Here is a 45,816-nt window from a genome sequence, read left to right as displayed (position 1 = left end):
CATCCGTAGCTCAGCTGGATAGAGTACTCGGCTACGAACCGAGCGGTCGGAGGTTCGAATCCTCCCGGATGCACCATATTCTCCGAGATAACAGCCACGCTGTTGTTTCAAGGTCTGCGAGTTAATCGCAAGCACCAGGGAGGATAACGTTGCTTTAGCAACGGCCCGCAGGGCGAGGCGTAAGCCGAGTAATCCTCCCGGATGCACCGTCTCTTCTGTTATTCCCTTCGATGTTTAGTTCTTAATCACTCTCGTAGTTATCACTTCGCAATCAGCGACAAAAACCACCATTTACGATAAAGTAATGCTTTGTTAATCGTTTAGCGAGAGCACGATGTACGCACAGTATGACGGTTTGATCTTCGATATGGATGGCACCCTGCTGGATACCGAACCCACGCATCGTCAAGCCTGGACCGAGGTCCTGGGCCGCTACGGTATGCGTTTCGATTTGCAGGCGATGATCGCCCTCAACGGCTCCCCCACCTGGCGTATTGCGCAGGCCGTGATTGAACTGAATCAGGCCGATCTCGACCCGCACCTGCTCGCGCGTGAAAAAACCGATGCGGTAAAAGCCATACTGTTAGATACCGTACAACCTTTACCCCTCATTGACGTGGTTAAAGCGTGGCACGGACGTCGTCCTATGTCTGTCGGCACGGGCAGCGAGAGCGCGATTGCAGAAGCATTACTCAACCATCTTGGCCTGCGCCACTATTTTTCTGCCGTGGTTGCCGCCGATCATGTTAAACGTCACAAGCCCGCACCGGACACCTTCCTGCTCTGCGCAGAATTAATGGGCGTCCCGGCGGCAAAATGCGTCGTGTTTGAAGATGCCGATTTCGGTATCCAGGCCGCGCGTGATGCCGGAATGGATGCGGTGGATGTGCGCTTACTGTGAGTGACGCGCTGTCACTCGCCTCATTATTCGCCAGCAGTTTTTTAAGCGCCACGCTGTTACCGGGCAATTCGGAAGTGGTGCTGGTGGCGATGCTGTTGTCCGGCGTGAGTCAGCCCTGGCTGCTTGTATTAATAGCAACAATGGGTAATAGCCTTGGAGGGCTGACTAACGTTATTCTTGGGCGTTTCTTTCCGCTGCGCGAAAAATCGCGCTGGCAGGAAAAGGCAGTCGGCTGGCTAAAACGCTATGGCGCTGCCACGCTGTTATTAAGCTGGATGCCTGTAATAGGCGATTTACTGTGTCTGCTGGCGGGATGGATGCGCATCTCCTGGGGACCGGTGCTCTTTTTTTTGTGCCTTGGCAAGGCGTTGCGCTATGTTCTCGTGGCGTGGGCAACACTACAGGGTATGACGTGGTGGCACTAATTGGTGGAATGAATACGCGACCTTCAATCGTCAACCATTACAATTATGCTGAGTAACATTACTTTGACAGGCGGGAGGTCAATTTGATCCCGGACGTATCTCAGGCGCTGGCCTGGCTGGAAAACCACCCTCAGGCTCTGAAGGGTATTCAGCGTGGTCTTGAGCGTGAAACGCTGCGCGTTAACGCGGACGGTAGTTTAGCGACGACGGGTCACCCGAAGGCGTTAGGCTCGGCGCTGACACATAAATGGATCACAACCGATTTCGCTGAAGCGCTGCTGGAGTTCATTACGCCAGTAGAGGGTAATATTGATCATATGCTGACGATCATGCGCGATATCCATCGCTACACCGCGCGCAACCTGGGCGACGAACGTATGTGGCCCCTCAGCATGCCGTGCTATATCGAGCAGGGCCAGGATATTGAACTGGCGCAGTACGGCACGTCAAATATCGGTCGGCTGAAAACGCTCTATCGCGAAGGGCTGAAAAACCGCTACGGCGCGTTGATGCAGACGATCTCGGGCGTGCATTATAACTTCTCGCTGCCTATGGCCTTCTGGCAGGCAAAATGCGGTGAAACGGACAAAGATGCGATTTCAGCGGGTTACTTCCGCCTGATCCGCAACTATTACCGTTTCGGCTGGGTGATCCCATATCTGTTTGGTGCCTCCCCGGCGATCTGTTCTTCGTTCCTGCAGGGGAAACCGACCACGCTGCCGTTCGAGAAGACCGAGTGTGGGATGTACTATCTCCCGTACGCCACCTCTCTGCGCCTGAGCGATCTCGGCTATACCAATAAATCGCAAAGCAATCTCGGTATTACGTTTAACGAATTGCACGAATATGTGGCAGGATTGAAGCGGGCGATCAAAACGCCGTCGGAAGAGTACGAGAAAATCGGTCTCGAAAAAGACGGCAAGCGCCTGCAGATCAACAGCAACGTGCTGCAGATTGAAAACGAGCTTTATGCGCCCATTCGTCCTAAGCGCGTGACGCGCAGCGGTGAAACGCCGTCGGATGCGCTGCAGCGCGGCGGGATCGAATACATTGAAGTACGCTCGCTGGATATCAACCCGTTCTCACCGATTGGCGTTGATGAGCAGCAGGTTCGCTTCCTGGATCTGTTTATGGTCTGGTGCGTGCTGGCGGATGCGCCGGAAATGAGCTCGGACGAGCTGCTCTGTACCCGTACCAACTGGAACCGCGTGATTCTGGAAGGGCGTAAACCGGGCCTGACGCTCGGCATTGGCTGCGAAACGGCACAGTTCCCGCTGACCAAAGTGGGCAAAGATCTGTTCCGTGACCTGAAGCGCGTTGCCCGAACAATGGACAGCATTGACGGCGGCGACGCCTATCAACAGATCTGCGACCAGCTGGTGGAATGTTTTGATAACCCTGAACTGACGTTCTCAGCACGCATTCTGCGTTCTATGATCGATCGGGGCATTGGCGGCACGGGGCGTTCACTCTCAGCGGAGTACCGTGAGATGCTGATGCAGGAGCCGTTAGAAGTGCTTAGCGAAGCGGATTTTGCAGCGGAACGCGATGCGTCCGTGGTGCGTCAGAAAGAGGTTGAAGCGGCGGATACCGAGTCGTTTGAGGCGTTTCTGGCGAAGCAGGCCTAAGCAGAAAAGAAAAAGGCCACATCGCTGTGGCCAAAATATACATCTCTGAATTCAGGGATGATGATAACAAATGCGCGTCTTTCATATACTCAGACGCGCATTGTGTAGAAGAGTTCAGTTTTTTTTAAAAAAAATCACTATCGGAGGTGACGTATGCCGTTATTAGATAGCTTTACTGTCGACCATACCCGTATGGAAGCACCTGCAGTCCGCGTGGCGAAGACCATGCATACCCCGCACGGCGACACGATCACCGTCTTCGATCTGCGTTTCTGCGTGCCGAACAAAGAAGTGATGCCGGAGAAAGGCATTCATACGCTGGAACACCTGTTCGCGGGTTTCATGCGTGACCACCTGAACGGCAACGGCGTTGAGATCATCGATATCTCTCCAATGGGCTGCCGTACCGGTTTCTACATGAGCCTGATCGGTCAACCGGAAGAGAAACGCGTTGCTGACGCGTGGAAAGCGGCCATGGAAGACGTGCTGAAGGTGAAAGAGCAGAACCAGATCCCTGAGCTGAACGTTTACCAGTGCGGGACTTACCAGATGCACTCGCTGGAAGAAGCGCAGGAGATCGCGCGCCACATCATCGAGCGTGATGTTCGCGTGAACAGCAACGAAGAGCTGGCCCTGCCGAAAGAAAAACTGCAGGAACTGCACATCTAGTGCACCTTTTCCCTCTCCCTCCGGGAGAGGGTAGGGTGAGGGTTGTTTAGCCCATGACCACAACGTCTACGTTCTCCTTTACCCATCGCCCCCTCGTTCCGTTTGCCCATGACTACGTTCACGGTGACCGCGAGCCCTGGCACAAGCACGACTGCGCGCAGCTGCTGCACGCCCTGAGCGGCGTGGTACGGGTAGATACCCCATCGGGCTGCTGGGTGGTTCCGCCCGGCCGCGGCGTCTGGCTGCCGGCGGGCACGCAGCATTCCCTGCGCATTACCGGCAACGTGGCGGCGCGGACGCTGTTTATCGATCCGCTGGCGCGGGCCGATCTTCCGGCCGCCTGCCAGATCGTGCAGATCTCCCCGCTGCTGCGCGAGCTGATCCTCGCCGCCCTTGCTTTACCTGAATCGTACTCGCCCGGAAGCCGGGATGAACGCGTCTATGAGCTCATTCTCGATGAAATCCGCACTATGCCGGTGCTGCCGTTTCATCTGCCTGAGCCGGAAAGCGAGGCGTTACGTCAACTGTGCCTGCAAATTCGGCAAAACGCGGGGGAGAGCTGGAGCAGCGTGCAGGCCGCGAGCATGATGAACATGAGCGAGCGCACGATGAACCGCCATTTTCAGCAGCAGACGGGATTGAGCTACGGTGAGTGGTTGAGAAGGGCGCGTCTGCTGGAGGCGCTACAGCGGCTGGCGCAGGGCCAGCCGGTACTTCGCGTGGCGCTGGATCTCGGTTACGGTAGCCACAGCGCCTTTACGGCCATGTTCCGCCGGGTGATGGGCATTTCACCCAGCGAATACTTCAAAGACAGCTAACCGCATTAAAAAGCGCCTGAAGCGAGGCGCGCGAGACGTCGCTGTCAATGCCCACGCCCCAGCGGCTGGTGCCGTCCTGGAACAGGCAGCGAATATACGCCACGGAACGGCTGTCGCTGCGCTCGCCTAACGTATGCTCGTGATAGTCCTTAATCACAAACGGCGCGTTGACCCAGCGGCTAATGCCGTGAGCGGCGGCGGAGAGCAGGCCGTTACCCTGGCCTTCAAGCTGACGCGTCTCCCCCTGCGTGACGACACTGGCCGTCAAACGCAGCTGGCCGTCCTGCTGGCCCTCGCTGCGATAGGATTGCAGCGCAAGCGGCGGCGTTGCCACCAGCCCGTAGCGGGCGCGGAACAGCTGCCACAGCGCGTTTTGCGTCATCTCTTTGCCGTGGCGATCGGTTTCCTGCTGTACGTGCTGGCTGAAATCCTGCTGCAGGGCGCGGGGTAATTTCAGCCCATGGTTTTGCTCGATAAGCCATGCGCTGCCGCTTTTTCCTGACTGGCTGTTCACGCGGATCACCGCTTCATAGGTACAGCCGATATCCTGCGGATCGACGGGCAGGTAGGGCATTTCCCAGCGCTCGCCAGGCCTGCGGGCATCAAAACCTTTTTTGATCGCGTCCTGGTGCGAGCCGGAGAAGGCGGTATAGGCCAGCCGTCCTGCCCACGGATGGCGCGGGTGCACCGGCAGCTGGTTGCAGGTTTCCACCGCTTCCACCACCCGGTTCATATCGCTAAAGTCCAGATTCGGGCTAATGCCCTGGCTGTAGAGGTTCATCGCCAGCGTCACCAGACAGACGTTACCCGTGCGCTCACCGTTACCAAACAGGCAGCCCTCGACGCGATCTGCGCCCGCCATCACGGCCAGCTCGGCGCTGGCGACGGCGGTACCGCGGTCGTTATGCGGATGCACGCTGATGCAGACGTCGCGGCGGCGGCTGAAGTGGCGACAGAAATACTCAATCCGATCGGCATAGACGTTCGGCGTGTTCACCTCCACGGTGGCAGGCAAGTTGACGATCATTGGACGCGCGTCGCACGGCTGCCAGATCTCCGCCACGGCTTCACAAATCTCCAGCGCAAACTCCGGCTCGGTAAAGCAGAACGTTTCCGGGGAATACTCATACTGCCAGCGGGTATCCGGGTTCTCTTCACACAGTTGACGAATAAGGCGGGTAGAACGCGTTGCCAGCTCGACGATTTGCGCCTTTTCCATGCCGAACACCAGGCGGCGGAAAAGCGGGGCGGTGGCGTTATACAGATGGACGGTGGCCTGCTTCGCGCCGCGCAGGGATTCGAAAGTGCGATGGATAAGATCGTCCCGCGCCTGGGTCAACACCTGAATCGTGACGTCATCCGGGATGCGGTTCTCTTCAATCAGTTGGCGGACAAAGTTGAAGTCCGTCTGCGAGGCGGAAGGAAAGGCGACCTCAATCTCCTTAAACCCGCAGCTCAGCAGCAGTTCCCAGAACTGCAGCTTGCGCGCGCTGTCCATCGGCTCGGCAAGGGCCTGGTTGCCGTCGCGCAGGTCGGTGGAGAGCCAGCGCGGCGCGCGGGTGATGCATTGCTCCGGCCAGCGGCGGTCGGACAGGGAAAGCGTAGGATAAGGCGTGTATTTGTCGGCGGGTGTGTTCAGCATGATGCGCTCCTGTTGTCTTTTCACTATCGTGAAGCGATTTCAGGCGCGCTGCTTTATCGGAAATGACAATGGCTGTCGCGTTTTGGACAACCGGGCCTACGGATGGCGGCCCGGTTATCGTAGGCCGGGTAAGGCGTAGCCGCCACCCGGCATCCAGCGCACAGGACTAGTGCGCGCCACCGCCCCCACCACCGGCACCAAACGGTGGTCTGGCAAACCACACCAGCCCCAGCAGGACGATAAAGATCCCCGCCGATATCCAGAAAATCTCGTTGGCCGAGATAATCAGACCCTGGTTGGTGATCTGCTGGGCAATCCACCCGGAGGCCTGCTGCTCGGTCATGCCCATCCCCTGAAGCTGGCTATACATCTGCTGCGCATTCGGGTTAAACGGGTTCACCGCTTCGGTCAGCTGGGCGTGGTGCATCGACTCGCGGTTGGTCCACAGGGTGGTGGTGATCGACGTTCCGATAGAGCCCGCCAGCGTACGGGTGAAGTTCGACAGGCTTGATGCCGCCGCCATGCGCTCGGGCGGTAAGCCGGAAAGCGTAATCGTCGTCAGCGGCATAAAGAAGCACGCCACGGCGAAGCCCTGAATGAACTGCGGCCATGCGGACGCGCCAAAGTCCATGCCCGGCTCGAACGTGTACGCGCGCCAGTAGAAGCACACCGCGTACATGATAAAGCTGAACGTCACCAGCCTGCGCATGTCGAGCTTGTGGGCGAAGCGGCCGATAATCGGCGACAGCAGGACCGGAATGACACCCACCGGCGCAGAGGCTAAACCTGCCCAGGTGGCGGTATAGCCATAGACCTCCTGCAGCAGCTGCGGCAGCAGAACGATAGCGCCGAAGTAGAGCATGTAGGCCAGGCTAATACACAGACAGCCGATGGTGAAGTTTCGCGACTTAAACAGCGAGAGATCGACGATCGGGTTATCGTCCGTCAGCTCCCAGACGATCAGGAAGCTCAGCGATATCACCGCGACAACGGTCAGCACGATAATCTCGGTCGAGTTAAACCAGTCCAGCTCTTTACCCTGATCGAGCATGACCTGCAGGCTACCGATGCCGACCACCAGCAGCGCCAGGCCAACGGCGTCAATGCGCCGCTGCTCCGTTCGGGTCTCGCGACCGCGCAGCGTTTGCAGGGTGAGCATCACCACCAGCGCACCAATCGGCACGTTGATGAAGAAGATCCAGCCCCAGTGGTAGTTATCGCTGATATAGCCGCCGAGGATAGGCCCGCAAATTGGCGCGACAATGACCGTCATCGACCACAGTGCCAGCGCGACAGAGCGCTTAGCGGGTGGATAGTTGTTAAGCAGCAAACTCTGGGACAGCGGAATCAGCGGCCCGGCAACGATCCCCTGAATGACGCGGAAGAAGATCAGCATCGTCAGGCTGCTGGACATGCCGCACGCCCAAGAGGCGAGCACGAACAATATCGTTGACCAGAGGAACAGCTTCACCTCACCGACGCGCTTTGCCAGCCAGCCGGTGATCGGAATGGAGATGGCGTTTGCCACCCCAAACGAGGTAATAACCCAGGTCCCCTGGCTCAGCGACGAGCCAAGGTTACCGGCGATGGTCGGGATCGCCACGTTTGCGATGGTGGAGTCCAGCACCTGCATGAATGTCGCCAGCGACAGCGCAATGGTCATAATGACCAGCTGCGCGCCCTCCAGCGGTTTTTGCGGCTTTTGCTGTTGCATAACGCTCACCTTCGGATTAACCGGCGTTTGCCTTCACGATGTCATCGATCAGCTTGTTGACCGGATCGAGGCTAATTTCACGGGCGTTACTTTCATAAGCCGGGCTGCTGCGCACCTGGCTTGCCAGGATCTGACCGTCGCGGTTGGCGGTGTCCACCGTCACAAGCGTAGAGAGGCCGATACGCAGCGGATGGTCGGCGAGCTGTTTCGCATCCAGCTCGATACGCACCGGCAGACGCTGAACCACTTTGATCCAGTTACCGGTGGCGTTCTGCGCGGGCAGCAGGGAGAAGGCGCTGCCGGTCCCCATGTCCAGACCAACCACTTTCCCGGTGTACTTCACGTCATCACCGTAGATGTCGCTGACCACCGTCGCGGTCTGGCCGATACGCATATGGGCAAGCTGCGTCTCTTTAAAGTTGGCGTCCACCCACAGATTGTCTGCCGGCACGACCGCCATCAGCGGCGTGGTTGGGCTAATCTGCGCCCCCGGCTGGACGGAACGACGGGAGACGTACCCGGTCATCGGGCTGACGATTTTAGTTCGCTCAAGGGCAAGCCATGCGTTACGCACTTCGGTCGCCGCCTGCTGAACGGCGGGCTGGTTTTCCAGGCTGGTGCCCAGCACCATCGCCTGGTTGGCGTTGTACTGTTGAATCGCCACATCCAGCTGCGCCTGGGCGCTGGCAACGGCATCGCGGGCGTGCTGCAGCTCTTCACGGCCAATCAGGTTGGCGGTGCCGAGCGGCACGCGGCGGTTCAGGTCGCTCTGCGCCTGAGCCAGCGCGGTTTTCTGCACGTCGATGTTGGCCTGCAGCTGTTTGCTGTTGATCATCAGCTGGCGGGTCTGACGGACGCTGGAGGCCAGCGCGGTCTTTGCTTTTTCAAATGCCTGCTGCGCGTCGGTCGGATCGAGGGTGACCAACACGTCGCCTTTTTGCACAAAGTCGGTATTGTCAGCCCAGACTTTCGTCACGCTGCCCGACACCTGCGCCATAATCTGTACCTGGTTCCCTGCCACGTAGGCGTCGTCTGTCTCTTCAGCATGACGCAGTACTAAAAACCAATAGATCCCATATGCCACGGCAATAATGATAAAGAGCAAGGTCAACAGAAGAAGGGCGCTCTTACGTTTGCCTTTCTTGTTGGCCGGTTGCTGCGGGGTAGTGCTCTCCGCATTTGCGCTCATTGTTGTTCTCCACGATCTTCTTATTTTCACATCGGCTAAGCCGACCTGTTGTCAGAAAGGCCAGCAGTGTGACGTGCTGGCCTGTCGGTTTTCTTATGAATCTGGAATGGTGAGCGTGTCGTCGCGTTAGCGCAGCGCCTCAAGAATGGCGCCGTCTTCATCCATCTGGTCCAGACGGGTGAGCAGCTTGCGAGTGATGTGCTCAAGCTGGTCGCGCTCGGCGGTGCTGAGGGCGGACCAGAGTTTGTGCAGGCAATTGTGCTGAGGTGGCAGCACTTCGCGCAGGAATTCGTGACCTTTCTCGGTCAGCTGCAGATGCAGGCAGCGGCGATCGTTGTCGCTTTCACGGCGCTCAATCCAGCCGCGCTTTTCAAGTTCATCGGCAATACGGGTGGCGTTGGTGCGGGAGGAGCCCAGCGCGCAGCTCAGCTCAGAAGGCTGAATGCTGTGATTTTCCTGAGACTCCAGCGTAATCAACGCCATAAACAACGTCTCGTTAATCCCTTGAGCTTTCAGCATTTTATTACGGTTTTCCAGAAGCTTACCCTGCATGTGCATGCACAGGCGAGTCAGCAGGATTTCCTGATAAGGGAAGTCCTCATGGCGACTGGCGCGGAATTTAAGCATTTGTTCAATGGGCGTAAACGAACTATCCATTTGGGCATAACCTCATTAATTACAGCCGATATAGTAACGATAGTGACAAATAATGTAAATGAATTATTTGTGCGGTTATATCCGCCAAACTTATGTCACCATCAGAAAGCGCCGGGTAAGTCCGTGACCCGGTGAGCACAGAAAGCGTAGGGTGTGAACCCGTGAAAGAGAGGATGTGAGGACGGGGGTCTGAACTATTCATGCCAACTGTAGATATGTCACCCACATTAAAATTTCTGGGATAAATGATTACGTTTACCTTAACAGACTGCCGGGCCTCTTAACACCCTAAGAGGCCAACGCAATGTAAAACTTAGTGTATTGCTTCCTGGCGATGGTAGCCGCGCCACCATACAAGAAGGTTGAGCGCGGCGACGATGGCCCCAATCCCGCACACGCCCGACCAGCCGGCATGCTGCCACGCCGACGCGGAAATTAATGAACCGGCAGCGCCCCCGATGAAGTAGCTGGTCATGTATCCGGCGGTGAGGCGATTACGCGCCTCTGGCTTCACGCGATAGATGACGGTCTGGTTGGTAATGTGAACGCCCTGAACGGTGAGATCCAACACCAGGATACCGACGATCAGCGCCAGCACCGAGACGTGCCCATACCAGATCGCTGCCCAGGAGAGCAGAAGTAAAACCAGCCCGGCGGAGGTGGTCAGATGGGATTTGCCCTTGTCGGCCAGCCCGCCAGCGGGACGGGCGCCCAGCGCGCCTGCGGCACCTGCCAGGCCGAACAGGCCAATCACCCCTTCGGAATAGTTGAACGGCGGCGCGGCCAGCAGAAACGCCATCGAGGTCCAGAGAATGCTGAAGTTGGCGAAGGTGAAACAGCCCAGCAGGGCGCGGGTACGCAGAAGCTTATCCTGCGTGAACAGGCTGAAAACGGAGGCCAGCAGCTGGGGGTAGTTCAGGTGATTTTCCTGCTTCACTTTTGGCAGCCCGCGCCACAGCGCCAGCGCCATCACCACCATCAGCACGCTCGCCACCCAGTAAACGGTGCGCCAGCCGCCGAGGCTTGCCAGCAGCCCTGCCACGGTTCGCGCCAGCAAAATCCCCAGCAGCAGGCCGCTCATGATGGTGCCCACCACCTTGCCGCGTTTTTCCGGGGAGGCGAGGGTCGCAGCGAGCGGCACCAGGATTTGCGCCACCACGGAGAACAGCCCCGTAAGCGCGGTACCGACAATCATCATCGTCAGCGACTGGCTGCTGGCGGTGATCAGCATCCCACCGGCGGCCAGCAGGGTCATGGAGACGATGAGCATTCGGCGTTCAAACATATCGCCGAGCGGCACCAGGAACAGCAGCCCGGCGGCATAGCCGAGCTGCGCCGCCGTCACGATGAAGCCAGCGGAGCTGGCAGAAAGGTTGAAAGCGCGGGCGATGGTGTCGAGAAGAGGCTGCGCGTAATAGTTGCTGGCGACCGCCAGACCCGTTGCCACGGACATTAAAAGGATAAGTGCGGGACTAAGCGCTTGAGCTGTTTTTGTCATGAGTTTCAGGAATCGTTAGTTGAGTGATTATTTTTCCGGAAACCATAATAGCGAATGATTGTGAATGTTGGGGGATTGTTGGGTGATGGATTGTGCGGTTTGCTCCCCTCACCCCGGCCCTCTCCCAAGGGGAGAGGGAGGTCATCGTCCCCTCTCCCTCTGGGAGAGGGTTAGGGTGAGGGAAAATGTTTTACTTCTGCGCTTCAAGCGCCTCTTTCACCCAGCCGTCAAACTGCTGCTGGTGGGCCTTGATCCAGCCGTCAACGTGGCCTTTAACATCGGCTTCAGACGATTTGCCCGCGTGCATCATCGCGTTCTGAGCATTGATATCCGCCAGCGGCAGCTTCATTACCGAGAACAGCTTCGCCGCCGCCGGGTTTTTCTCCGCCCAGGCTTTGTTGGCCACGATATGCATCGTGTTCACCGGGAAGCCGTAGTTCATGCCGTTCGGCAGTTTGGTGTCGATGTCCTTCTGCTCGCCCGGCAGGGAGGAGAACGGCACCTGCAGCCACACCACGTCTTTACCCGGCTTCAGCACGTCGCTCACCCAGTACGGCGTCCAGGTGTAGTAGATCACCGGTTTACCCTCTTTGAAGCGGGCAATGGTGTCGGCCATCATCGCCGAATAGTTGCCGTGGCTGACGTCGACCGTCTTCGCCAGGTCATAGGCTTTATTCTGGTGATTAATCACCGCCTCACAGCCCCAGCCCGGGGAGCAGCCCATCATGTCTGCTTTACCGTCACCGTTGGTGTCGAACAGTTTGGCGATCTTCGGATCCTTCAGCTGTTCAATATTGGTGATGTGGTACTTATCGGCGGTTTTCTTGTCGATCAGATACCCCTGCGCCGCGCCGGTCACGAAGGTGCCTTGGCGATAGAATTTCTTGTCGCCACCGGCGGCGGCATACATATCATCGTGCAGCGGCTGCCAGTTGACGGCGGTAAAGGTGGCATCGCCGGAGGCGATCGAGGTATAGCCGACGTTGTAATCCACTTCGCTCGGCGTGTTGACCGTGTAGCCCAGCTTCTCCAGCGCGCGGCTGACGATCAGGGTCTGGAAGCTCTCTTCGGAAATGGTGCTCTGCACCGGCTGGACGGTAATGCCTTTGCCCGGCAGGTCTGCCGCAAACGTGCTGGTGGAGACAAGGGTGGCAAACGCTGTGGCAAAAAGTACCTTATGTCGCATCGTTGTTCCTTATTTTGTAAATGGGCGGGTGATTAACCCGACAGGGCCGGTGGTATACCAGCGACGGTTGCCGCGACTGCGTGAATCACGACCGACGGCCTGGGTCAGGCGGTCAAGAATAATGGCGAGGATCACAATCCCGACGCCGCCGACGGTAGCCAGCCCCATGTCGAGACGGCCAATGCCGCGCAGCACCATCTGACCCAGACCGCCCACGGCGATCATTGAGGCAATCACCACCATCGACAGGGCCAGCATCAGCGTCTGGTTAACGCCCGCCATAATGGTTGGCATCGCCAGCGGGAGCTGAACCTTAAACAGCATCTGGCGCGGGCTGGCACCGAACGAGCGTGACGCTTCGATCAGGTCCGCAGGCACCTGGTTAATCCCCAGAATGGTCAGACGAATAATCGGCGGCAGGGCGAAGATAATCGTCACCACCACGCCCGGCACGTTGCCGATGCCGAACAGCATCACGATAGGCACCAGATAGACGAAGGCCGGGGTGGTCTGCATCGCATCCAGCAGCGGACGAATAATCTTCGCCGCCCGCGGGCTGCGCGCCAGCCAGATCCCCATCGGCAGGCCGATGACGATGCAGAAGAGCAGGGCGGTCAGCACCAGCGCCAGGGTGATCATCGCCTGCGACCAGGCGCCAATCGCGCCGATGGCAATCAGCGAAATCAGCGTGGCGACCCCCATTCCTGCGCTGCCAAACTGCCACGCGATCAGGGAGAACAGGATAATCGCTACCGGCGCCGGCATGCCCAGCATCAGCTGCTGGAAGCCGTTGAGGATGTAATCCACCGGGATGCGGATCCCCTGGAAGACCGGACGGAAGTGCGTGACCACCCAGTCGATCCCTTCCGTGACCCAGCTGTCGAGCGGGATCAGGGTTTTATGGAACGGGTCCATGATGTTGAAGTGTTCCGGCTCAGGCGCGGGTGCGCTGCTAAGCCAGTCCGCCGCGCCGCCGCCGTCGGCTGGTGCTGGCGTGGAACCCCACGCATCGGCGGATTGCGCAGCGCCGTCCGCGGCTTCTGTGGTGCCCCACGGATTAGTTTGATCGGTCATTGTTTGCCCCCTCGCGGTCTAAAGCCTGCAGCAGCATCCGTTTTGAGATGATGCCGACGTACTGTTGTTCCTCACCGACGACCGGCACGGCGCACGGCGCCTGGCCCACGTGAGAGAGCAACTCGCTGAGCGGCGTTTCGGCGTCCACGGCAAGCGGAGCGTCAATTAACGCCGCATCGATTCCCTGGTTTTCACCAAGCGCGAATTTCAGGGAGTCGATGGAGACAACGCCGACAAATTTATTGCCGCGTTCAACCAGATAACCGTATTCACGGTCTTCGTCCTGCAGCAGCTTCAGCGCCGAGCGCGGGCCAAAACCCGGCGTTTTACGGATAATGCCGTTTGGCGTTCGACGGGCAATATCTTTAGCGCTAAAGACCTGGCTAATATCCACGCCGCGGAAGAAGGTGCGCACATAATCATTCGCCGGATTATTGAGTATTTCATCCGGCGTGCCGACCTGCACCACTTCACCGTTTTGCATAATGGCAATACGGTCGCCAATACGCATGGCTTCATCCAGATCGTGGGAAATAAAGACAATCGTTCGCTGATGTTTAGCCTGTAATTTTACCAGCTCATCCTGCATCTCGGTGCGAATTAACGGATCGAGGGCGGAGAAGGCTTCATCCATTAATAAAATATCTGGATTAATGGCTAATGCGCGGGCTAATCCCACGCGCTGACGCATCCCGCCGGAAAGTTCATCCGGGTAAGCATGCGCATAGTTTTCCAGCCCGACCTGACGCAGTGCATCCAGGGCTTTTTCCTGACGCTCCTGAGCGGGCGTGCCAGCTAATTCCATCCCGAAAGCGGTATTATCCAGCACCGTCATGTGCGGCATCAGCGCGAAGGACTGGAACACCATTGCGATCTTCTTTCTGCGCACCTCGCGGAGCTCGGCGTCTGATATTCTGGCGATATCCACGCCGTCAATCAGCACCTGTCCGCGGGTGGGTTCAATCAGGCGATTGAGAAGGCGAACCATAGTGGATTTACCCGAACCGGATAATCCCATGATGACAAAAATCTCGCCTTCTTCAATGGCCAGACTGGCGTCTTTAACGCCAAGCGACAGCCCGGTTTTTTCCAGAATTTGCTCTTTGGTAAGGCCTTTCTCAATATATTTGAATGCGCGCTGCGGGTGCTCGCCAAATACTTTATAAAGATTTTTCACTTCTAATTTAATTGCCATGCAATAGAGAGTGTCCTGTTATTTGTTTATGCCAATATGATTACCATGGTAAATTGTTAACGGGCATAACCCTAACATACTGAGAATCTGAGACAACCCTGCGTTTGCTTATGCCAGGCATTTTCAGGTAAGCGAAACGGCTGAATTTCCCATGAGTAAAGGGCTGAGCGTCATTTGAGTTTTTCTTAAATTTTTGCTGATGCATCGGGGAATTTCGCCTGGATCGGAGTGATTCAGGCGAATATGACGTGGGAATTACAGTGTAGTTCTCAGGGAAATATTCTGGTAGAAATAAAGGGATTTATATTTAATTAATGAACGTTAATTCACTCATTAAAAATCCCAGTCCTCGTCTTCCGTTTCCACCGCTTTACCCATCACGTACGACGATCCCGAACCGGAGAAGAAATCGTGGTTTTCGTCAGCGTTAGGCGACAGCGCGGCCAGAATTGCCGGGTTCACCTCGGCCATCTCCGGCGGGAAAAGCGCGTCGTAACCCAGGTTCATCAGCGCCTTGTTGGCGTTGTAGCACAGGAAGGCTTTGACGTCCTCTTCCCAGCCCGTTCCGGCGTACAGCTCCTCGGTATAGCTCAGCTCGTTATCGTACAGATCCATCAGCAAATCGAGCGCAAAGCCCTTAAGCTCCTCTCGCTTTGCCTCGCTGACTTTCTCCAGCCCTTTCTGATACTTATAGCCGATGTAATACCCGTGCACCGCTTCATCCCGAATGATGAGGCGAATCAAATCGGCGGTGTTGGTGAGCTTGCCCCGGCTCGACCAGTACATGGGCAGCCAGAAGCCGGAGTAGAAGAGGAAGGATTCCAGAAACACGCTGGCGATCTTCTTCTTCAGCGGCTCGTCGGCCCGGTAATATTCCAGCACAAGATCTGCCTTTCGCCGTAATGACTCGCTCTCTTCACTCCAGGCGTAGGCCGCGTCCACGTCTTTGGTCTGGCACAGCGTGGAAAATATCGAGCTGTAGGAGCGGGCGTGCACCGCCTCCATAAAGCTGATGTTCGACATCACCGCCTCTTCGTGCGGCGTCAGCGCGTCACTCATCAGAGCCGGTGCGCCGACGGTATTCTGAATGGTGTCCAGCAGCGTCAGGCCGGTAAAGACGCGGATCGTCAGCTGCTGTTCGGCGGGGTCGAGCGTTTGCCAGGCCGGAATATCGTTGGAGAGCGGAACCTTTTCCGGCAGCCAGAAGTTGCTGGTCAGGCGGTTCCACACCTCCAGATCTTTATCGTCCTGGATTTTGTTCCAGTTTACGGCGCTCACGCGTGACAGTTTCATCCTTTCTCCTTACAGCGCGCAGGACACGCAGCCTTCAATTTCGGTACCTTCCAGCGCAAGCTGGCGCAGGCGAATGTAGTAGAGCGTTTTGATGCCTTTCTTCCAGGCGTAGATCTGCGCTTTGTTGATATCCCGCGTGGTGGCGGTATCCGGGAAGAACAGCGTCAGCGACAGCCCCTGATCCACGTGTTTTGTCGCCTCGGCGTAGGTATCGATGATTTTTTCCGGGCCGATCTCATACGCATCCTGATACAGCGCCAGGTTGTCGTTAGTCATAAACGGGGCAGGGTAGTAAACGCGGCCGGTTTTGCCTTCCTTACGAATTTCAATTTTCGACACGATCGGATGAATGCTCGACGTGGCATGGTTAATGTAGGAAATCGATCCGGTCGGCGGCACGGCCTGCAGGTTCTGGTTATAAATGCCGTAGCGCATCACGTCGTCACGCAGCTGCTGCCACATCTCGCGCGTCGGCAGGGTAATCCCCGCGCGGGCAAAGAGATCGCGCACTTTTTCGGTTTTTGGCTGCCAGTCGCCTTCCAGATACTGGCTGAAATAGGCCCCGCTGGCGTAGCGCGACTGCTCAAAGCCCGCGAACCGCTGGCCGCGCTCGCGCGCCAGCATCATCGAGGTGTGCAGCGCGTGCCAGGTAATGGTGTAAAAATAGAGGTTGGTAAAATCCAGCCCTGCCGGACTGCCGTAGGCGATGCCTTCCCGCGCCAGATAGCCGTGCAGGTTCATCTGCCCCAGCCCGATGGCGTGCGAGGCGGCGTTGCCCGCTTCAACAGACGGCACGCTGCGGATGTGGCTCATGTCCGACACCGCCGTCAGCCCGCGGATGGCGGTCTCCACCGTGCGGCCAAAGTCAGGGGAATCCATGGTGTGGGCGATATTCAGCGACCCGAGATTGCAGGAGATATCTTTGCCGATATCCGCGTAGTCCAGGTTTTCGTCGTAGGCTGACGCGCTGTTGACCTGCAAAATCTCCGAGCACAGGTTGCTCATGTTGATGCGCCCGGCAATCGGGTTCGCGCGGTTTACCGTATCTTCATACATGATGTACGGATAGCCGGACTCAAACTGGATCTCCGCAAGCGTCTGGAAGAAATCGCGGGCGTTGATATATTTTTTGCGAATGCGATCGTCGGCCAGCAGCTCCTCGTAGCGCTCGCTGATGGCCACGTCGCCAAAGGCTTTACCGTAAATACGCTCAACGTCATACGGGGAGAAGAGCGCCATCCCGGCATTCTCTTTGGCCAGCTTAAAGGTGATATCCGGGATCACCACGCCAAGCGACAGGGTTTTAATGCGGATCTTTTCGTCTGCGTTTTCGCGTTTGGTATCGAGAAAACGCAGAATGTCCGGGTGGTGCGCGTGCAGGTAAACCGCCCCCGCGCCCTGACGCGCGCCAAGCTGGTTGGCATAGGAGAACGCATCCTCCAGCATCTTCATTACCGGGATCACGCCGGAGGACTGGTTTTCGATGCGCTTGATCGGCGCGCCCGCTTCACGCAGGTTAGAGAGCAGAAACGCCACGCCGCCGCCGCGTTTGGAAAGCTGCAGCGCCGAGTTCACCGCGCGGCCAATCGACTCCATATTGTCTTCGATGCGCAGCAGGAAGCAGGAAACCAGCTCCCCGCGCTGGGCTTTGCCGCAGTTGAGGAAGGTGGGCGTGGCGGGCTGGAAGCGACCGGCGAGGATCTCGTCGGTGAGCTGCTCCGCCAGCGCTTCGTCGCCCTGCGCCAGCGTCAGCGCCACCATCACCACGCGATCTTCAAAGCTTTCCAGATAGCGTTTGCCGTCGAAGGTTTTCAGGGTGTAGCTGGTGTAGTACTTCCACGCGCCAAGAAACGTCTGGAAACGAAAGCCGCTGGCGTGCGCGCGTTCAAACAGCTTCACCACGAAGGAACGGTCGTAGCGGGTGAGCGTGCGCGCGTCGTAGTAACCTTCGTTCACAAGATAGTCGAGACGCTCATTCTGGTTTGCAAAAGCCACGCTGTTGGGCCGCACGTGGGCGGCAAAAAAGGCGTCCACCGCCTCCCTGTCTTTATCAAACTGAATGCGCCCCTCGCGATCGTAGAGGTTAAGCATTGCGTTGAGCGCGTGGTAATCCGGTGTCGCCTGAATCACCCGTTCTGCGGTTGTCGTTGCCAAAATTCGTTCACTCCTTTACGCACGTTTTCGACGTCCTGCTGTGTCCCCATCAGCTCAAAACGATAGAGATACGGCACGCCGCATTTTTGAGAGATGACGTCCCCGGCGCGGCCAAAGGCATCGCCGAAATTGCGATTCCCTGCCGCAATAACGCCGCGGATTAGCCCGCGATTGTGGGGATCGTTCAGAAAGCGGATCGCCTGACGAGGCACGGCACCTGCCGTACCGCCACCGCCATAGCTGGGCACCACCAGAATGTAAGGCTCTTCTACCCGGATACGCTCCCGCTCGTTGAGCGGGATGCGAACCGCGGGCAGCCCGACGCGCTCGATGAAGCGGAGCGTGTTTTCCGAGCTGCTGGAGAAGAAAACCAGCCCACTCACGCCCGGGTGACCTGTGCGGCGAGGCGGTTAATCATGTCCGGGCGAAAGCCAGACCAGCTTGTCTCCCCGGCAACGACCACCGGAAGCTGGCGAAAACCCCTGGCGCGCAGGGTATCGGCGGCCTCGGGGACCTGGTCGATATTCACCATCTCAAACGCCACGCCGCGGCTCTCCATCGCCCGCCTGGTGGCGTGGCACTGAACACAATCGTTACGTGTGTAAATAATAATGCTCATGATTCGTATTTCCATTTAAAATGAGAAGGCGGCGCGAATCATCGCGTCAGGTTGTGTCTGTCTTGCTAAGAGGGATACTAGATGTAGTTTCCTTAAGTTTCAACCATACAAGATATGGGAAATTTATATTGATATTGCCCATGTGATGAGCACAGCGGGGCAGGGCGCTCTGTGCGGGCTTTTCAGGCGAGAAGACAAAGAAAAGCCCCGGAGCCTGAAGCAACCGGGGCCGTAAACGCGGGCTTATTTACGCAGGCTGAGCAGGGCACCCACGAAGATGCCGACCGCCGCGACGGTTCCCAGAGTACATAGCGGTTTTTCACGCACGAAGGTCGTAGCACAGCTTGCCATATCGCAGGCAGCCTGCGTGGCGCGTGAGCGTCCGTTCATGCGAGCACGGGTTTCACGGAGCAGAGACTGAGCCTTACGTTTTGCGGCATCCGCTTCGTCCTTTGCGTCAGTTCCCCAGGACTTCAGCACCTCTTCCAGCGTATCCGCTAATTGGCTGACATCATTACGAATATCCTGAGCGTCGTCATTAATATCGTTTCGGTTCGGTCTGTTAAACATACGATCCTCCGTAATTTTGTGTTCCCGTCTAGTTTAGTTCAGAAATTTAATATCTGAAGCGCATCACGCGTTAATCGCCAGTTTATGGACTATTCTGAAAGCCCAGCCAATGCTGAATACTGTAAGGTTGCCGGGCAGGAAAAGATAACGAGGAAAAGATATGTATTTACGACCTGATGAGGTGGCGCGCGTTCTTGAAAAAGAGGGATTCACCATGGATGAGGTGACGTCAAAAGCGTATGGATATCGCCGCGGCGAGAATTATGTTTACGTTAATCGCGAAGCAAGAATGGGACGTACCGCGCTCATTATTCACCCGACGCTGAAAGACAGAAGTCTGTCATTTGCTGAACCTGCCTCCGATATTAAAACCTGCGATCACTATCAGCAATTTCCGCTCTATTTAGGCGGGGAGCGGCATGAGCATTATGGTATTCCGCATGGTTTCAGTTCGCGTATGGCGCTGGAGCGCTTTTTGAAGGGGCTGTTCGGCGACGTACAGTAAATTCGCGACTGGCCTGCGCCAGTCGCCCCACATCACGCTTTTGCCTGGCTGTACTGGCTGACCTTGAACAGGCGGCGGCAGTAGTCGAGGAAATAGCCGTATACCGCACCCATCAGCATTGAAACCACAATATTCGAACTGACCGCCGCCGCGATTTGGTGCCAGTCCGCACCCACCGTCAGCAGAATGGCCACGTAAACCGGAGACTGGAACGTCACATACGCCAGCACGTCCGCCAGATTTTTTACCCAGCCTGCAGGGCTGATACGACGCGCGAAACGCATAACGGCATCGCGATATAAACCATAAGGCCAGGCAATAACGATATTGACCGGGATAGCCACCAGACGAGAAGAAAGTGACTGCTCGAAGGTCATTCCTGAGAGGAATATTTCGATCAGCATGTTCACAACGGAACAGTAGACAACCATCGCGAAAGTATCCGCCACGGCATGGCGAAGGCGTGATTGCGGTGAGAACATGTCTGAACTCCTTGAGAAGAACACAAAAGAAACGATTTTCCCGAAGCGTCTAGTGCTTTAGGTTGGTTTGTTTGTCGTGAATAGCGTATATCTCTATGTTTGAACTAACAACTAGTGATTAATTTTTATTTAATCGCGTTTTGTCCACAAAATTCTCTAAATTTGGTTGTTTTTTGTTCGGTTCGTTATAATCTGTCTCGCTTAACGTATTTTATATAAAAATCAGATAGTTAATGTTTTTGGCGTTGCAGGTTAAATCAATCCGCCCGTAAGGGGCGAGGAATGCTGAGATTTGGATTAAAGTTGGCCATTTATATTGATGTGGTGATTGAGTCTGTGCGAATTCTACAAGCGGCTAAGATAATATTAACGGTTACAGTAAACGCTATTCACATTATTGGCATAACGACCCCGCGGGTAGATATTTCCACGAAAATGAATTATTCTGACGGTGATTTATCTATTTACCCTAAAGAGAAGGTTTTCAAATAATATGTCTTTGACGTTACAGAATCTTAATAATATCCGAACTCTGCGCGCCATGGCGCGCGAATTAACCCTGGACGTTCTTGAGGAAATGCTGGAAAAGGTCAGGGTCGTTGCTGAAGAGAAACGGAGTGAGCAGGCGGAATTAGAGCAGCAGCGCGCTGAGCAGCAGGAAAAAATTAATACCCTGCTGGAGCTGATGAAAGCCGATGGTATTTCACCGACCGATCTGCTGGGTTCTGAGCTTGCGCAGGCGGGTAAGCCCACGAAAAAGCGTAAGCCGCGTGAAGCGAAATATCGCTTTATTGACCAGAACGGTGAAGAAAAAACGTGGACCGGCCAGGGCCGCACGCCGAAGCCTATTGCCAGCGCGCTGGCAAACGGGAAATCACTGGATGATTTTCTGATCTAAGGCGATAACCGGGCGGAATATTCCGCCCGGCTGTCTGTTTAGCAGACGCCGAAATCACCTTCTTCGGTATACGGCGCTACATCGGCCGCTTTCAGCGTATATTTCTCGCCTTGTTCATTGCTGGCCTGAACCGCCACAAGGGTGTCACCGTTCACTTCGAGCACTTTCAGTTTCGGGCCGCCTTTACGCGGCTGCACATAGTCACCGACAGAAAACATATTACCTCCTCATCGTTTTAGCGATCTTCACCTTAGCCCACGCGTGGCGCCGGGTACAGTGACTTTCACCGATTACTGCTTATGAGGTACGACGGTTCCAGGGCATAACCTTGAGCAGTCTCGCCATGCCGCAAAAGCCCGTCACTCCGGCGAACAGCAGTCCGGCTCCTACAAAACCGCTGAGCAGGAAAAAGCCGCTGGAGACGCCATAGCCCAGCACCACGCCGCAGAGTATCAATAGCCCGGCGGCAATTTGCACCTGACGCATCAGCGGCAGCGGCTGGGATCTGTCTTCGACGGTCGGCAGTCCGGCCTGCTTCCAGCCCTGAATGCCACCTTCGACCACAAATGCCCGAGCGGGCGCGGCGGCCTGAGCAAGGCGGTCGGCATTCCCCGACGTTCGGGCGCCAGACTGGCAGTGAAAAATCACCGTCTCACCCGCCTGCGCGTTCAGACCGCCGGGTAAGGTTTCCAGCGGCACCAGCCTCGCGGCGGGAATATGCTCGCGGGCGTACTCGTCGCTATCGCGAATATCAATCAGTATTGCGCCTTCGGCGATGCGGGCATTGGCTTCGCGAGGCGAAAGAAGAGGAAGTGACATGGGCGCTCCTTACGGGCAGTAAAGGGTTTTCAGGGTGCTGATGAGCTGATGTACCGCATCGTTTTTAATGAAGTACAGAATGCGCTGCGCCTCGCGGGTGCTGTCGATAAGCCCTTCCTCACGCATGCGCGCCAGATGCTGCGACGTGGCGGAAGGACTCAGCCCCGTCGCGCGCGCCAGGTCGCCCGCGCTGGTGCCGGGCGCCCCGCATAACGTGCAGAGGATCAGCAGCCGACGGGAGTTGCTCATGGCTTTCAGCAGTGCGGCCGCCTGCTCGGCGCTGGCCTGGAGTTGTTCAAGTTCGGTCATATTATTTTAGCATTGTCTTAATTAAGTTAATGCTAAAGTAATATCGCACGTTACGCCAGCGTTAAAAGCGTAAAAGAGGGTAAATGGGACGGGTCTGAATGGCAGAAGCCGATAAGCTGGCTACGCTTACAGTCATTACTCTTTTTTATTTTCAACTGGTTAGCGTATACGGAGTGTTTATGGGTTTTTGGCGTGTTGTCTTTACGATTATTCTCCCTCCGCTGGGCGTGCTGCTCGGCAAGGGGTTTGGCTGGGCATTTATCCTGAATATTATTCTGACCCTGCTGGGCTACATCCCCGGTCTTATCCACGCGTTTTGGGTACAAACTAAAAGCTAGGCCCGCCTTAGCTGTCGGTTAGCATACGCGAATTCTGGGCGCGTTTTGCAGGTCGGGTAAGGCGAGGCCACCGCCCGCAAGGCTTAATACCCGACCTTATACACCCGCCCGCTCTGCACGCCTTCCACGCTGCGGCGGTAGGCCTGCGCCACGGTGGCTGCGGGGACGCTCTCAAAGCCCGGGAAGAAGCCGTCGTACGCTTCAGCGGATTCCGTCAGGACCGTCGGGCTAATCAGGTTGATGCGGATCCCGCGCGGAAGTTCGCAGGCGGCGGCGCGAACGAACCCCTCCAGCGCGGCGTTCACCGTGGTGGCATTCACCCCCTGCGCAATCGGCTCGTGCGCCACAATCCCGCTTATCAGCGTAATCGAGCCGCCGTCGTTCAGGTAGTGCTGGCCGGTCAGCGCCAGGCGCACCTGCCCCAGCAGCTTGTCCTGCAGGCCCTGGTTGAAGTCGCTGTCCTTCATGGTCGCGAGCGGGCCGAAGTGGAGGCCACCGCTGGCGGACACAATGGCATCCACCCTGCCGATTTTCTCAAGCAGCGCCTGCACGCTCGCCTGCGAGGTGATATCTACCCGGTAGTCGCCCTGCGTGCGGCCCACGCGGATGACCTCGTGGCGACGACTCAGCTCTTCCGCTACTGCCCGACCGACCGTACCGCTGGCACCAATAATGACGATTTTCATAGCCGACTCCTTATGTTGTGAGCCCTCATTCTTTAATAAATAAAAATGCAGATAAACTGGGCTACAGTTAGAAGATTGCTAACCTGAGGTTTGGAATATGGATAAGCTTCGCGGCATGGAAACGTTTATCGCGGTGGTTGAAAGCGGCAGTTTCACGGGGGCGGCTGCACGGCTGGAGATGTCGGCGGTCATGGTGGGAAAGTACGTTGCGCTGCTGGAGTCACAGCTCGGCACCCGCCTGCTGGAGCGTAACACGCGGCGCCAAAGCCTGACCGATGCCGGGCGCGTCTATTTCGACGAGGCGAAGCGGGTGTTGGAGCAGGTCGCGATTGCCGAAAACGCGGTTGAACGCCTGCGCGCCGCGCCCGCCGGAACCCTGCGCGTCACGGCACCTACGTCGTTTGGCGGCTGCGTGATTGCCCCGCTGACGGCAACCTTTTTACAGCGCTACCCGCAGGTGCGCGTCGAATTGGATCTGACTAACCGGATGGTCGATCTGGTGGAGGAGGGCGTCGATCTCGCCATCCGCATTGGTGACGTTCATAACGACGATCTGGTGGCAAAATACCTGTGTCCCTACAACATGGTGATCTGCGCCGCACCGGACTATTTAGCGCGACACGGCACGCCGCAATCGCCCGCCGAACTGGTGGATCATCTCTGCTTGTCCCACAGCGTCTGGACCGCACGCAACGAGTGGCGGCTGCCGGGTGTGGAAGGCGAAGTGCGCTGGAAACGGGACGCGGTATTAAGATGCAACGACGGCTACGGGCTGCGGATGGCCGCAAGATCCGGGGCGGGATTACTGCTGCAGCCGGAAGTGCTGGTAGCCGAAGATCTGGAAAGCGGCAGGCTGATTCGGGTGCTGGAGCCGTTCACGCCCGCGCCGAGGCCGGTGCATTTATTGTGGCGTCAGGATTTACGCCCCCTGCCCAAGCTGACGGAATTTATCGCCCATATTCTGCTAAGATTGAGCACACTATAAAAACAGAAGGTAAGCAAAGAATGTCAGTGAGTAAACTCGCCAGCAGCGCGCAGGGCCTGCAATCATCTGCCATCCGTGAATTATTAAAACATAGCAAAATGGCCGGCGTCATTTCGCTGGGTGGAGGGATCCCTAACCCGGCTTTGTTCGATCATGAAGGCCTGAAAATAGCCGCGGATGCCGTATTATCCCAGCATTTTGGCGAGGCGTTTCAGTACGGCCTGACCGAAGGCGTACCGGGACTGCGGGAAGAGATCCAGCGCATCTGCGAAGGACGCGGCATCGCCTGTAAAGCCGATGACGTGGTGGTGACCTCTGGCTCACAGCAATCGCTTGACGTGCTGGCGCGTGCATTAATTAACCCGGGTGATACCGTTGTGGTTGAGCGTCCAACCTATCTTGCCGCGCTGCAGGTTTTTGGCCTGGCGCAGGCGAATTTTGAATCCGTCGGCACCGACGGCGACGGCATGAAGGTCGACGAACTTGAAGCGCTGGCGGCAAAGAAAAGCATCAAAGCGGTGTATATCGTCCCGACCTTTGGTAACCCTGGCGGCGTAACGCTCTCTGAAGCGCGTCGCAAAAAGCTGGTGGAACTCTCTCAGCGCTATGACTTCGTCATTATTGAAGACGATCCGTACAGCGAAATTAACTATACCGATGAGGTCTTCCGTCCGTTAATCGCTCATGCCAAAGATATCGGCAACGAAGAGAACGTGGTCTATACCTCAACCTTCTCTAAAATTCTCGCGCCGGGCACCCGCGTAGGCTGGGTGCTGGTACCGGAGTGGCTGAAGCGTGCGGTAGTGAACCTGAAGCAAACCACCGATCTGCACACCAGCACGCTTTCGCAGCTGATGACGTACGAATATCTGAAAACCGGGCGTCTGGCCGGGCAGATCAAAACGATCCGCGAAGCCTATCGTCAGAAGTATCAGACCTTCGCCAACGAACTGGAAGCCGAGCTGGGCGAGGTGATGTCCTTCCACAAGCCGAAAGGCGGCATGTTCCTGTGGGCGACGATGAAAAATGGGGGGAATACCACGCGCTGGCTGGAAAAAACCTTAAGTAACGGCGTAGTATTTGTGCCGGGCGAATTTTTCTACTGCCATGAGCCAGACCATTCGACGCTGCGCATGTCGTTTGTCACGCCAACGGACGAAGAGCTGAAGGAAGCGGTTCAACGCCTGAAAAAATCGCTGTAAAAGACCTGCGCATAATGGCTTCTCTGCCGTTATGCGCAATACGCGTTCAGGGCGGCACGGGCCGCGATCCTCCATGGAGATCTCCATGCTTGAATTTCTGTTCGGTGTCGTTACGCATACGCCCGTCTGGGTGTGGGTGCTGTTTATCTTCCTTATCTCTCGCGGCATTAAAGCCCGCAGGCCCGCCACCGTCACGCTGGAGCGGCTTGCCGTCATCCCGGGCATCTTTCTTATCTGGGATATTTACGATCTGGTGGTCTACCGCACGCTGACTCCCGGGACCGTTGCACTGTGGACGGCGGGGATCCTCGCCGGTGCCGCGCTGGGGTATTTCCTGATTAAGCAGGCGGTGATTACCCGCGCAGAGGCGCCGCGCAGCCTTTACCGCCAGGCAGACTACACCGCGCTGCCGTTTATGATGCTGGCGTTTGGGGTGAAGTATGTGCTGGGGGTGATGAGCGCGGTTTCGCCTCAGACGATGCAGCAGCCCGCCATGAGCGCGCTGGCGATCGTCTCCGGCGGCGTGTTTGCTGGCGTGTTTATCGGTAAGTTTGCTCGCTATGTTGGGGTGTATAACCGTACCGCGCCGCGCCCGGCGGGGTGAGATCTCCGCGTCTGTTCGGGTCAGGCTACATCCGGCTGGCCCGATTTTCGCTTAGCCATGACGTCCGCAACGGTCTTTATACGGCTCAACTCCTCCTGCGTCCTGGCGTTAGATTGCGCTTCCCAGATATCGACGTTCAGCTGTAAGTTCAGCCAAAATTCAACAGTGGTATCAAAGGCTTTTGCCAGTTTGATCGCCATATCGGCAGTAAGCTTGCGATTGTTATTGACCAGCGCGTTGATGGTGTTGCGGTGAACATTGAGCATCTCCGCCAGATCGCTGATTTTCAGATTGAGCGGTTCAAGATACTCATACTGCAACACGTCGCCCGGCGTGGTGGGTTTGCGGAGTGCCTGTTGAAGTGTCATAGGTGATGCCTCACTTGTGTTGCGTGTACTTGTGTGGAGAGAGGTAGAGATCTTCTGCTTTACCCTCTATCCAGCGAAATACGAGCCTGTATTGCCTGTTTACCCGGATTGAGGAATATCCCTTCAGCGGCGGATTCAATGCTTCATACATATTGCCCGGGGGCGATCGCAAATCCCTGTGCGAGGTAGCTGCCCTGATGATATCGAGCTTTCTCGCAAGCGCTGTTTCCAGATTTGAAGGAATAACATTGCTCGATCTGCCGTAAAGAAAAAAATCCTCAAGCCATTGATCCCGAAAATAACTAATCATAATGCTGCCGAGCTCCAGTCCATGAAGCTGATTGAATGGTAATGCACTCCCGCACTGTGCGCAAGTGCATTTCTGTCTGCGGTTAATATTACCAGGGCAACGGTTGAAGGGAAGTGGGATGCATAACTAAAGGTTAATACTCCGAGGCAGGTTCCAGTTCTGGCATGCGGTTTACTGCCCGGCGGCGCTGCGCTTGCGCGGGCCTACGGGAACGTAGGCCGGGTAAGGCGGAGCCGTCACCCGGCGATTGACTATCGCTCCCTTAGCGCCTCTTTCGCCCGGTTAAACGGCTTGATCAGATAATCCAGCACCGTTTTCTCGCCGGTCTTGATGTCCACCGTCGCAATCATCCCCGGCACAATCGAGAAGTGCCTGCCCGCCTTGTTCACCAGGTAATCCTGGCTGGTGCGGATGAATACCCGGTAGTAGAACACCTCCGGCTTGGCTTCGTCCTGGATGGTGTCCGGGGAAATCGTCTCCACCACCCCGTGCAGCCCGCCGTAAATGGCGTAATCGTAGGCGGTGATTTTGACTAGCGCCTCCTGGTTCGGGTGGATAAAGGCGATATCGCGCGGCGAGAGGCGGGTTTCAATCAGCAGGCGATCGTCGACCGGAACAATCTCCATCAGCTCGCCGTTGGGCGGGATCACGCCGCCGATGGTGGTGACCTTGATGTTTTTCACGATCCCGCGCACCGGGGATTTTACCGTCAGGCGGGTGACGGAATCCTGGCGGCCTTTCAGGACGGCGGAAACCATATCCACCTCCGCGTTGGCCTTGGATAACGCCTCGCGCGCCTGAACGTAATACTGCGAGCGCACGTCGGTAAGCTTCAGCTCCAGGTCACTTTTCTGTCGCTGCAGGCGCAGCACCTCCACGTGGCTGGCGGCCCCGGTTTTCACCAGCCGCTGGGTGATGGCCAGCTCCTTATTGGCGAGATCTAACGCGGCGCGCAGCTCTCGCTGGGTGTCCTCCAGCTGCGCGCGGCGGGAGTTGTAGAGCCGCGTTTCGTCAGCAATCAGATCCGGCCATTTTGCCAGCGAAGGGGGGAACTTTAGCGGCAGATCGTTCACCTCGGCGTACAGGCGGGCGCTGGAGGCCAGCGAAGCCCGGTAGCGCGCCGCGCTTTCGCCGACGTTCGATTCGGAACGCGTCGGATCGAGCCGCGCCAGCACCTGTCCGGCCTGCACCTGATCGCCCTCATGAACGTTCAGCTCGGTGAGGATCCCGCCGTCGAGAGACTGCAGGACCTGCTCGCGCGAGCTGGGGATCACCTTCCCCGAGCCGGTTGAGACCTCGTCCAGCAGGCCAAACCACGCCCAGACGCCCAGCACCACAAACATCAGCAGCGAGATGATGACGATTCGACGCGCGCCGGTGTAGCCGCTCTCGGAATCCAGCGCGTTATCCAGATCGTCCATTGCCGCCACGTCACGCTGACTGATTTTCATTTTTCCACTCCCGTCCGGTTGCTGCCTGCTGCTGTTGCTGCTGCATACGGCTATTGTTGAGCGCCTGGGCTTTTGGCGCGTCCATCACCAGCATCCCCTCTTTCAACACCACCACGCGCTCCACCAGCTCCAGCACCGGCACGCGGTGGGTGGCGACGATGAGGGTGCGGTTGCCGAGCCAGTCGCCCAGCCGCTGGATGAACTCCCGCTCGGTATGCTCGTCCAGCGAGGCGGTCGGTTCATCCATCAGCACGATGTTGGGATCGCGCAGCAGCATCCGCGCCAGCAGAATCGACTGGCGCTGCCCGCCGGAAAGCCCCACGCCGTTTTCCATGATCGGATAGTCCAGCCCCTTGGGCAGCTTCTGCACGAAGCCCGCCGCGCCGGTCAGCTCCAGCGCCCCGAAAATCTCCTCGTCGGTGGCGCGCGGCATGCCGAGGGTGATGTTTTCGCGCAGGGTGCCGTAAAACAGCCGGGCGTTTTGGGTCATAAAGCCGACGTTGCGCCGGACGTCGGCGACGTCGAGGTGCGGCAGGCTGAAGTTATCAAGCCGCAGCTCGCCTGCCGCCAGATCCATCCCACCCGCCATCGCCTGCAGCAGGGTCGATTTGCCCGCGCCGTTGCGCCCGAGGATCGCCACTTTTTCACCCGGCCGGATCTCCAGCCGGTTAATACGCAGCGCCATGCGCGGATCGTCCGGCTGATAGCGGAACTGTGCCTGCTCGAAAAGATAGTGTCCGCGCAGCACGTCCTGGCGGATCGGCGTCTCCTCGCGCTGATTTTCGGTAGGAAGCTGCATGATGCTGTCCAGCCCCTCTTTTGCCGCTTTAACCTGCTGCCAGCGGGCCAGCACGCCGCACAGCGTTGCCATGGGGGCGATCATGCGGGAGGCCAGCATCGACGCGGCAACCACCGAACCGGTGGTCAGGGTGCCGTCGATCACCATCGGCGCGCCGACCACGATCACGGCGGCATACACCAGGCTTTGGATGGTCATTCCCCAGCTAATCAGGTTCTGGGTCAGCTCGCGGGTGCGCAGGCCGGATTCGGCGGTGATCTGGATATAGCTGTTCCACTGCTGCAGAAAGCGGTTTTCCGCCTGCATCAGCTTGATGTCCTCCAGCCCCTGCACGCTCTCCACCAGCACCGCGTTGCGCAGGGTCGATTCATGGGCCGACTGCTTTGCCAGCTCCGCCAGCTTCTTCTGCAGCAGCAGGCCGGGCAGGACCATAATCACCGCCGCGACCGGGGCGATCCACGCCAGCTGCGGGGCGATGATCGCCAGCACCACCACAAACAGCAGGAAGAAGGGCAGGTCGACAATCGTTGAGATGGTGGAGGAGGTGACCATCTCGCGGATCTGCTCCAGCTCGCGCAGCTGAGAGATAAAGCTGCCGGTGGAGCGGGGTATCGCGCTGTTGCGCAGGCGCAGCGCGTGGCCGAATACGCGATCCGAAACGCGCATATCCGAGCGCTTGCCCAGCAGATCCATAATGTGCCCGCGCGCCACGCGCAGCACAAAACCGAACAGGGTGGCAATCAGCACCCCAATGGTCAGGACGTAGAGCGTCGGGTAGGACTGGGCGGGGATCACCCGGTCATAGACCTGCATGGAAAAGACGATCCCGGAGAGCGACAGCACGTTGATAAACAGCGCGGCGAGCATCACCCAGCTGTAGGGACGCAGATCGCGCATCACCAGCCGGTAGAGCCAGTCCGGACGGTATTTTGAGATATAGGCATCCACGCGGCTGTCCTTCAGCGCGGCGAGTGGACGCAGGGCAATCACGTGGCGGATGGCGGGCAGCGTCGCCGTCATCGACAGGCGGTTAGTGTAGGTCTCCTCGTCGAAGAAGCTGATTTCCAGCGTGTCGTCGCCGTCGAAGTGCTCGATTACGCCGATCCGGCCGTCATTCATTGCCACCACCACCGGCAGACGCCAGCTGTTGATCGACTGCTGGTCAGCGGTGAGCAGCTGAAACGACAGCCCCGCCTCGCGCGCCAGCTGAGTGAGCGCGGGAACCATCGGTTTGCCTTTCAGCCACGGCGCGCCTGCAATCAGCGCGCCGGGAGAGCAGGCGACGCGGTAGCGCGTGGCGACAAAGCCAAAGGCCTGCGCCCACTGCGCCAGCGCCTCGTCCGTCATGTTTTCACCTTGCGGGATTTCACGCTGCGTCATGGCTGGATCTCCACGGTCTGGATGGTGCGGTTATCAAGATCGAACGCATGGCGCAACTGGCCGGTGTTATACAGGCAGTTGAGCTGCAGCTGGTGCAGCTGACCGAGGGTCTGCTGCTGGGTGAAGCGCGCCTGGTAGACCTCCTGCTCGGCGTTGAGCACGTCGAGCAGCGGGCGCGACCCGAGATCGAGATACTGCTGCTGGTAAAGCTCGCGGGTGCGGGCGCTGAGCGCCTCCTGGCGGCCCTGAATTTGCAGCGTGCTTTGCAGGCTCATCACCTGACTGCGGGCTTCCAGCAGCTTCTGGCGGACGTCAAGGCGCGTGCGCTGAATGGTGGACTGCGCCGCTTCCACCGCGTGTCCGGCGGCGTTACGCCGGGCGGTGAGGCCGCCGCCCTGATAGAGCGGCATCTGCACTTTTACCCAGGCGGAATACTGGGTGCGATCCCGCGTGTCGCTCCCCGCGTAGCGATCGTTCATGTAGTGACGTACCTCCGGCTCCAGCGAGACGGTTGGCGTCATCTGCGCGTCGGCGTAGTCGAGATTCGCCTGGGCGACGTTCGCCTGCGCCCAGGCGGCGAGCACCGCGGGAACCAGGCGGTCGTCCGGCTCGGCGACATCGCAGCTGCGGCCCAGCTTTTGCGGAAAATCATTGCTGATATCGTTCAGGCTGTTCCAGCCGAGAAAGCTCATCAGCGTGGCGCGGGCGCTGTCGAGATTGGCCTGGTACTGCATCAGCTGCGCGCGCGCGCCTTCGATACGGGCATCGGTTTGCACCACGTCAGAGAGCGAGGTGGCGCCTTCGTCATTACGCTGGCGGGTCAGCGAGCCGATGGAGGAGAGGGCGTCGAGCTGCTCTTTGGCGGTGTCGACCATCTGCTGCCAGGTTTGCACCTGCACCATGGCGACGGCGGTGTCGTGGGCGATGGTGTCGATACTCACCAGCACGTTAGCCTGCTGCTGGGCGACCCCGGCGCTTTCGGCGCGCACCTGGCTGGCCACTTTGCCAAAGTCGTAGAGCATTTGAGAGAGAGAAAGCACCAGCGACGGCGTAAAGCCGTTCTGGTCGCCGTCGTGGGAGTAACCGTTGTCCACGCCGGCATTAATCTGCGGATAGTATTTCGATTTCGCGACGTCCACCTCTTCGCTCTGCTGGTAGAGTTTTCCCACGGCTTCGCTGATGGCCGGATGCCAGGTAACGGCGCGGTTGACGGCTTCGCCAAGCTGCAATGAGCCCGGCGCGGCGTTGCCAGCCGTCGGGGCGACGCGGCCGTTGAGCGAGGGGAGTTCCTGCGTTTCGCGCAGTTGGCCCGTATTGATAGTTGCCGCCGGGTTCGCGCAGAGAGCGGGCACAGATATCAGGCAGCACGAGAGCCACCAGTAAGGCATCTTCATTCCCATGTCATGTCCCTAATAAAATAAGTGCAGCTTTATTATTAATGCCCGGGCGCTGTGCGCCCGGGTTAGGTACTGCAGGTGCTATGTGGTAATGATGTGTTGCTGGTTAACGAGCTCGTCGTAGGTGGTCTGAACGCCATCAAGCGTCACGAGCGTGGTATTAGTGTAGGTGCTCCCTGCACCATCACGGTCGATGGAGATCACGGTATTGCCATTACTATTAGTGACATGGAGGTAATTCCCGAGCGTGGAGGCGCTACCGTTCCAGCCCACCAGCAGGTCGCTAATGTCGATTTTATCCCCCTGCGCCAGCGAGAAGCCGGTCCAGTGGTCGCCCGCGCTGCTGCTGACGTTCCCCCCCGTGGCGTTCCCCACCGTAGTGTTCAGCACCTGGTAAATCAGCGTGTCGCCGTAGGCGGTGCCGGTAATGACGTCGTTATGTTCAGAGCTGATGAACTGCGGCGCCATGTTGATGGTCAGCGAGGCGCTGTCCGTCTTCCCGGTCGCATCGGTCAGGGTGTAGTTGAAGGTCTCCTTCGAGGTGATGGATGAGAGCGATACCCCGCTGTTGAGGGTATAGGTGTAATGGCCGTCTGCGCCGATCGCCAGGATGCCGTAATGGCCGGTAATGTTCACCGTTGCGCTGCCGGTGTACGGATCCAGCGTGGTGGTCACGCCGTTGTAGCCGGTCACGCTCAGGCGGGTGTCCACCGAGTGCAGCTGATCCAGCACGCCGCCCGAGTCGGTGCCGTCGAAGATATTGCCGTTGACGGTGTGGGTGCCGGTCGCGTCGAAATCAGTCAGCGAGTAGGTGGTGCCGTTCACGCTTGGGGTAATGGTGATGTTCCCCACGCTCAGGCCCGGGACGCTGCCGGTAAAGTTCAGCGTATAGGTCCCGGCGTTGAGATCCAGCCCGGTCAGCGGAACGTCGATACTGCCGCCCAGCAGCGAGCCGCCGCTGAAGGAGCCGCTGCGGATCGTGCCCGAACCGTCGCTAATGGACCAGTTAACCGTCAGCCCACCCAGCGCCAGCAGCGAGGCCACGTTAAAGTGCAGCGACGCGTTGTGCAGCGCGGTGTTCGGGTCGACCACAAAGGTGCCGCTGCCGCTGCCCTGGGTTGACGAAAGCAGGGCCGTCGTCCAGCTTGCCGTTCCCACGGTAGTATCCGAGTACGCCGACGTATGGTGTACTGACGTCACGTCCATCACGGCGCTGACGTCGTTCACCGCATTCATCGCCTGCGCGGTGGGGGTGATGTTAAGCGATGCCGTGTCTTTCGTGCCGTCTGGCGCGGTGACGGTATAGACGAAGGTATCCGGCGTGCTGATATGGTCCGCTCCCACGCCGCTTCTCAGGGTATAGGTGTACTGGCCGGACGAATTAATGGTCAGCGTGCCGTATTCCCCCTGAATGTCGGTTGTGCCACTGCTGTTGACCGCCACGCCGTTCACTTCGGTAACCAGCGTGCCTGCTGGAACCGGGTCATTCGCCAGCACGTCGCCCGTGGTCGTTTCGCTGATACTCGCCACGCTGTAGACATGATCCTGCAGGACGCTCAGCGTATAGCCCGTCAGGACGGCGATCCCCGATGCGGTATTGAGTAAGAACAGGTACTCCCCGGCAGGCAGGTTCAGCGTCAGCTGAGACGAAGTGCCCCCCAGCAGCGGGGCGCGCAGCCAGCCCGACTCGACGCGGACCTGCTCGAAGGTCTGGGTCGCGTTGTTGAACTTATAGACGTAGAGATCGAACACCGATGCCAGCGCCACGCCGCCCACGGAGGCCTGGATAGTCATGGTGCGGGTGGTGCCTTCCTCCACGTTGTAGATAATCGGGTTGGTCATGTCGTCCAGCAGGTTAAGCCCCAGCGTGTTGCCGAGATTGATGCCCACCACGGTAAAGCCGCCCTGAGACGAGGCGCCGTTATTAATCTCGCTCACGGTGGTGTCAAAGGTCAGCGAGGCCGTATCGTCCACCGCCACAATGCCGTTGACTACCGTACCGGTGCCCAGAGACAGCACCAGGTTCGCCGACGCGCTGACGCCGTTATGGGTGATGGTGTAGGTGAAGCTCTCCGTCCGGCCAATGACCGCCGCGCTGGTGTCCGTCAGGTTGTAGCTGTAGCTGCCGTCGCGGTTGATGGTCAGCGTGCCGTATTGGCCCTGAATCACCGTGCCGTCGGCGTTGACGCTGGTGGTCACGCCCTGCGCGTTCGTGACCGCGGAGACCGTGGTTCCGGCCGGCGCGTTGTCGCTGCCTGCGGTCGGGTCCGTGTCGAGGATCACGTTGCCGTTGAGGCTGGTTTCACCGGTAACCGTACCCGGACCGGTCTCTTTCACCGCCACGTCGAGGCTGGTGTAGGAGCCGGTCGCCAGCAGGTTGGTGTTATAGCTGAGCACGCGATAGTTGCCGTCAGCCAGCCCGGTCAGGTTCAGCGATACGCCGGTGGCACCGAGGGTCAGGAGATCGGCAAACTGCGGCTGGCCGGTATCCACCACGGTGGTCCAGGCACCGTTGACGTAGTGCTGCACCACCAGCTCAAGGGTATTGAGCAGAGAGAGCACCGCGCCCGTGGCGTTGGCGTTCACCACGATATCCGCGCTGCCGCCGCTGCCCACCGTGAAGTTCACCTGGGCGGTGTCATTCCCCAGCAGGGTCAGAACGTTGCCCACGGCGCCGACCAGCAGGAAGCCGTAGTCGCTGTACTGGCTGTTGGTGACGGTTGCCGCGGTGCTGAGGTTCAGCTCTTCGACGTTATTGCTGGCGGAGAGCGGCAGCGCTGGCGCAAGCGCGGAGCCCGGCAGCGAGGTGTTGCCCGCCGCGTCCGTGGCGGTGATTTGCAGCGTCTGGCCTTCGGTCTGTTTATTCGTAAAGGTGTAGCTATAGGTGCCGTTGCTGCCCGCAATCGCGGTCACCGTCGAGCCGTCCGCAAGGCGGATGCTGACGGTACTGCCGGCTTCGGCATTACCGGTCAGGACGCTACCGTCGGCGTTGAGGGTCCCGGTCGGCGCCGTTGGGGCGATCGTATCGACGATAATCGTCGTCACGGCTGACGCCGCGCTGGTGTTGCCCGCCGCATCGGTGGCCGTGGCGGTGAAGTTATGCGTTCCTTCCGTCAGCGCGATGGTGGTTTGCGGCAGGGTCCAGTTGCCGCTGCCATCGGCGGTAACCGTACCCACCAGCGTGATGCCATCGTAGATCCGTACCGTGGCATTCGCTTCGGCGGTCCCGTTCAGCGTTGGACGCGCGTCGTTGGTCGGATTTGTGCCGGTCACCGGACCGGTGACGCTGCCGACATCATCGATTACCGACGTGATGACCGGTGCGCCCGGCGCAACGGTATCAACGTTAATCACATACCCGGCGGTAGGGGCGCTGGCGTTACCTACGGCATCGGTGGCGGTAAAGGTTAACGTGTGCGGACCGTTACTCAGCGCCGGAGATGGCGTATAGCTCCAGGCCCCGCCGGTCGCCGTCACGCTGCCGATCTGTACGCCGTTATCAAAGATTTTCACCGTCGTTCCGGCTTCCGCCGTACCGGAGATCGTCGGCTGGGCGTCGTTGGTGATCCCGCCGTTGGCAACCGGCGTCGCCGCATTGCCCACGTCATCCAGAATGCTGGTCAGCACCGGCAGTGCAGGCGGCGTGATGTCGACGGTAAGACTAAAGCTGGTGGACGACACGCTGGTGTTGCCTGCCGCATCCGTTGCCTGCGCGGTGAAGCTGTGCGCGCCCGCCGTCAGCGTGGTGCTGAGCAGGATGCTCCAGCTGCCGCTAGCGTCCGCAGCCCCGGTGCCGACCAGGGTTGTCCCTTCGTAGATCTTCACGGTGGCAAACGGTTCGCTGGTTCCGACAAGGCGCGGTACGGTATCGTCGGTTGTTTGCCCGGACGTGAGCGGGCCGGTGATGCTTCCCACGTCGTCTATCGCCTGGCTGATGACCGGCGCGTTCGGTGCCGTGGTATCGACAACCAGGGTAAAGCCTGGCGAGGCCGGGCTGACGTTCCCCGCGGCATCGGTGACCGTGGCCGTCCAGGTATGGCTGCCGCTGGACAGCGGCGCTGACGGCGTAAAGCTCCATGCGCCGGTGCCATCCGCCTGCGCGGTGCCGACCGGCTGCCCGTTCTCATACACGGTGACCGTGGCGTTGGCCGTCGCGGTGCCGTTCAGCGTCGGCGTAGTGTCATCGGTGCTCTGTCCTGAAGAGAGCGGGGTTTGGATGCTGCCCACGTTGTCTGCCGCGGTTGAAATAACCGGCGCAGACGGCACGCTGGTATCCACCGTCAGGTTAAACGGCGCGGTTGCGCTGCTGGCATTGCCTGCCGGGTCGGTGGCGTTAAAGACGATGGCGTGCGGTCCGTCGCTCAGATCGCTCCCCGGCGTGAAGGTCCAGCTGCCGAGGGCATTGACCACCGCAGTGCCGATTTCGTTGCCGTCTACGATGACATGCACCGTGGTACCCACTTCGCCCGTGCCGTTGAAGGTCGGGCGCGCGTCGTTGGTTGCGCCGCCTGAGGTGAGCGTCCCGGTGACCGGGGCGATATCGTCAATGACGCTGGTAACGACCGGCGCAACCGGGCCTGCGGTATCCACGGTAAAGGCGAAGACCGTCGAGTTAGCCGAGGCGTTGCCCGCGACATCCGTTGCGTACGCGCGAAGGGTGTAGCTGCCGTCGTCCAGCGGTGTGGTCGGGGTGAAGGACCAGTTCCCGTTTACGTCTACGGTTGTCGTACCGATCTCCGTACCGTTATTCAGGATGTGAATCGTGCTGCCAGCCTCTCCGGTACCGCCGATCGTTGGGGTGTTGTCGTTGGTGACCTGCCCGCTGGTAAGGTTGCCAGTGACGCCGCCGGGGACGTCGTCATTCACCGTATCCAGCGTTGGCACCGTCGGTGCCGTCAGGTCAACCACCACGCTCCACGGTGCAGAGACCGCGCTGACGTTGCCCAGCGGATCGGTCGCCCGAACGGTAAAGCTGTGCGAGCCTTCGCCGAGCGCGGTGTCCGGGGTAAACGTCCATGCGCCGTTGACGTCAGCCGTGACCACGGCAATCTGCGTGCCGCCATCAAAAATCGTCACCACGCTGTTGGCTTCCGCCGTGCCTGAAAGGGTTGGCGTGGCGTCGTTGGTTGGAGTGCCGCTGACCACGGTAGTGGCGGCATTGCCGACATCATCCGTTACGTTAGTGATAACCGGCGTGGTGGAAATCGTATCCACCACAACGGTGAATCCCGCCGAAGGCGCGCTCTCATTCCCCGCCGGATCGGTCTCGCGAATGGTGAGAACATGAGAGCCGTCCGTCAGCGTCGGCGTGGTAAAGCTCCAGTTGCCGGTATTGCCGATCACCACGCTGCCCAGCAGCGTCCCGTTGTTGTAAACGGAGACGGTATCCCCCACCGCCCCGCTGCCGGTCAGCGTCGGCTGGTTATCGTTGGTGGACTGGCCGTTGGTCAACGGGCCGGTGACTGGACCCACGTCGTCAATCACCGCGCCGATGGTTGGCGTGCCCGGCGCGGTGAGATCAACGGTGACGCTGGCGGCTGGAGAGCGGCCGCTTGTCGCACCGTTGAGCGTCGCGGTAACCTCAAAGGTGTGCAGACCCTCACCAAGCGCGGCAGGCGTATAGCTCCAGTTACCGCTGCCGTCGGCGGTCACCGTCGACACGGGCGTCACGCCACCGTCCAGGTAGATGGTAACCAGGCTCCCCGCCTCGGCCGTGCCGGTGAGCGTTGGCGTGGTGTCGTTGGTGGTTTGGCCTTTCACGTCGCCAGTCAGCGGGGCAGTATCGTCGACGATCGCCGTAATGACGGGTACCTGCGGCAGGTCGAGCGGGGAGTCGGTAACGATAAAGGACGCGCCCGGGCTGGCATTTCCTGCGGCATCCGTGGCGCTCACGGTCAGCGTGGCGGGATCCAGCTGCGCCGGAGAGAGCGCAATGGAGAAGCTGCCGTCGCCGGCGGTAACGCCGCTACCAATGACCGTGCCGCCGCTGTCTTTCACGATAATGGTACTTCCCGCCTCGGCGTTGCCGGTCAGGGGCGTTCCCTCCTGAGCCAGTGCCATATTGATCGGGTCGGCAGGCGCGGCGGTATCTACCGTCACGCTCAGCGGGGCTGAGCTGCCTGAGGTGTTACCGGCCGGATCCGTGGCCGATACGGTGAAGGTATAGGTTCCATCGGTCAGGGTGCTGTCGGCAGTCCAGCTCCAGGTGCCGTTCGGCTGGACCGTTACCGGTACTGCCGAAGGGGTGCCGTTCACGGAGACGATAACCGTGGCCCCCGGTTCGCCGGTCCCGGTGAGCGTAGGTACACCATCGCGAGTGTAGAGCACGCTGTTGGTGAGCTGGCTGTCTGAGACGGTAATAATCTGCGGGATACCAGGCGCAACGGTATCGAGGGTGACGGTATAGACCGGGCTGGGCTCGCTGACGTTGCCCGCCGCGTCCACGCCCGCCACGGTGATGTTCAGCGGGCCGTCCGTTTGCGTTGGAAGCGTCAGGCTCCACTCTCCGTTAACCACCGCAACGCGGCCCAGCTCGACGCCGTTGTTGTAGACGATCACCGTCTCGCCGTTGACGCCGGTACCGCCGACCGTCGGCGTTGAGTCCGTGGTCAAGCCACCATCCGGCGCGCCGCCCACGGCGCTAATCACCGGCGTATCCGGCGCGACGGTATCCACGGTGATGGTAATCGCTGGCGACGCGTCAGAGACGTTGCCTGCCTCGTCGGTGGCGGTGGCGGTATAGGCGTGGCTACCCTCCGCAATATTGCTGTCAGGCCGCCAGCTCCAGCTGCCGTTGCTGTCTACCGTAACGGTGCCCACGATGGTCGGCGTGCCGTTGACGGTGTCGGTGATGTTGATAACGTCGTTCGGCGTGCCGGTGCCGCTCAGCACCGGGCGCGGATCGTTGGTGGTGCCGCCATCGGGAACGGGGCCGGTGATCTGGGTGACGCTGTCGGTGACGATCGGTGCCGCAGGCGTCGCCGGCGGGTCGGTATCAATGGTGATGGTGACCGGCTGCGACGGGGCGCTTTCGTTACCCGTACCGTCCATATTGGTCACGGTCAGGGTAATGTCGTAGGTGCCGTTAGGCAGCGGGGTGGCTGGCGTCCAGGACCAGTCGCCGTTAGTGTCCACTACCGTGTCGCCGATTTTGACGCCGCCGTTGTAGATCGTCACGGTATCGCCCGCCGTACCGATGCCGCTCAGGGTTGGCGTGGTGTCGCGCGTGATTTCGCCCGGGTTCAGCGGCGTTTGAATTGCGCCGCCGTCAGGATTGACGGTAATCGCCGGGGTATCCGGCGTGGCAGGCGCGACGGTATCCACCGTCAGGACAAACGGGCTGGAGACGGTGGTATTGCCTGCGGCATCCGTGGCGTGAACCGTCAGCGAGTGCGGGCCATCGGTGAGCGGGGTGACCGGCGTAAAGCTCCAGCCGCCGATGCCATCGAGGGTGGCGGTGCCGAGCAGCGTGGTGCCGTCATAGACGGTTATCGTCGCATCCGCGGGTGCGGAGCCCTGCAGCAGCGGCTGGGTGTCATCCGTCGTATCGCCGCTGTTGAGCGGGCCCTGCACGCCGCCGACGTCATCAAGCGCGGCTGTGATGGTCACTGCCCCAGGCGGTGTGGTATCGACGATAACGTTGAAGTCGGTTGACGGCAGGCTGGTGTTGCCTGCCGCGTCGGTGGCGACGACGGTAAAGGTATGAGGCCCCTCCCCAAGCGGCACGGTAGGGGTATAGGTCCACACGCCGTTGCTGTCGACCGGAACCGAGGCAAGATCGGTTCCGTCCAGGCGGACGGTAACCGTCGAGCCCGGTTCAGCCGTGCCGTTGAGCGTGGGGGTGGTATCGTTGGTGCTGTCGTTGGAGTTAAGCGCTCCGAGGCGCTCGGGCACATCATCTATCACCTGGGTAATCACCGGAGCCGCAGGCGCGACGCTGTCAATCGTCAGAGTCCAGGCGTTGGAGACGCCGCTTGCGTTACCCGCCGCATCGGTCGCGACGGCGGTCAGGGCATGAGGCCCCTCACCAATCGGCGAGGAAGGCGTAAAGACCCATACGCCCAGACCATCGGCCACGGTCGTACCGATAGCCACGCCGTCTACGCGGAGGATGACCGTGGCGTTGGCTTCGGCGGTACCGCTGAGCGTTGGGGTGGCGTCATTGGTCGTGGCATTTGGATCGAGCGAGCCAACGGCTCCCCCGGGCACATCGTCCACGACTTGTAAAATCACCGGGGCGTCAGGTGCCGTTCCGTCGACGTTAATTATCCACGCGGCTGAGGTTCCGCTCTGGTTACCGGCGGGATCCGTCGCCTTTGCCGTGAGCACATACGTGCCGTCGGCCAGCGGGGAGGGCGGCGTAAAGCTCCACAGGCCGGAGGCGGGAACCACCACCGTGCCGAGGATAACGCTGCCGTTAGAAATCGTAATGGTCGAGCCCGCTTCGCCCGTTCCGTTCACGGTCGGAGCCCGGTCGTTGGTGAGCCCGTTCGGGCCTACGGGGCCGGTGGTGGCCTCCACGTCATCAATGACTGACACGATGGCTGGCGTCTGCGGTGGGGTAATATCCGGTGCCGCCGCGGAGGTGGTTGGGCTCGTGTTGCCTGCCGCGTCGGTGGCGTCTGCGGTCAGGATTTCACCGTTGAGCTTCGGCGGGGTCAGGGTCAGGCTGAAGTTGCCCTGACTATCGGCAACCGCCGTGCCAAGGGTCACGTCGCCTTCACGGACGGTCACCGTGCTGCCTGCCTCCGCGATGCCGCTGATGGTGCCGCCATCGTTTGATACGACGAGGTTTCCAGGGGCTGGCGGCGGGGTGGTGTCTACGGTGAAGGTGATAGGTGTGGATGCCGTGCTTTGGTTTCCGGCGGCATCGGTTTCAGTGACGGTTATGGAGTGTGTCCCGTCCGGGAGCGGGGCATTGGGCGTAACGCTCCAGGTACCGTTGGGCAGCACCGTTGTTGTGCCAATGACCACGCCGTTATCGTAAATGGTGATGGTTCCTCCCGGCTCGCCCGTTCCCGCCAGGATCGGTTTTGACTCGTCGGTGGGCATGCCGGAGGTAATGGTTCCTTTGATGAGGCCCGTGTTGTCGGTCAGCACAATCGCGGTCGGTGTTGCTGGCGGGGTAAGATCGACGGTGAAGGTGAACACCGGGGAGGCCGGCCCGGTGTTGCCAGCGGCGTCGGTGGCCCGAACGGTAATCTGGTGGGTGCTTTCACTCAGGTCGACTGACGGGGTGAATGTCCATGTACCATTGCTGGCCACGACCGCTGTGCCAATGGCTATCCCGCCGTCATAAATCGTCACGGTAGAGCCGGGTTCGGCGGTGCCGGTGAGCTGCGGTTGCCGATCGTTGGTGCTGCCGCCGTTGGCTATCGTACCCGTCTGAGGGGCGATATCGTCAATGACGCTGCCGATCGTTGGCGCATCGGGTGCGGTGAGATCCGGCGCGTTGACCGTTGCGCCCTGGCTGGTGTTCCCGGCCGCATCCGTAGCGGTGGCGGTGACCTGCTCGCCGTTGGTCAGCGGTGTGCCGAGGGTGACGCTAAAGTTGCCGTCGCTGCCCGTTTTTCCCGTGCCAATGACATTGCCGTTCGCATCTTTCAGCGTGACGGTACTGCCGGGTTCGGCGGTGCCGGTGACGGTTTTGCCATCGGAAGAGAACATAAGACCGGAAGGCGCGTTCGGCGGGGTTGTATCCGGATCGGCAGGATCGACGGGTGTTGCGGGGGTGCTGCCGTTGTTATTACCGCCATCTCCGCTGCCGCCTCCACCTCCACCACCGCTGCCGCTTGCTAGCGCCGCGATGCCGCCCGCGGCGACAATGCCGCCCAGGGCCCATGGCCAGATGGCGGCACCACCGGCGTCACTTCCGGAGCTCGCAAGCAGCACGTCCGTTGACGCGATAGATTCGTACGTGGCGGCCCCGGTAGGATCTTCAATCCACCATAATGCGCCGTTGCTCTCCTGCAGAACCAGCTGACTCACCCCCTGCGCGTCCGCAACGTAGAAGTTTTTAAGGGTGATCACCTCGCCGGAATTTAACGTCACCAGCAGATCGTTACCGTTTCGCGCGAAGTGGGAGATATCAGCCCGCTCGACATGAAGCTCAACGATCGAGGAATGGCTCAGGGTAACCTGTGTGCCTTCCGTGGTTGTTTCCACGCCAGTAAGTTTCGATATAACAGAGATTTGGCTCATTTAGTAATTACTCCAGCAGGTGTGTCATGAACGGCGAGTAAGACGAGCCATCTCTGCAGAAGGTAAAGGGCGCCCCCGGCGCAGTCGCTGTTATACGCAGCGCTGACCGTCGTTTTTAGCGCGCACGATGCCCGCCAGTATTCAGAGTGGCAACATCAGAGCGAATCTAATGACTTATAAAAGAGAACCGTTTTTATGGGTGTTTCGTGTCTTATATAACCCTGTAATTAATAGAGGAATTGTTTTTGCGAATATAAAAATGATATAGACAGAAAACACGGGTTGTGCAACTTAAGCTTTGGTAAATAAAGGCGGGGAAAATGAAGAGGGCATAGGTATAGTGAAGTTGTTAATGATTTTATTGGTTTAATTGGTTGTTTTGTATGGAGTTATTTTTATGGTGTAGTATTATTTTTTTATGGGCTTCATTCAGTGAGATAATTGCCTGGAAGTGTTTTGAATATATTGAAAAAGGTGGTTATTTAAGCGTGCTTAATATGCATTTAAGTTAGGGTAACGTTTTTGATATAAGATATATTATGTTGCTTATAAACTGAAATATATTTTTGTGCGGGATTAAAATTCTGCTATTACGCGAGAATAATAACGTTAAGGCAGGGCGGAATAACCAAATTTATTTCTGTTGATGCAACTGCGTGAGCCCGATTGGGGCAGCAAAAAAGTCGCGGGGAGAATGAATAAAAATCGCCAGTCGGGCGTTTACTGACGTCACTTCCTTCTTACCCTGGAGCTTTCTATGAACACGACCTCGTTTCGCCTGATCCCGGCGCTCATTTTTTCCCTGCTGTCCCCCCTGGCGCTGGCAATGGGCGATAATAGTATCGAGAGCAAAACGCCCGACTGCCCTTCCGGGCAGGTGTACGACAGCGCCACCCAGAAATGCGTGCCGGACAAGAGCAGCAGCCTCAGCGACCAGGACAAAACCAACTATGCGTACCATCTCGCGAAGAAAGGGGAGTACCAGGCGGCGCTGAACCTGCTCGATTCGCTGAAAAATGGCAATACGGCGGAAGCGTGGAACTATCGCGGGTTCGCCACGCGCAAGCTTGGCCGCACGGATGAAGGAATTGGTTATTACCAGCGCGCGCTGGCTATCGCACCGGATTATGCCAAAGCCCGGGAGTATCTCGGTGAAGCGTGGATGGTGAAAGGACGTCCCGACCTCGCGAAAGAACAGCTGAAGGTGATTGCCGGTATTTGTGGCCAGTCCTGCGAGGAGTACCGCGACCTGCAGGCCGCCATCAGCGGGCATCCGGAATCCTGATTTTCTCGTGGAGGGAAAACCCATCGCAACCAGTGAGGTTCGTCAACAGCTCGCCGCACACCTGCGGCGCCTCTGGCGCTATGGTCTGGTGCTGTCGCGCAACAGGGATATCGCCGAAGAGCTGGTTCAGTCCACCTGCGTGCGTGCGCTTGAAAGAAGCAGCCAGTATACGCCGGGCACGCGCATCGACAGGTGGCTGTTCGCGATCCTGCACTCCATCTGGATCTCAGAGCTGCGGGCGCGATACGTGCGCCAGGGGCAGGGATTTGTTACCAGTGACGAACTTCTGGCGCCGGACACCCGGGAACAGGATGAGACGCGCCTGCATTATCTCAAGGTGATGCAGCGCGTTAACGCCTTGCCCGAAGCCCAGCGCAACGCGGTATTTTTAGTTTATGTCGAAGGCTTTACCTACCAGGAGGCGGCGGACACGCTGGCAGTGCCGATCGGTACCGTGATGAGCCGGCTTGCCACGGCACGGGCTCGGCTTGCCAGGTCCGCTGACGTACTGCCCCCGGTAAAGGAGAAACGCTCATGAACGCGCCCCGTTTTGCACCGCCCTATAACGACGACGCTATCGTGGCATGGATAGACGGCGAGATGTGCCGCGCCGACGCGGAGCAATTTGAAGAGCAGTTGAAACGTGACGAACGCCTTTCCGGGCGAACCGCCGAACTGATGAAAAGCAGCCAGGATTACGCCGGGGCGTTTGCCTCCCTGCTGGATGATGCGCCTTTAGAGACGATGCAGGCGCGCCTGGCGGCGCTTCCCGATCCGCAATCCTCCACGACGGTTGGCGTCAGCAGGCGGGCGCTGATTGCCGCGTCGGTCAGCTTTTTGCTGGTGGGTTCCGGGCTGGGCTACCTGCTGCGGCCCGCTTCCGCGCCAGAAGATGAAAACGCCCATATCCGCGACCTCGAAGCGCAATATATGTCCCTGTACAGCGTCGAGACGCTGCTGGATATGGACAGCGCAGCGCCGGTCCTGCAGCGCGGGCTGGAACGGGCGGCGCAGGATATCGGCATGAAGCTAACTATGCCGCAGCTTATTCTGCGAGGGGCAGAGCTTAAAATGGTGCGCATGCTGCGCTATGAAACGACCTCTATCGCGCAGATTGCCTGGATCGACGCCGACTACGGCCCGATGGCGCTCTGTATCTCGCCCGTAGATGAGAAGACGACGGCCGCGCTCCGCCAGGAGCAGCGGCACAGCATGAACCTGGCGTGGTGGCAGGATGGGGGCTACCAGTTTGTCCTGATTGGCCGCAATCCGCTGGCTCACCTGCGGGCAAACGCGGAGCAGCTCCAGCGCCTCATCTCAGGATGACGGCGCATCGTTCGTCTTAATCGCAATGGCGATGGCAATACGATCGTCCACGACCAGCGCAAATTTATCCATCCCGTAGGACGCGCGCGAGATCGCCGTCGTGGCATCAAGCGTGGGGGCCTGCGCGTGCGGGTCTCTCACTACGGCCTCCAGAATCACCGGCCGGGCGATGTTTCGTACTGTCAGCGTGCCGAACACCCTGAACCGTCCGGCGCCCAGGGCGACCACGCGAGAGCTGATAAACTCGATGGTCGGGTAGCGCTCGGATTCAAAAAACATGTCGCTTTTCAGCTGCCAGGTGAGCAGCTTGTTTGAGGCCACCAGGGTTGCCACAGGAATGGTGACGTGGATATGGTCGTCGACGTCGTTTTCCGGGTTGAGCGTCACGGAACCCGTCACGCCGCTGAACGTCGCCCAGGAGAGGATGCCGCCGAAGGCATGCCACGAAAGCCGAATGGCGGTGTTATCGGTGTCGATAAGGTAGCTTTTTGGCGCTGCGTACAGGGGCGGGCATAACAGCAGGGCGGTCAGAAAGGCGAAAAGGCGATACATAGTGGTTTCTCCGATAAGCGCGCACTGCGTAAACGCCTGAAGTGCTAATTATATTCGAAGAAATAAAAAAGGCCGCAAGCGCGGCCTTTCGTGAGCGTAAAGATTACTCAGTGACTTTCTTTTCCAGCTCGCTGGCACCTTCTTTGGTTTTATTCCAGCCTTTTTCAGCGCCTTCTTTGGTGGCATCCCACCCTTTCTCGGTGCCTTCTTTGGTTTTATGCCAGGCTTTCTGGGAGTCTTCGCTGACCTTGCTGCCCAGGCTTTCGCTTTTACCTTCCGCAGCATGCTGCTGTTTCAGCTTCAGCTCTTCACCTTTGTTCTGCTCTTCGTGCAGTTTTTGCTTCGCCTCATTGGCGTTTGCGTTCGCCGCCGCGACGGTATCGTCAGTTGCATGTGTGGTCGCAGCAAATACTGGGGAAGCCAGCAGAACGGCAGATAATGCGATAATTGTTTTTTTCATAATATCCTCATTTAACGTTTTCGGTTATGAGCGTGATTCAGCATGGCACAGGCGAAGCGGGATGGCTTTAGGAAAAAACTGTAATGAGATCAATGTGGCCCGATGAAGGAGATTTCACCTGAGGATTATCCAAAGGAAAAAATGCCTGTTTTTGCGAGGGTGGCGAGGGTCAGGAGAATGAAGATGATGACGGTTATGGGTTTGTACAGGGGGGGGGCTCCTTCCGGG

41 protein-coding genes are annotated in these 45,816 nt (G+C 58.8%); 15 read left to right on the top strand and 26 right to left on the bottom strand.

All coding sequences use genetic code 11. The annotated features are described in order from the left end of the window. The first annotated feature begins 334 nt into the window (after positions 1-334). The 5 genes from yqaB to L6R44_RS06080 all read left to right on the top strand — a co-directional run bounded on the left by yqaB (position 335) and on the right by L6R44_RS06080 (position 4,441). Positions 335-901, top strand: coding sequence for a fructose-1-phosphate/6-phosphogluconate phosphatase (yqaB, locus tag L6R44_RS06100; RefSeq protein WP_237423578.1), 567 nt, complete (start codon positions 335-337; stop codon positions 899-901). Further along, positions 898-1,326: a YqaA family protein gene (locus L6R44_RS06095; RefSeq protein WP_008499541.1), complete on the top strand. Its 429-nt coding sequence runs from the start codon at positions 898-900 to the stop codon at positions 1,324-1,326. The genes yqaB and L6R44_RS06095 overlap by 4 nt, the downstream gene beginning before the upstream one ends. Positions 1,327-1,409: 83 nt before the next feature. After that, positions 1,410-2,954, top strand: a complete 1,545-nt coding sequence (gene gshA, locus L6R44_RS06090; protein WP_032642992.1) for a glutamate--cysteine ligase — start codon at positions 1,410-1,412, stop codon at positions 2,952-2,954. 153 nt (positions 2,955-3,107) lie between these two features. After that, positions 3,108-3,623: an S-ribosylhomocysteine lyase gene (gene luxS / locus L6R44_RS06085; protein WP_008499539.1), complete on the top strand. Its 516-nt coding sequence runs from the start codon at positions 3,108-3,110 to the stop codon at positions 3,621-3,623. Between the two features lie 53 nt (positions 3,624-3,676). Next, a complete protein-coding gene (locus L6R44_RS06080) occupies positions 3,677-4,441 on the top strand; it encodes an AraC family transcriptional regulator (RefSeq protein ID WP_237423577.1) in 765 nt (254 codons plus the stop codon). Here the strand turns inward: L6R44_RS06080 and leuA are convergent. The 13 genes from leuA to L6R44_RS06015 form a co-directional block, all read right to left on the bottom strand. After that, positions 4,428-6,083 carry a 2-isopropylmalate synthase gene (gene leuA, locus L6R44_RS06075; protein ID WP_237423576.1) on the bottom strand — a complete coding sequence of 552 codons (1,656 nt, stop codon included), beginning with the start codon at positions 6,081-6,083 and terminating at the stop codon, positions 4,428-4,430. The two genes, L6R44_RS06080 and leuA, sit on opposite strands and share 14 nt — an antisense overlap. Before the next feature lie 166 nt (positions 6,084-6,249). Continuing rightward, positions 6,250-7,797 carry a multidrug efflux MFS transporter permease subunit EmrB gene (gene emrB / locus L6R44_RS06070; RefSeq protein WP_032642981.1) on the bottom strand — a complete coding sequence of 516 codons (1,548 nt, stop codon included), beginning with the start codon at positions 7,795-7,797 and terminating at the stop codon, positions 6,250-6,252. Between the two features lie 16 nt (positions 7,798-7,813). Then, positions 7,814-8,986, bottom strand: coding sequence for a multidrug efflux MFS transporter periplasmic adaptor subunit EmrA (gene emrA / locus L6R44_RS06065; RefSeq protein ID WP_032642979.1), 1,173 nt, complete (start codon positions 8,984-8,986; stop codon positions 7,814-7,816). 126 nt (positions 8,987-9,112) lie between these two features. Beyond that, positions 9,113-9,643, bottom strand: coding sequence for a transcriptional repressor MprA (mprA, locus tag L6R44_RS06060; protein WP_032642977.1), 531 nt, complete (start codon positions 9,641-9,643; stop codon positions 9,113-9,115). A gap of 313 nt (positions 9,644-9,956) precedes the next feature. Then, complete coding sequence (locus L6R44_RS06055) at positions 9,957-11,141, bottom strand: MFS transporter (RefSeq protein ID WP_237423575.1); 1,185 nt, start codon at positions 11,139-11,141, stop codon at positions 9,957-9,959. Between the two features lie 190 nt (positions 11,142-11,331). Further along, the gene (gene proX / locus L6R44_RS06050) at positions 11,332-12,327 is read right to left on the bottom strand and encodes a glycine betaine/L-proline ABC transporter substrate-binding protein ProX (RefSeq protein ID WP_032642973.1); all 996 of its coding nucleotides are present in this window, start codon (positions 12,325-12,327) and stop codon (positions 11,332-11,334) included. 9 nt (positions 12,328-12,336) lie between these two features. Further along, positions 12,337-13,401 carry a glycine betaine/L-proline ABC transporter permease ProW gene (proW, locus tag L6R44_RS06045; protein WP_237423574.1) on the bottom strand — a complete coding sequence of 355 codons (1,065 nt, stop codon included), beginning with the start codon at positions 13,399-13,401 and terminating at the stop codon, positions 12,337-12,339. Further along, positions 13,385-14,596, bottom strand: coding sequence for a glycine betaine/L-proline ABC transporter ATP-binding protein ProV (gene proV / locus L6R44_RS06040; protein WP_237423573.1), 1,212 nt, complete (start codon positions 14,594-14,596; stop codon positions 13,385-13,387). Before proV ends, proW begins: the two co-directional genes overlap by 17 nt. 333 nt (positions 14,597-14,929) lie before the next feature. Further along, on the bottom strand, positions 14,930-15,889 hold the full coding sequence (nrdF, locus tag L6R44_RS06035) for a class 1b ribonucleoside-diphosphate reductase subunit beta (protein ID WP_032642967.1): 960 nt from the start codon (positions 15,887-15,889) through the stop codon (positions 14,930-14,932). Positions 15,890-15,898: 9 nt separating this feature from the next. Beyond that, positions 15,899-18,043 carry a class 1b ribonucleoside-diphosphate reductase subunit alpha gene (nrdE, locus tag L6R44_RS06030; protein WP_237423572.1) on the bottom strand — a complete coding sequence of 715 codons (2,145 nt, stop codon included), beginning with the start codon at positions 18,041-18,043 and terminating at the stop codon, positions 15,899-15,901. Further along, positions 18,016-18,426 (bottom strand): class Ib ribonucleoside-diphosphate reductase assembly flavoprotein NrdI, encoded by a 411-nt coding sequence (gene nrdI, locus L6R44_RS06025; RefSeq protein WP_032642964.1) that lies wholly within the window; start codon positions 18,424-18,426, stop codon positions 18,016-18,018. The genes nrdE and nrdI overlap by 28 nt, the downstream gene beginning before the upstream one ends. After that, entirely contained in the window at positions 18,423-18,662 is a 240-nt protein-coding gene (gene nrdH, locus L6R44_RS06020; protein WP_032642962.1) for a glutaredoxin-like protein NrdH, read from the bottom strand. The genes nrdI and nrdH overlap by 4 nt, the downstream gene beginning before the upstream one ends. Positions 18,663-18,905: 243 nt before the next feature. Then, entirely contained in the window at positions 18,906-19,232 is a 327-nt protein-coding gene (locus tag L6R44_RS06015; RefSeq protein WP_032642961.1) for a DUF883 domain-containing protein, read from the bottom strand. 160 nt (positions 19,233-19,392) lie between these two features. Between L6R44_RS06015 and L6R44_RS06010 the strand changes: the two genes are divergently transcribed. Continuing rightward, the gene (locus L6R44_RS06010; protein ID WP_023333165.1) at positions 19,393-19,737 is read left to right on the top strand and encodes a DUF2002 family protein; all 345 of its coding nucleotides are present in this window, start codon (positions 19,393-19,395) and stop codon (positions 19,735-19,737) included. Positions 19,738-19,769: 32 nt separating this feature from the next. Here L6R44_RS06010 and alaE read toward each other — a convergent pair whose 3' ends face one another. Continuing rightward, positions 19,770-20,219 (bottom strand): L-alanine exporter AlaE, encoded by a 450-nt coding sequence (gene alaE / locus L6R44_RS06005; protein WP_032642960.1) that lies wholly within the window; start codon positions 20,217-20,219, stop codon positions 19,770-19,772. 282 nt (positions 20,220-20,501) lie between these two features. Between alaE and L6R44_RS06000 the strand changes: the two genes are divergently transcribed. Together L6R44_RS06000 and stpA are read left to right on the top strand one after the other, a co-directional pair. Then, on the top strand, positions 20,502-20,711 hold the full coding sequence (locus L6R44_RS06000; protein WP_237423571.1) for a hypothetical protein: 210 nt from the start codon (positions 20,502-20,504) through the stop codon (positions 20,709-20,711). 1 nt (position 20,712) lies between these two features. After that, on the top strand, positions 20,713-21,117 hold the full coding sequence (gene stpA, locus L6R44_RS05995) for a DNA-binding protein StpA (protein ID WP_032642958.1): 405 nt from the start codon (positions 20,713-20,715) through the stop codon (positions 21,115-21,117). Between the two features lie 38 nt (positions 21,118-21,155). Here stpA and L6R44_RS05990 read toward each other — a convergent pair whose 3' ends face one another. The 3 genes from L6R44_RS05990 to L6R44_RS05980 form a co-directional block, all read right to left on the bottom strand. Continuing rightward, on the bottom strand, positions 21,156-21,335 hold the full coding sequence (locus tag L6R44_RS05990; RefSeq protein WP_032642957.1) for a hypothetical protein: 180 nt from the start codon (positions 21,333-21,335) through the stop codon (positions 21,156-21,158). 79 nt (positions 21,336-21,414) lie between these two features. Next, on the bottom strand, positions 21,415-21,936 hold the full coding sequence (locus L6R44_RS05985; protein ID WP_237423570.1) for a rhodanese family protein: 522 nt from the start codon (positions 21,934-21,936) through the stop codon (positions 21,415-21,417). A gap of 9 nt (positions 21,937-21,945) precedes the next feature. Further along, complete coding sequence (locus L6R44_RS05980; protein ID WP_032642955.1) at positions 21,946-22,245, bottom strand: ArsR/SmtB family transcription factor; 300 nt, start codon at positions 22,243-22,245, stop codon at positions 21,946-21,948. A 179-nt stretch (positions 22,246-22,424) separates the two neighbouring features. Here L6R44_RS05980 and L6R44_RS05975 point away from each other — a divergent pair, with 179 nt between their 5' ends. After that, positions 22,425-22,583 carry a YqaE/Pmp3 family membrane protein gene (locus L6R44_RS05975; protein ID WP_032642954.1) on the top strand — a complete coding sequence of 53 codons (159 nt, stop codon included), beginning with the start codon at positions 22,425-22,427 and terminating at the stop codon, positions 22,581-22,583. Between the two features lie 83 nt (positions 22,584-22,666). On the opposite strand, the gene L6R44_RS05970 is transcribed toward L6R44_RS05975, so the two are convergent. Beyond that, positions 22,667-23,269, bottom strand: a complete 603-nt coding sequence (locus L6R44_RS05970; protein ID WP_237423569.1) for a short chain dehydrogenase — start codon at positions 23,267-23,269, stop codon at positions 22,667-22,669. A gap of 97 nt (positions 23,270-23,366) precedes the next feature. Between L6R44_RS05970 and L6R44_RS05965 the strand changes: the two genes are divergently transcribed. The 3 genes from L6R44_RS05965 (at position 23,367) to L6R44_RS05955 (ending at position 26,060) form a co-directional block, all read left to right on the top strand. Next, positions 23,367-24,254 carry a LysR family transcriptional regulator gene (locus tag L6R44_RS05965; RefSeq protein WP_032642951.1) on the top strand — a complete coding sequence of 296 codons (888 nt, stop codon included), beginning with the start codon at positions 23,367-23,369 and terminating at the stop codon, positions 24,252-24,254. 20 nt (positions 24,255-24,274) lie between these two features. Then, positions 24,275-25,456 (top strand): aminotransferase-like domain-containing protein, encoded by a 1,182-nt coding sequence (locus tag L6R44_RS05960; RefSeq protein WP_032642950.1) that lies wholly within the window; start codon positions 24,275-24,277, stop codon positions 25,454-25,456. 85 nt (positions 25,457-25,541) lie between these two features. Beyond that, positions 25,542-26,060 (top strand): DUF6622 family protein, encoded by a 519-nt coding sequence (locus L6R44_RS05955; protein ID WP_237423568.1) that lies wholly within the window; start codon positions 25,542-25,544, stop codon positions 26,058-26,060. A gap of 20 nt (positions 26,061-26,080) precedes the next feature. Here the strand turns inward: L6R44_RS05955 and L6R44_RS05950 are convergent, their stop codons facing one another. The 6 genes from L6R44_RS05950 to L6R44_RS05925 form a co-directional block, all read right to left on the bottom strand. Next, positions 26,081-26,428, bottom strand: a complete 348-nt coding sequence (locus L6R44_RS05950) for a HigA family addiction module antitoxin (protein ID WP_237423567.1) — start codon at positions 26,426-26,428, stop codon at positions 26,081-26,083. A 10-nt stretch (positions 26,429-26,438) separates the two neighbouring features. Continuing rightward, positions 26,439-26,738, bottom strand: coding sequence for a type II toxin-antitoxin system RelE/ParE family toxin (locus L6R44_RS05945; protein WP_237423566.1), 300 nt, complete (start codon positions 26,736-26,738; stop codon positions 26,439-26,441). Between the two features lie 251 nt (positions 26,739-26,989). Further along, positions 26,990-28,159, bottom strand: coding sequence for an HlyD family type I secretion periplasmic adaptor subunit (locus L6R44_RS05940; RefSeq protein WP_100249862.1), 1,170 nt, complete (start codon positions 28,157-28,159; stop codon positions 26,990-26,992). A gap of 10 nt (positions 28,160-28,169) precedes the next feature. Continuing rightward, a complete protein-coding gene (locus tag L6R44_RS05935) occupies positions 28,170-30,368 on the bottom strand; it encodes a type I secretion system permease/ATPase (protein ID WP_032642940.1) in 2,199 nt (732 codons plus the stop codon). Further along, positions 30,365-31,768, bottom strand: coding sequence for a TolC family outer membrane protein (locus L6R44_RS05930; protein ID WP_032642938.1), 1,404 nt, complete (start codon positions 31,766-31,768; stop codon positions 30,365-30,367). Before L6R44_RS05930 ends, L6R44_RS05935 begins: the two co-directional genes overlap by 4 nt. 78 nt (positions 31,769-31,846) lie before the next feature. Next, a complete protein-coding gene (locus tag L6R44_RS05925; protein ID WP_237423565.1) occupies positions 31,847-41,965 on the bottom strand; it encodes a BapA/Bap/LapF family large adhesin in 10,119 nt (3,372 codons plus the stop codon). Between the two features lie 757 nt (positions 41,966-42,722). Here L6R44_RS05925 and L6R44_RS05920 point away from each other — a divergent pair. From L6R44_RS05920 to L6R44_RS05910, 3 genes are read left to right on the top strand one after another with little or no spacing between them, the layout of a single operon-like run. After that, the gene (locus L6R44_RS05920) at positions 42,723-43,250 is read left to right on the top strand and encodes a tetratricopeptide repeat protein (RefSeq protein ID WP_237423564.1); all 528 of its coding nucleotides are present in this window, start codon (positions 42,723-42,725) and stop codon (positions 43,248-43,250) included. A gap of 7 nt (positions 43,251-43,257) precedes the next feature. Next, positions 43,258-43,788 carry an RNA polymerase sigma factor gene (locus L6R44_RS05915; protein ID WP_237423563.1) on the top strand — a complete coding sequence of 177 codons (531 nt, stop codon included), beginning with the start codon at positions 43,258-43,260 and terminating at the stop codon, positions 43,786-43,788. Beyond that, complete coding sequence (locus L6R44_RS05910) at positions 43,785-44,576, top strand: anti-sigma factor family protein (protein ID WP_237423562.1); 792 nt, start codon at positions 43,785-43,787, stop codon at positions 44,574-44,576. The genes L6R44_RS05915 and L6R44_RS05910 overlap by 4 nt, the downstream gene beginning before the upstream one ends. Here L6R44_RS05910 and L6R44_RS05905 read toward each other — a convergent pair. After that, entirely contained in the window at positions 44,568-45,128 is a 561-nt protein-coding gene (locus tag L6R44_RS05905) for a YceI family protein (protein WP_237423561.1), read from the bottom strand. The two genes, L6R44_RS05910 and L6R44_RS05905, sit on opposite strands and share 9 nt — an antisense overlap. A gap of 103 nt (positions 45,129-45,231) precedes the next feature. Next, a complete protein-coding gene (locus tag L6R44_RS05900; RefSeq protein WP_014884928.1) occupies positions 45,232-45,588 on the bottom strand; it encodes a hypothetical protein in 357 nt (118 codons plus the stop codon). Positions 45,589-45,816: the final 228 nt, after the last annotated feature.

The sequence above is a fragment of the Enterobacter cloacae complex sp. ECC445 genome, from assembly GCF_021892025.1.
Taxonomy (GTDB): domain Bacteria; phylum Pseudomonadota; class Gammaproteobacteria; order Enterobacterales; family Enterobacteriaceae; genus Enterobacter; species Enterobacter chengduensis.
Note: the sequence above shows the minus strand (reverse complement) of the source record. Positions and strands in the feature narration are given on the sequence as shown.

Bases quoted from the DNA above. Each gene is read 5' to 3' on its own strand.
- L6R44_RS05905 (WP_237423561.1), bottom strand. From the start codon at position 45,128: ATGTATCGCCTTTTCGCCTTTCTGACCGCCCTGCTGTTATGCCCGCCC.
- L6R44_RS06055 (WP_237423575.1), bottom strand. From the start codon at position 11,141: ATGACAAAAACAGCTCAAGCGCTTAGTCCCGCACTTATCCTTTTAATG.
- L6R44_RS05975 (WP_032642954.1), top strand. From the start codon at position 22,425: ATGGGTTTTTGGCGTGTTGTCTTTACGATTATTCTCCCTCCGCTGGGC.
- L6R44_RS05935 (WP_032642940.1), bottom strand. From the start codon at position 30,368: ATGACGCAGCGTGAAATCCCGCAAGGTGAAAACATGACGGACGAGGCG.
- L6R44_RS05945 (WP_237423566.1), bottom strand. From the start codon at position 26,738: ATGATTAGTTATTTTCGGGATCAATGGCTTGAGGATTTTTTTCTTTAC.
- L6R44_RS05930 (WP_032642938.1), bottom strand. From the start codon at position 31,768: ATGGGAATGAAGATGCCTTACTGGTGGCTCTCGTGCTGCCTGATATCT.
- L6R44_RS05910 (WP_237423562.1), top strand. From the start codon at position 43,785: ATGAACGCGCCCCGTTTTGCACCGCCCTATAACGACGACGCTATCGTG.
- L6R44_RS06080 (WP_237423577.1), top strand. From the start codon at position 3,677: ATGACCACAACGTCTACGTTCTCCTTTACCCATCGCCCCCTCGTTCCG.
- stpA (WP_032642958.1), top strand. From the start codon at position 20,713: ATGTCTTTGACGTTACAGAATCTTAATAATATCCGAACTCTGCGCGCC.
- L6R44_RS05940 (WP_100249862.1), bottom strand. From the start codon at position 28,159: ATGGACGATCTGGATAACGCGCTGGATTCCGAGAGCGGCTACACCGGC.
- L6R44_RS05965 (WP_032642951.1), top strand. From the start codon at position 23,367: ATGGATAAGCTTCGCGGCATGGAAACGTTTATCGCGGTGGTTGAAAGC.
- proX (WP_032642973.1), bottom strand. From the start codon at position 12,327: ATGCGACATAAGGTACTTTTTGCCACAGCGTTTGCCACCCTTGTCTCC.
- L6R44_RS06010 (WP_023333165.1), top strand. From the start codon at position 19,393: ATGTATTTACGACCTGATGAGGTGGCGCGCGTTCTTGAAAAAGAGGGA.
- proV (WP_237423573.1), bottom strand. From the start codon at position 14,596: ATGGCAATTAAATTAGAAGTGAAAAATCTTTATAAAGTATTTGGCGAG.
- emrB (WP_032642981.1), bottom strand. From the start codon at position 7,797: ATGCAACAGCAAAAGCCGCAAAAACCGCTGGAGGGCGCGCAGCTGGTC.
- L6R44_RS06015 (WP_032642961.1), bottom strand. From the start codon at position 19,232: ATGTTTAACAGACCGAACCGAAACGATATTAATGACGACGCTCAGGAT.
- nrdF (WP_032642967.1), bottom strand. From the start codon at position 15,889: ATGAAACTGTCACGCGTGAGCGCCGTAAACTGGAACAAAATCCAGGAC.
- yqaB (WP_237423578.1), top strand. From the start codon at position 335: ATGTACGCACAGTATGACGGTTTGATCTTCGATATGGATGGCACCCTG.
- nrdH (WP_032642962.1), bottom strand. From the start codon at position 18,662: ATGAGCATTATTATTTACACACGTAACGATTGTGTTCAGTGCCACGCC.
- L6R44_RS05960 (WP_032642950.1), top strand. From the start codon at position 24,275: ATGTCAGTGAGTAAACTCGCCAGCAGCGCGCAGGGCCTGCAATCATCT.
- L6R44_RS05900 (WP_014884928.1), bottom strand. From the start codon at position 45,588: ATGAAAAAAACAATTATCGCATTATCTGCCGTTCTGCTGGCTTCCCCA.
- alaE (WP_032642960.1), bottom strand. From the start codon at position 20,219: ATGTTCTCACCGCAATCACGCCTTCGCCATGCCGTGGCGGATACTTTC.
- emrA (WP_032642979.1), bottom strand. From the start codon at position 8,986: ATGAGCGCAAATGCGGAGAGCACTACCCCGCAGCAACCGGCCAACAAG.
- L6R44_RS05950 (WP_237423567.1), bottom strand. From the start codon at position 26,428: ATGACACTTCAACAGGCACTCCGCAAACCCACCACGCCGGGCGACGTG.
- mprA (WP_032642977.1), bottom strand. From the start codon at position 9,643: ATGGATAGTTCGTTTACGCCCATTGAACAAATGCTTAAATTCCGCGCC.
- L6R44_RS05990 (WP_032642957.1), bottom strand. From the start codon at position 21,335: ATGTTTTCTGTCGGTGACTATGTGCAGCCGCGTAAAGGCGGCCCGAAA.
- luxS (WP_008499539.1), top strand. From the start codon at position 3,108: ATGCCGTTATTAGATAGCTTTACTGTCGACCATACCCGTATGGAAGCA.
- L6R44_RS05920 (WP_237423564.1), top strand. From the start codon at position 42,723: ATGAACACGACCTCGTTTCGCCTGATCCCGGCGCTCATTTTTTCCCTG.
- leuA (WP_237423576.1), bottom strand. From the start codon at position 6,083: ATGCTGAACACACCCGCCGACAAATACACGCCTTATCCTACGCTTTCC.
- L6R44_RS05985 (WP_237423570.1), bottom strand. From the start codon at position 21,936: ATGTCACTTCCTCTTCTTTCGCCTCGCGAAGCCAATGCCCGCATCGCC.
- proW (WP_237423574.1), bottom strand. From the start codon at position 13,401: ATGACCGATCAAACTAATCCGTGGGGCACCACAGAAGCCGCGGACGGC.
- L6R44_RS05955 (WP_237423568.1), top strand. From the start codon at position 25,542: ATGCTTGAATTTCTGTTCGGTGTCGTTACGCATACGCCCGTCTGGGTG.
- L6R44_RS06000 (WP_237423571.1), top strand. From the start codon at position 20,502: ATGCTGAGATTTGGATTAAAGTTGGCCATTTATATTGATGTGGTGATT.
- L6R44_RS05970 (WP_237423569.1), bottom strand. From the start codon at position 23,269: ATGAAAATCGTCATTATTGGTGCCAGCGGTACGGTCGGTCGGGCAGTA.
- L6R44_RS05925 (WP_237423565.1), bottom strand. From the start codon at position 41,965: ATGAGCCAAATCTCTGTTATATCGAAACTTACTGGCGTGGAAACAACC.
- L6R44_RS05980 (WP_032642955.1), bottom strand. From the start codon at position 22,245: ATGACCGAACTTGAACAACTCCAGGCCAGCGCCGAGCAGGCGGCCGCA.